We start from the raw sequence: 57346 nt of genomic DNA, 5'->3' as shown, positions 1-57346 counted from the left end.
GCGAGATAGCGATGATTTTTCAGGAACCGATGACGGCGCTCAATCCGGTGCTGCCGGTTGGTTTGCAGATAGAGGAAAATCTTATCGCTCACACGACGCTCAATCGTCGGGAGCGGCGGGCTCGCGCCCTGGAACTGATGAATATCGTCGGCATTCCGGCGGCCGAACGCCGGCTGGACGAATATCCGCACCAATTCTCGGGCGGTATGCGCCAGCGGGCCATGATCGCCATAGCGCTTGCATGTTCGCCGAAGCTCCTGCTCGCCGATGAACCGACGACGGCGCTCGACGTGACGATCCAGGACCAGATCCTGAAGCTGCTTATTGAGTTGCGCGACAATTTCGGTATGAGCGTCGTGCTCGTAACCCACGATCTCGGCGTCATTGCAGCGACTTGCGATCGTATGGCTGTGATGTATGCTGGTCGTATCGTCGAGACCGGCACGGTCGCCGATGTCTTTGCCCGCCCGCGCCATCCATATACGCGCGGCCTGCTCGGCTCGGTACCGAGCGGTAGTGCGGCACGCACCATGCTTTATTCGATCGACGGTACGCCTCCGAGCTTGACCGCGCTGCCGGTCGGCTGCGCCTTTCACCCGCGCTGTCAGTTTGCGACGGAGGAATGTCTCAAGGTCAGGCCGCCGCTCAGCGCGGTCGCTGAAGGTCGGATGGCCGCCTGCTTTCATCAGGACGATGTTGCAGCCATGGAGCCCATTCTATGAACACGGCTGTCCCGATCATTTCAGTCGACGGTGTCACCAAGCGCTTTGCCGGCCCCCACTCCTTGATGCGCCGTCTCTCCGGCAAATCCCCGCTTGCGGTGCATGCGTTGAACAATGTTAGTCTTGACGTCTATCGCGGCGAAACGCTTGGCATCGTCGGCGAATCCGGTTGCGGCAAGTCCACCCTCGCACGCTGTCTCGTGCGGCTGCTCGATCCCGATGAGGGCTCTATTCGTTTCGAGGGCAAGGACATCTCGCATTTGAAGGCAGGCGAGCGCCGCGGCTTCAACCGTCGTGTCCAGATGATCTTTCAGGACCCCTACAGCTCGCTCAATCCACGTATGACGGTGAAGCAGATCATCGGCGAAGCGCTGAGCGTTCATAAGATGCGGCCTTCCGCGGATATCCCGGCCCGCATCGCCGAACTTCTGGAACTCGTCCGCCTGCCGCAGGATTCGGCGGGCCGTTATCCGCACGAGTTTTCAGGCGGTCAGCGCCAGCGCATCGGCATTGCCCGCGCGCTTGCCGTCGAGCCCGATGTGATCGTCGCCGATGAACTGGTGTCGGCGCTCGACGTTTCGGTGCAGGCTCAAGTGGTCAATCTGCTTCTGCAATTGCAAGAGCGGCTGCATCTGACGTTGATTTTCGTGGCGCACGACCTACGTCTCGTGCGCCATATCTCGCATCGGGTAGCGGTGATGTATCTCGGACAGGTTGTCGAGCTCAGCCCTGCGGAGGCCCTGTTCGCCGCACCACGCCATCCCTATTCCAAGGCGCTGCTCGCTGCGGCGCCTGAACTCGATCCGACGCGGCGCAGCAAGGCGGTCGCGGCGCGCGGCGAATTGCCGAGCCCGCTGGATGTACCGCCGGGCTGTCCTTTTGCCAGCCGCTGCCCCTATGTCTTTGAGCGCTGCCGGATCGAAAGGCCCTTGCTGTCCTCGCGTGGTGCCGGACAGCGCGCGGCCTGTCACCTGACCGACTTTGGCGCCGACAGCGCCTCTATCCCAATGGAAGGCATTCACTCATGAGCTTCGCGACCTTCGAAACGGAAATCGCCAGGGTCAACGACATCCTTTGTGCCGTGAACCTCCTGACCTGGGATTCACGCACGATGATGCCGCCGGGCGGCGTCGAGGTGCGCGGCAAACAGATCGCGACGCTCGTCGGTTTGGCCCGTGATCTAGCGACCGGTGACAAAGTGCAGCGGGCGATCGAAGGCGCCCGCGCCGAGCTTGGCGATGTTCCCGATAGCGATATCCGCAAGATCGCAGTGGAGCAGGCATCGGTGGCGATCGCGACATTGGCGCGCATTCCGGCGCATCTGGTCGGTGCTGCCGCCGATTTGAAGACCCGCGCTCAGGCTGCGTGGGCCAAGGCGCGCGCCGCCGACGATTTTGTCGGCTTTGCACCGCTGCTCGAACAGACGATGGAAATGCAGCGTCAGATCGCCGACGCCATCGGGTGTGATGAACATCCTTATGATGCCTTGGTTTCCACCTATGAGCCCGGCATGACATGGTCGCGATTGCGCGGTCTCTATGGCGACCTCAGAGATGCGCTGATCCCGCTTCTGGCGGCGGCCAGGCAGGCGCCGGTACGCAGCGATATTCTCGAGCGCTCTTATCCGGTTGCCAGCCAAAGGGTCTTCTCCAGCACCATTTCCTCTCGGTTCGGTTATGATTTCGGACGCGGGCGGTTGGACGACACCGTCCATCCCTTCGAAATTTCCCTCACGCGATCCGACGTGCGCATCACCGGCCGCTTCCGGGAGACCTGGCTGCCGGGCGGTCTCTTTGCCGTCTGGCACGAGGCTGGCCATGGCATTTACGAGCAAGGGGTCGCCGAGGAGTTCTCTCGCTCGACCTTCACCACCGATTTCATCAGTCTTTATGCGGTCGGCGGCACCAGTTTCGGCACCCATGAATCGCAATCGCGCCTCTGGGAAAACCGTGTCGCCCGCTCGCGTCGCTTCTGGGACCTGCATTTTGGCGAGCTGAGGGCAGCCTTCCCCAGCCAGCTCGAGGATGTCTCCGTTAACGACTTCTGGCGGGCGGTGAACGCCGCAAGGCCAAGTTTCATCCGCGTCGAGGCCGATGAGCTGACCTATGACTTCCACATCATGCTGCGCTCGGAAATCGAAGCGGATCTGATCGCCGGAGAAATCCGGGTTGCCGACCTGCCGGCAATCTGGCGAGACAAGATCAAATCCTATCTCGGTCTCGACGTGCCGAGCAACACGCTGGGTGTTCTGCAGGACGTGCATTGGTCGTCGGGCATGGTCGGCTCCTTCCCGACCTACACGATCGGCAACATCATGTCCTCGCAGTTCTTCGCCGCTGCCCGCAAGGATGCTGCGGTCGAGAAGGGCCTTGATGACGGCGACTATGTGCCCCTGAAGACCTGGCTGAATGACAATGTTCACCGGCACGGCCGCTCGAAGAGCCCAAGCCAAATCCTGATCGGCGCGACCGGTTCCGATCTCTCGGCGGATGCCTACATCGCGGATCTGACCAAGAAAGTAGCGGAGCTGACGGCTTAAGCCAGAGAACGGCCTCGGCGACGGAATGGCACCGGTAAAATGCGTGTCATGTCCAAAGCTTGCTTTTGACAGCCGGTGATTGCTGTCTCTAGAGTGGCCCCGACTGCGGGAGCCGGTCGGAGGTTGGCTGGCTGTGAGGAACAACAGGGCGGAGCAACATGAGCCAGTATGAAATTCTCGACCAGCGCTTCAAGGCGCTGATCAACGGTTCTGCGAAATTGGAGCAGCTTTGGACGGGTGGGCGTTGGACCGAGGGACCGGTTTATGTTCCGGCCGCGCGCCATATCGTGTGGTCCGATATCCCGAACGACCGTATCCTGCGTTACGACGAGGTAACCGGTGCGGCCGGCGTCTTCGAGGCTCCCGTTGGCTATCACAATGGCCATACGCTAGATTTCCAGGGGCGGATCATCGCCTGCGAGCATGGCCGCCGGCGAGTGAGCCGGCTCGACCATGATGGCCGCTGGCGGCCGCTTGCCGAGCATTTCGACGGCAAACGGCTAAATTCGCCGAACGATGTCGTGGTGAAGTCCGACGGCTCGATCTGGTTCACCGATCCGACCTACGGTATCGACAGCGATTATGAGGGCTTTGCCGCTCCGTCTGAAATCAATGCATCGAATGTCTATCGCTTCGATCCGGATGACGGCGCGGTGACGCTGGTCGCCCTTGACCGCGTCAAGCCGAACGGCCTTGCCTTTTCGCCTAATGAGAGCGTGCTTTACGTCTCCGATACCGGCGGCTCGCATGTGCCCGGTCTACCACCGACGATCACGGCGTATCCCGTCAATCCAGATGGGCGCAGTATCGGTGAGGGCCGGGTATTTGCCACTTGCGAAGTCGGCGTGTTCGACGGCTTCCGGGTCGATCGCCATGGTAACATCTTTGCTTCCAGCGGCGATTCCGTCCGGGTCTACGCACCGGATGGGACGCTGATCGGCCGCATTCTGGTTCCCGAAGTCATATCGAACCTCTGCTTCGGCGGTCCGAAGCGCAACCGACTCTACATTACCGCCACGACCTCGCTCTACGCGATCTATGTTAACAGCGGGCCTGCTGAGCCGGCTAATCGTCTCGGTTAGGCTTTCAATGCCGTCTTGCGATGCGCCTGCGGATCTGGGATCGGTACGGCGGCCATCAGCGCCTGTGTGTAGGGATCGCGCGGGTGCTCGAAGACCTCGCGCCGCGGGCCGGCTTCGACGATCTTGCCGTAACGCATGACGGCGACCTTGTGCGACATGCGCTCGACCACCGCCATATCGTGCGAGATGAACAGGTAGGCGAGACCCATGGTTTCTTGCAATTCCAGCAGCAGGTCGAGGACACGGGCGCGCACTGATACGTCTAGGGCGGCCACGCTTTCGTCGGCGACGATCAGCGTCGGCTCCAGCGCCAGAGCGCGGGCGATACAGATGCGCTGGCGCTGACCGCCAGAGAATTCGTGCGGATAACGTGTCGCCGCATCCGGCGTCAGACCGACGCGGGCAAGCAGCGCCGCCACACGGTCCTGCCGCTCGGATTTGTTGCCTATGCCGTGGATAACCATCGGTTCGGCTATGGCTGCACCTACCGCCATGCGTGGATCAAGCGAGGCGTAAGGGTCTTGAAAGATCATCTGCGCCGAGCGGCGCACCGGCTGCATGTCGCGATGGCTGAGGCCGCCGATGGCGCGGCCGTCGATCGTGACGTCGCCGGCAAAGGGGATCAGCCCGAGCACGGCCTTGCCGGTGGTCGATTTGCCCGATCCGCTTTCGCCGACAAGGCCAAGCGTTTCACCGGGCAGGATATCGAAAGAAACGTCATCCACGGCCGGTACCGATGTCTTGCCCTTAGGAAGCCACCTGCTGCGGTGGCTGCCATAGGTGACGTTGAGATTGTGGACGTTGAGCACCGGCGTGCGGTCCGGCCGTAAGGCCTCCACTTTGTGCAGTGTCACGCGTGGCGGGCCGTCGGTGCCGGCATGGGCGCCTAGGCGTGGAACGGCTGCGAGCAATTGCTGCGTATAGGGCTGTTTCGGGCGGCCGAAGATCGACAGAGCATCACCCTCTTCGACGATCCTGCCGGTTTGCATGATCACGACGCGATCGGCCATTTCGGCGACGACGCCCATATCATGGGTGATGAGCATGATCGAGGTGCCGAATTCCTGCTTCAGCTCGCGCATCAGCTTGAGAATCTGCGCCTGCACTGTCACATCGAGCGCTGTCGTCGGCTCGTCGGCGATCAGCACTTTCGGCCGGCAGGACAGCGCCATGGCGATCATTACGCGCTGGCGCATGCCACCAGAAAGCTCGTGCGGATATTGCGAAAGGCGCCGGCCGGGCTCGGTGATCTGTACCGCATCCAGCATCTGCCTTGCGATCGTCTCCGCAGCATTGCCTTTACTGCCCTGATGTTCGCGGATCGCTTCGGTGAGCTGGGCGCCGATCGACATCACCGGGTTAAGCGAGGTCATCGGCTCCTGGAAGACCATGGCGATCTCGCCGCCGCGCACGCTGCGCATCGCCTTGTTGGAAAGCTTCACGAGGTCGCGATCGCCGAGCAGGATGGAACCCGAGGCCACCTGCAGCGACGCCCTCGGCAAAAGCCCCATGACCGCCAGCGAGGTCACGGACTTTCCCGAGCCGGATTCGCCCGCGATGCAGAGCGTCTCGCCGGCGGTCAGTTCGAAGCCAATATCGTCGAGTACCCGCCGCCGCCCTTCGGGCGTGCGCGCGTCGACGGAAAGATTTCGAACCGAAAGCAGCGGCGGGGCGGCAGAGGCAGATTGCATCACGCGAACACGATCCTCGGGAAATAGAAGGAGACGACCCAGTTCGGGGCATCGACGATTTCGCTGATCCGGAGATCGCCGCAGACCGAGCAGAGCAGATAGGCATCCGTAGCGCTCATGCCGTGCTCGGCGCCGAGCAGGTCGATCATCCGCATCAGGGCTTCGCGCGCACCAGTCATCAGGTCGGGACCGATGCCGGTGGTGACCTCGTAGCCGGCTCCGTCGAGATGGCGGGTGACGGGCTCGGTGGTGGTGAAGCGCGGGCTCTTCAGGCGGGCGTCCTTGACAAGCTCCAGCGTTGCTTCCACTTCCATCTGGCTTTCGATCGCCGTGCCGCAGACTTCACCATCGCCTTGGGCGGCGTGGGTGTCGCCGATCGAAAACAGCGCGCCTTCTACTTCGACTGGAAGATAGAGAGTGACGCCGGCGGAAAGGTCACGGATATCCATGTTGCCCCCGACTCGACGCGGCGGCACAACCGAGTGCAGGCCGGGCTCGGCAGGTGCCAGGCCAATCGTGCCGGCGAAGGGCTTCAGCGGTACGCGGCCGCCAGGGCCGTAGAGGGCCGGCGCCATGCTGCTGGCATCATAGGACCAGACATGCAGCGCCGGTTCCTTGAATTGGTCGGCGAGCAGGCCGAAGCCCGGGATATTGGCAGTCCAGCCGTGGCCTGACGGCACGAAGCGGCGGATCGTCACCTTCAGCGCATCGCCCGGCGCGGCACCCTCGACGTAGACAGGACCGGAGACAGGATTGATCCGATCGAAATCGAGATTGGCAAGCGAATGCAGCGTCGCATCCTTGCCGAGCTGGCCGCCGGAGGAATCGAGGCATTCGAAATGGATGGTGTCACCGGACTTGGCGACAAGCGCCGGCTCAAAATCGCGGTTCCAGCCAAAATGATGCTGGGCGCGGTGGATGGTATGGGTGCAAACGATGCACATGGTCTGTCTCTCCCGGAATTGGGCCTCCCCGGCCGTTGGTGCATGATCGCGCCCAAAACCGCCGTGCAGTTTTCGGGATCAGGCTCCAGCCGGGGAAGTTTGCCGATTGGACGGCTTATTTCTTGATGTAGATGGCTTCGTAGTCGATGACTCGGGTCGGATCGATGTAGATTTCGTCCGGGCCGCCCATGCGCTTCGACTTGGCGACGACGCGACGCTCGTTGAAGACTGGGATCCACGGTGCGTCCTTTTCCTGGACTTCCGTGAAGATCTTCTTCCAGGCTTCAGCGCGCTCGGCAGCCTTGGCCGGCACCGGCATCGCGTCCGCGGCTTGGGCAAGGGGCTCGATCGTCTGGTTACAGTACCACGACCAGTTCCAGCCGCCAGCAACGGCGCTACCGCAGGAGAGGATCGGTCCGTAGAAGTCGGAGGGATCCGGGAAATCGGCAATCCAGCCGAGGCCGCCCGACCAGACCATCGGCGCTTGGCCCTTGGTGCCGCCAGCGGCGATCACGTTCGGATTGGCGAGCGCCTTGAGTTCGACCTTGACCCCAATTGCCGCGAGATCCTGCTGAATCGCCTGGGCGATACGCGGTTGCGGATCAGTGTTGGAGGTGTAAAGCGTCGTCGAGAAGCCGTCCTTCAGACCGGCTTCGGCAAGAAGCGCTTTGGCCTTGGCGACATCATAGGCATAGCCCTTATAGTCCTTGTCGTATCCGGCCATCATCGGCGGAAGGATCTGGTTTGCAGGCGTGGCGCGGCCGTTGATGATGCGGACGATGCGATCCTTGTTGATCGCCATGTTGACGGCCTGGCGTACTTTGGCGTTATCAAAGGGCGCTACCTGGGTGTTGAGCGTCACATAGCTGGTTTCGAGCTGCTGGCGATCGACGATCATGCCTTCGAACTCGGGCGATTTCTTCATTTCCAGGAATTTCGCCGGCGGAATGCCGTCGCCGGCAATATCGACCTCGCCCTTCTGCAGTCGAAGCAGCGCGACTAGCGGCTCTTGGCCGATTTCAACGGTGTAGCCGTCGATATGCGGGCGGTCCTTGATGAAATACTCGGGGTTCTTTGCGAAAACCAAGCGCTGGCCGACGGTCCATTCCTTCAAGATGAAGGCGCCGGAACCAACCGGCTTCTTGCCGAAGTCGCCACCTGACGCTTCGACGGCTTCCTTCGGTACGACCGAGGAGAAGTTGAGCGCAAGCACGTTGAGGAAGGTGGCGTCGGGCTGAACGAGGCTGAACTGGACGGTGTGGTCGTCGATGACCTTGATACCGTCGAGCGTTTGCGCGGTGCCTGCCGTCATCGCGTCGGCGCCGACGATCGAGTGGAAGAAGCCGGCGCCAGGGCTCTGCGTCTTCGGATTGACGGAGCGCTCGATCGAATATTTCACGTCGGCGGCGGTGACTGCGCGACCATTGGTAAACTTGGCGTCGGTGCGCAGCTTGAACGTATAGCTCTTGCCATCCGGCGAAACATCATAGCTTTCCGCGAGTGACGGCTTCAGCTCGGTCGTGCCGGGCGTATAGTCGACCAAGCGCGAAAACAGCGCGTTGATCATCGACCAGTTCTGCCAGTCGTAGCCGATCGCCGGGTCGAGGGTGGCGATGTCGTCCTTGTAGGTGACAGTGATGGTGCCGCTGTTGCTCGGCTCATCGGCGGCATGGGCCACGACTGCAGGCACGAGGGAGCTTGTGGCGAGCATCGCGGCCAAAGCCGCTCGCCGCAGGAAAGTCTTGGTCATGAAAAGGACTCCTCTGTTGGTTTTGCTTGGTTATTGCGCGCGGATGCGCGGGTCGATGAAGGGGGCAATGAAGTCGGCGACGAGATTGCCAAGGACAATGGCGAGCGCCGAGGTCAGCGTCACGCCCATGATGATCGGGATGTCGACCTGCTGGATCGCTTGCCAGGCGAGCTGGCCGATGCCCGGCCAGCCATAGACGGCCTCGACCACCACAACGCCGCTCATGAACTGGCCGATATCGATGCCGATCATCGCGATGATCGGCAGGATGGCGTTGGGCAGCACATGACGGAAGATGATGCGCGTCGAAGACAGGCCCTTGGCACGTGCGGTGCGGACGTAGTCATGATTAAGCACGTCGATCATCGCAGAGCGCACCATGCGTGCATACCAGCCCGCACCGAGCACGCCGAGCGTCAGCGCCGGCAGCACGACATGTCGCGCCGTGCCGAAGCCCGACATCGGGAACCAACCGAGCGTGGCGGCGAAAATATAGAGCAGCAGCAGCGCCACGACAAATTGCGGTGACGAGACGCCGACGAAAGAGAGCATCATCACCGTACGGTCGACGAGGCCGCCGCGTTTGATGGCCGCAATGATGCCGAAGGTGAGGCCGAGGGCGACTTCGACGACGATCCCCGCCGCCATCAAGACTATCGTCGCCGGCAGGCGCGCCTGGATCAGCGGCAGAACGGCGGTCTTCTGCGTGTAGGAGCGCCCGAGATCGCCATGCAGCAGCGCGTCGAGATAGTGCAGGAACTGGATGATCAGCGGTTGGTCGAGGCCGAGCTCATGGCGAATGCCGGCCACCATCTGCGGCGTGGCGCTGCGACCGGCGATCAGCACGGCGGGATCGGCCGGCAGCGCATAAAGCAGCAAGAAAGTGATTGCAGCGACGCCGAGAAGTATGAGCACGGTCTGTACCAGGCGCCGGATGACAAGAAAAAACATTCAGCCTCTCCCCCGCTGCGTCGGGTCGAGAATGTCGCGCAGTGCGTCGCCGACGAGATTGAAGGAGAGGGCGGTCAGGAGGATGACCGCGCCGGGGATGAAGACGAGCCAGGGCGCGTCTTGGAAATAGCTTTGGCTTTCGAAAATGATATTGCCCCAGGAGGGTTGCGGCGGCTGCACGCCGATGCCCAGGAAAGAGAGGGTCGCCTCCAAGAGCACGGTGGTGGCGATGCCGAGCGTGCCCCAGACGATCGCCGTCGGCATCAGATGCGGCAGGATATGCCGGACGAGGATGCGGAAATGGCCGGCGCCGAGCGAGCGCTCCGCCATGATAAAGTCACGCTCCACCAGGCCGCGGGTCTCGGTGTAGACGATGCGGGCGACCTGAACCCAATTGACCAGCGCGATCACCATGGCGACGATCCACAGGCTCGGCTTCAGAAGGGCGGCCAACACGATGGCGAGCAGGAGCGCCGGGAAGGCCATCATCAGGTCGGTGAACCGCATCATCAGATTACCGATGATGCCGCGCAGATAACCGGCGACAATGCCGACGAAGAGGCCGATCGCCACGGCGACGCCATTGGCGACAAGACCGATGACCAGCGACGTCCGGGCGCCGAAGAGCAGACGAGTGAATAGGTCGCGGCCGAGCGTGTCGGTGCCGAGCAGGAAATGGCCGTCCGGCGGCAGTGGCGCACCCTCCATCGACAAGCCGTCGAACATCTGGTCGTCGGGGCTGAAAGGGGCGATCCATGGTGCGGCAATCGCCATTACGACGACAACAATGACGACCGCAAACCCGAACAGCGCCGCTGGCTGGCGCAGCATAGCCTTGATCACATGCATCAGCTTGCCTCCGGCAAGGGTTCGGCACCGCCGACAATGAAAGCGGAAAGCTGCTCCATCGGCAGGCGACGGCGCATGGCGCAATTGCGTAGAATGGCGTAGGCGCGTTCCTCATCCAGACCACGCTCGGTCATCAGCTTCTGGACGGCAGCATGAACGAGCGGTCGCAGCCGTACGCGCTCTTCGAGATATTGCAGCTTCTCGGCAACTGCCTTGCGCTCCTCATGGATGGTGATTGCCATGACCAAGGCGGGATAGACGGCTGATGTGCTGACCGGTTTGGCGATGATCGCGCCGGCACCCTGTTCCAGAGCCCAGGCGATGCGGCCAGGCGCTTCCGAACCCAGCAGCGCCACGACCGGCAGCGGCGGATTGCCGCCATTCCAGGGCAGAAGGTTGTCCCAACCCTGATCGGCATCGACAATGATCATGTCCGGTAGTTCGTGCGCGCCGATCGGGTCCCAACGCAAGGACGTGCGCACGCCGAGCAGCTTCAGCTGACGGATAAGTCGTTCGGTATTGCTGTCTTCTCGGTGCAGGATCGCGGCGTGCCAGCCGGTGAAGTTCGGCGTCTTTCTCATGACACCACCTTCAGCTTCGGTGATTTTAGTACGCGGCGGCCGGTGAGGTAGGGATCGGCGGCAAGCGCCGGCCGCGAGGCGATGACGTCGAAGCCGTTGCCGCTATTGATACGGCCGAGATGGAAGGGAAGGGCAGCATGATTAGTCTCTGGATCGATCGCCAGCGGCCCAAGCAGCGTCGGCCAGGACGCGGCGTGAAGCTGACGGCGCACGGCCTGCGGCTCGTCGCTCCCGGCGGCAATGATTGCCTCGATGCAGAGTTTGACTGCGGTATAGGCACCGGCAAAGACGCTGGAGACGCGGCGGCCGGCGCCATAATGCGTTGCAACGCGGGCCTTGAAACTGAGATTGTCTGACGTATCGATCGTGTCGAAATAAGAGGCGGCGCAGAGTTGGCCGACGGCCGCACCGGCGGCGATGTCCTCCAGCTCACATTCCATCAGGTCGCAGCTCACGACAGGGCAATTTTCCGGCCGGAAGGCGGGATTGCGGTCACCGAGCACCTTGATCGCTTCCAGAAAGGCATAGCTCGACGGCCCGATGAGATTGTTGAGGATGAAGCTCGGACGGCGGCTTTCGATATCGGTGACGATGCGCTCGACGGCGGTTTCCTCGAGCGGCAGGTAGCGCTCGCCGAGCACCTCGCCGCCGGCATTGGTGATGAGTTCGCGGGCAAGCCGGTTCATCTCCCAGCCCCAGACATAGTTGGCGCCGACGAGATAGGGGCGTTTACCGAATCGCGGGATTAGGTGCTCGAAGAGCGGCAGCAGATGCTGGTTGGGGCAGCCGCCTACGTAGATGACATTCTCGTTGGCCTCGAAGCCCTCGTAGGGGCACATGTACCAGAGCAGGCCGTCATGCTTTTCGACAAGGGGAATGACTTCCTTGCGCGCCGCCGAGGTGATCGTCCCGATGATGTGGCGGCAGCCGGCATTGCGCAGTATGTGTTTCGCGCCTTCGAGATAGGCTGTCATATCCGCATGCGGATCGACAAAGGTCGGCTCAATCGCCCGCCCGCCACCGCCCGCGAACTCCTCGATGGCGAATTCCGCGCCGTCGCGTGCATCGCGGCCCATGGAGCCATAGGGTCCAGTGGTGGAAAAGAGGATACCGATCTTCAGTGCGTCGTTCATCTCTCAGCCAAAAACGAAAAACCCCACGACGCTGATCCCATCGGCGATGGGGCGTCATGGGGCGGAACTGCCCAGCGACTATTAAAGTCATGTAATTGCAGATCGTTTTTGCCTAATCTGCGGGCTTGAGTAAAATACAGGCAACTTGGCTTTGTCAAGCCTTATTGACGGCCGGAACGCACATAGCTGGCCGAAAATAAAGGGCGGGCAAACATATTGCGCAGACGGAGTGTCACGACCGGTGATCACGGCCCGCCGAATTCGCCTGGGCCACGCTCCGGTCCCTGCTCGATGGCGGAGAAGGGGCGGGCTTCGTTTTGCTGCGGCGGTACGTCAAGATAGGTCATGATGTTGTCGACATGGCTGACCTGTGAGCGCAAGCTGTCCAACGACTTGCCGGTGAGGTTGGTGCCGGCCGGCAACTGAGCCGTCAGCGGGTTCTCATAGCGACCGTTGACGCGCAGTTCGTAGTAGAGATGCGGACCGGTGGAATAGCCGGTGGAGCCGACATAGGCGATCACCTGGCCCTGGCTGACGCGCTCACCGACATGCAGGTCCGACGGCGTCGAGGAAATATGGGCATAGGTGGTCTCGTAGCCACCGTCATGGCGAATTCGGACATACTTGCCGTAGCCCGTTTCCCAGGAAATCTTTTCGACGATGCCATCGCCCGCGGCCATGATGGGGCTGCCCATCGGTGCGCGGAAATCGACGCCGTTATGGAATTTCCGGACGCCGAGGATCGGATGCACGCGCCAGGCGAAGCCGTCACCGAGCGTGCCGTTTGGTACGGGACGGTGCGTCAGCACCTTTGCGACCGAGTGGCCGCCTTCGTCATAGAATTCAGAAGGGCCTTCGCCGCCTTCTTTGTGCAAATAGAAGCGATGCGTGTCGCCATCGGTGTGGAACTCGATGAGCATCAGTTCGCTTTTGCCGTTTTCGGCCTTGCGGAACAGCAGATCCACGCTGTCAGGCGCATCGTCGCCACCGGTCAGTGTAATGCCGTTAGCCTTGGCAAGCTTGACGAGTTGGGCGGCGCATTCGCCGGAAAGGCCGGCTTTCTCCAGTCTGGCGCTGATGGTCGATTGATCGTTTCTGTCGATGCCTTTGAGGTCGACGGCCGCCACTTCCGAGGAGGAAGGCGCGTCGGCCTGGCTCTCGCTATAGAGCGTGGAAAACAGTCGGTCGTCGGTGAGTGGCACGAAGCCGTCGGAATCGTCACGGGCGACAACGCGTTCCGGTGTTTTCTCGCCGCTGAGGCGGGCCATGATCAGTTTCGGCTGCGCGTCGGCGGTCTTTTTCTCCAGCAGCAGTTCCAGGCTATCGCCGGGCGAAACCGTATCGGTCTCCAAGGCTCGCTGCAGCTCGTCGCCAGCGTCTTCGCCGAGTCCGGCGGAGGCGAGGATATCCTGCAGGTCCTGCCGGTCCTTCGGCATCGAAACCAGTCGCTTGAATTCGCGGCCGGGCTCGCCCGTGGTCGCTTTCGAAACGCTGACGTTCAACGGCACGCCGCGAGCGGGGAAGCGCGAACGCCGGACCGAGTCTAAACGATTGGCGTGCGGGTAGATGCCTTGGCGGATATCCGCGAGCGAAGGCGGCGAGAAGAGACCGCTTTCGGATTGTGCATCGCCGCCATAGGCCGCATTGATAGCTGTGGCGTCGTCGCCGCCGGCGGAGGGGTCGGTGTCCTCGGCCTTAAAGACCAGCGTCGTGCGGTGATAGGTGAAGATGCGGGTTTCGCCACTGGAGGTCTTTTCCGCTACCTGCGCAAAACGTGCGCCGTCGAAACGCGGTTTCGTGGCAAGCCGATTACCCTTGGGCAAGGCCGGCTGCGACCGGATGAGCTGCGCTGCGTGCACCGGCACGGCCTGTTCGATCGCATGGCGGGCAAGCAGCGGATAAAGGATGGTAGCGAGCAGGCCGAACGATGCAGTGCCCGCTAGGCCGATGGCGATCAGATGGCGAAGATGGGCGGATCGGGGCAGAAAAGGAATATGAAATTCGTGATGTGGCGGCGCCTGAATCGCAGCCTCTGCAGGAAATTGGACGCGCAATGGACTTTCGGCCATGAATTGAGGAACCCTGCAGAACTGCGGTGGGCCCAAACTAGGGCAAATCATGGCAAAATCTGGGCAAATATTACGAACCTGTTAATTACCGTGATCTTCCGCGCGTGTAGATTCGCGCTTTACGGGTGATTCGTCAACCGAAGAGAGTGTCGTAAAGAAGCTTGAAATTCAGCGCCAGAATGAGGCCCGCGACCAGCCATGAGAGGACAGCAACGCTCCTTGAAATGGTGAATCTGCCCATTTTTCCGCGATCTGTGACGAATTGAACCAGAGGGATCACCGCAAAAGGCAATTGCATGGACAGGATGACCTGGCTCAGGACGAGCAAATCCGCGGTGCCTTTTTCACCATAAAATGCAGTAACAAAAACAACTGGAATAATTGCGAGGCCACGCGTCAAAAGCCGCCTTGCCCAATGCGGAATACGCAGGCGGAGGAAACCTTCCATGACGATCTGCCCTGCGAGCGTCGCAGTCACGGTGGAATTGAGGCCGGAGGCAAGGAGAGCCACGGCAAAAAGGGTCGAGGCGATACCGAGGCCGAGCAGCGGCGAGAGCAGTTTGAAGGCCTGGCCGATTTCAGCAACATCTGAGTGTCCGCTATTGTGGAATGCGACGGCTGCGACGATCAGGATCGACGCGTTAACGAAAAGCGCCAGCATCAAGGCAATGGTGCTGTCGGCCGTCGCCCATCTGATTGCGTCCTTGCGGCCCTCGTCGGTGCGTTTATAGGCGCGCGTCTGCACGATTGATGAATGCAGGTAGAGGTTATGCGGCATGACCGTCGCGCCGATGATACCCATGGCGATGTAGAGCATCTCGTTATTGGTGACGATCTCGGGCGACGGAATGAAGCCCTTCAGGACGGCCGCGGCCGGAGGAGCGGCGGCCGCGATCTGGATGGCGAAACAGACAGCGATGACGATCAAAAGCGCGATGACGAAAGCCTCAAGGAAGCGGAAGCCCTTGTTCATCAGGATTAGGAGCAGGAAGGCATCAAACGCTGTGATCAGCGCGCCGCCGATTAATGGGATGCCAAAGAGCAATTGCAGTGCGATCGCCGTACCGATGACCTCAGCGAGATCGCAGGCAATGATGGCGAGTTCGCAGGCAAACCAAAGAGCCAGATTGACCGGCCTTGAATAATGGTCCCGGCAGGCCTGCGCCAGATCGCGGCCGGTAACAATGCCGAGTCGGGCAGCAAGCGCCTGTAACAGGATGGCCATCAGGTTCGACAGCATGATGACTGCAAGCAGCGTATAGCCGAATTGCGCACCGCCGGCGAGATCGGTCGCCCAGTTGCCGGGATCCATATAGCCGACGGAAATCATATAGCCTGGCCCGAGGAAGGCGATCAGCCGGCGGACCCAGGTGCCTGTATGCGGAACGTGAACGGTGGCGTTGACTTCCGGAAGGCTCGGCCGCGCAGCCTCGTCCGCGCGGGCAAATTTCCACGCGCGCGGTGCGGCGACTTCCTGAATTTGCGTCATGCGGGGCTCCTGGATCGAATAATGATAGGTCTGAAGAAATATGCCGGATATCAACATTATGCAATAGGCTATATTTTATAGTTGCGGCGTTGTGACGCGATGTCGCGCCGAAATCATCATCCGCTTTCAAGATTGAAGCCCGTGCTATAAAGATTAAAATGAATTTATCCGTGCCTCTAAAGTGCATCGCGATCTCCGGGATTCGCTCCTTGCGCTTTGGGCCCTTGATTTTGCGCCTGTCGTTACCGCAAAACCGCTGCGCACTTTTTGCGCGAGATCCTTTAGGGAGCCGAACCCATTGCCAAAGAAAAGACTGTCAATCCATCGCGACGAACCGCTGCCGGACGCCGAGACGCATTCGGAGGGTTTTCGGCATACGCGGGAGGCCACGCGCGGCGCTTTGGTGGAAGACTATGTCGAGCTGATCGCCGATCTCATCGATGACGGCAATGAGGCGCGGCAGGTGGATATTGCAGCCCGTCTCGGCGTGTCGCAGCCGACCGTCGCCAAGATGCTTGCACGGCTCTGCGAAGACGGGCTGGTGTCGCGGCGGCCTTATCGCGGGGTTTTCCTGACCGATGCGGGCAACAATATTGCCCAGGAAATCCGTGCTCGCCATCAGACGGTCGAAGCGTTCTTGCGCTGGATTGGCGTCAGCGCCGAGACGGCGCGGATCGACGCTGAGGGAATGGAACATCATGTCAGTGCCGAAACTCTTAAGGCCTTCCGTCGCACGATGCAGCGCGACGGATGATCCGGAGAGGTCGAGAACTCTATTCCGCGGCCGGGTCGTGCTTGGAAATGGAGTCGCGGACCACGCCGTATTGACTGCCCCAGCGGTCGGTCATCGAAGCGCGGATATCCCAGAGATCGGGGAAGAAGCGATGGTGGGCGCCGGCCTGCAATAACTCCACCGGCCGGCCCTTGAGGGATTTCGAGCCGAGACCGATCGAGCGCTGGATCAGATAGATGTGGTTGGCGCGGAATTTCTGGAAGAGCTCGTCGAATTCGGCCAACGCCTCGGCCACGACATAGCTGTCGCCGTGATCGTATTTGCCGTCATAGACATCCGCGACGGTCAGACCCGGCTTATCGAGGTAGTGAGCCTTGAAGACACGCCAGAGATCCGGCGGCATACGCAGCAGAAACTTGAAGCCGGGTGATTCCTGGCCGCTGCCATTGCCGAGCTGCAGGCGAATCTGCTGATATTCCTTCGGCGACATGGTTTCGAGCAGATCGAGCTGCGCAGTCATCATCCTCATCAGCCGATGCACGCGGCCCATCAGCGTCACGACGCGATGTGTATTGTTCTCTTCGATAAAGCCGATCACATCGACCAGTGTGTAGGCAATGAGTTTCATCCACAGCTCTTCTACCTGATGGACGATCTGGAATTGCAATTCGTCGCCGTTGACCATCTCGCTCAACGGCTTCTGACAGGCAAGTAGCTTGTCGCATTGCAGGTAGACGCCATAGTCGCGCAATTCAGGCGCTTCGATGCGCGCGTAATAGTCTTCTTTCTGCATCTTCGTTCCCTTTATCCCGGCTTTTGGCCACTGGCATGTTTGCTCCCATTGAAGGATACGAAATTTTTACTTGAACATTGTTCCTAATTGTCATCCAAAATCGGCAAATGGGAGTACGATCGGCCTAATTTTCGATGATGGAGAGAACGATGGACTTGGATGCGCTCGATCACAAAATCATCTCCGCCCTGGAAGCCGACGCCCGCATCTCCTTTGGCGCGCTTGCCGATCTCGTCGGTCTCAGCAAGACGCCGTGCTGGAAGCGAGTAAAGGCACTGGAAGAGGCTGGCGTGATTAGAGGCTACCGGACGATCCTTGACCCGGCGCAGCTCGGCTTCGGTCTGGAAGCTTTCGTGCAGGTATCGATCGATGTCGAGCTTTTCGAGGCGTTCGAAGCGGCCGTGCGCCGCCATCCGCTGATCTGGCGCTGCCACGCGACGACCGGGGAGGCCGATTATCTCCTACACATACTGGCCGCCGACATGGCCGCGCTAGACCGGTTGCTGCGACAGGAGCTGAACCGGCTGCCCGGTGTGCGGCATACGATGACATCGATGTCGACGCGGGAGATCAAGTCGGACATCTCGTTTGCCGACGCGGCGCGGTATATAGACAAAAGCCGCTAGTTGGCGCGTCGCCGCATCGAACCTATCAAGCTGTGCACCAGCATCTCGCCGACATCGACTACCGGAAACGACTTGCTCGATCGGAGCCATTCGGCAAAGAGGCCGTTCATGGAGCATTGGAAGGCGCGGGCGGCGGCGTCGACGGTCCAGGCGGAGGCGAGCTTGCCTTGCCGATCGGCCATGTCGATCAGTTTCTGCAGCTTTTCATACATTTCGGCATTGGCGGTGACGATACGCTGGGCGGCATCGGACCGGTCCTCGGTGAATTCGCAACCGAGAATCATGATGGCGAATATGCGCTGTTGATGCTCGTCATTCGCCAGGATATGCAGCACCTCGATCGAGGCCTGTTCGATCAGGCCGAGCGGATCGTCATGCCCATGTTCCAGCGCACCGTCGACGATTGCTTCCTGCGGCAGGCGGATTTCGCTGTGGAGCGCCGTCAGCACCTCGGCTTTGTCCTTGAAATGCCAGTAGATCGCGCCCCGCGTCACCCCGGCGCGCTTGGCGATCTTGTCGAGGCTCGAGCCGCTGACGCCGCTTTCATAAAAAACCTCGGCGGCGGCGGCCAAAACCTCCTCCCTGGTCTTGGCTGCATCTTCCTTGGTCCTGCGCATGCCATCTCCCCCCGATTTTCCAGGAGACGAGAAATTATTCAATCTCGCCTCATATATTTGATTTCGCATGGTATTTTTTGAAAACTATTGCGCGGTTTTCGCGATCATGCGGAAAGTCACGTCGATTTGATGTTTACAATCATTCATGCATGTTTGTATGCTGCGCTGCAATAGAAAATGTTAAACTCACGGTGATTTTCCATGACGGCGCATTCCTCCTTCTTTTTGCGCAGCGGCCTCATTGCGGCCGGACTCCTCTTTCTCGGCGCGCTGTCCTCGCAAGCCCAGCAGGCCGCACCAATGCCGCCGCCGCAGGTGACCGTGGTCGATGTCAAGCCTCAGACCGTGCCGCTCACCTACGAATATGCTGCGCGCATCTCGGCTTATAGGCAAGTCGACGTGCGTGCCCGCGTCGGTGGTATCCTGTTGAAACGGAACTTCGTCGAAGGCGCGGAAGTCAAAGCCGGCGACGTGCTTTTCCTATCGATCCGGCTCCTTACGAGGCCGCCCTTGCCCAGGCCCAGGCTCAGTTGCAGCAGGCACAGGCGCAATTGACCCAGGCGCAGCGTGAGGAAAAGCGCAACATCAACCTCTTCGACCAGAATGCCGTTACCCAGAAGGCGCGAGACGATGCGACGTCCACGCGCCAGTTGGCGGAGGCTGCGGTCGCCGCAGCGCAGGCGCAGGTTCAGACCGCGCAGCTCAATCTCGGTTATACCAAGGTCACGGCCCCGGTCGGCGGCATCACCAGCCTGGAGCAGGTCTCCGAAGGCAGCCTAATCGGTACGACGGGCGATACCGGCCTGCTTACAAGCATCACGCAGCTCGATCCGGTCTATGTCAATTTCTCGTTCTCGGATACGGAAGCCGCCGAAGTGCGCCGGCTGATCGATCTCAAGAAAGCCAAGGGTCAAGCGCCTAATCTAGGCGTGAAGATCTCCTTCGGCGATGGCACGACCTATGATCATGACGGTGTCGTGGACTTCACCTCGTCTACCATCGATGTGTCGACCGGCACGCTGCAAGCTCGCGCCGTGGTCGACAACCCCAATCGCCGGCTGTTGCCCGGCCAATTCGTGCGCGCCACCGTTACAGGTGTTTCGCTCGATAACGCCATTACCATTCCGGAAGTGGCCCTGATGCAGAGCCCGCAGGGCCAGTTCGTCTACACGATAGACAAGGACGGCAATGCCCGTGTCAATCCGGTAACGCTCGGCCAGAAGATCGGCAGCAACTGGCTTGTGCTGTCCGGCCTCAATGCCGGTGAGAAACTAATTACGGAGGGCATCATCAAGGTGCGACCCGGCGCGCCAGTGCAGGCGGCCGAGGCCGCAACGCCGGGCGACACGAATAGGGTGGCGCAAAACTGATGTTGAGCAATAGATTCTTTATCGATCGCCCCGTTTTCGCGGCGGTGATCTCGATTATCATCGTGCTTGCGGGCGTGGTCTGCCTGCGCATCTTGCCGATCGCGCAATATCCCGAACTGACGCCGCCTCAGGTGGTCGTCACCGCCAGCTATCCCGGCGCCAGCGCCGAGACGGTGGCCCAGACCGTTGCCGCACCATTGGAACAGCAGATCAACGGCGTCGAAAACATGCTTTACATGCAGTCGACGAACTCCAACAGCGGTGCGATACAGATCACCGTTACCTTTGCGCTCGGAACCGATCCGGACCAGGCGGCGATCAACGTCAACAATCGCGTGCAGCGCGCCGTTTCGACGCTGCCGCAGGACGTGACCCGTCTCGGCGTTGTTGTCACCAAGCGCTCCACGTCGATTCTCGGCTTCGTGGCAATGTACTCGACCGACAGCCGCTACGATCGCGCCTTCGTCGGCAACTACGCGCTGCTCAACGTCGTCGACGACCTCAAGCGCATCTCCGGCGTCGGCGACGTCAACCTGCTCGGCGATATCGATTATTCGATGCGTATCTGGCTGCGGCCGGACAAGTTGGCGCAATATAATTTGACGCCGAGCGATGTCTCTGCTGCCATCCAGGAGCAGAACTCACAGTTTGCCGCCGGTAGGTTCGGCGACCAGCCCGACAACAATGCTCAGCCCTTCACCTATACGGTAACGACGCAAGGACGCCTGCCGGATGTCGATGCCTTCGGCGACATCATTCTGCGTTCGGACGCCAATGCCGCAACGCTGCGGCTGAAGGATGTCGCGCGAATCGAGCTCGGCACCAAGAGCTATTCGATCCAGAGCAGCCTGAACGGCACGCCGGCAATCCCGATCGCCGTTTATCTGCAGCCGGGTGCCAACGCGCTTAATACGATGTCGGCTTTGCGCGCTCGCCTCGACGAGCTGCAGAAGTCCTTCCCGCAGGGCATCTCCTACCAGATCCCCTATGACACGACGAAATTCATCCAGGTGTCGATCGAGGAGGTGATCCACACCTTCATCGAAGCAATCCTTCTTGTCGTCATCGTTGTCTTCGTCTTCCTGCAGAACTGGCGCGCGACGCTCATTCCCGTCATCGCCGTGCCGATCTCGATTGTCGGCACCTTTGCCGGCATGTATGCGCTCGGCTTCTCGATCAACCTGCTGACACTGTTTGGTCTGGTGCTTGCCATCGGCATCGTGGTGGACGACGCCATCGTCGTCCTTGAAAATGTCGAGCGCCTGATGTCGACCGAGAAGCTGTCGCCCAAGAAGGCGGCGATCAAGGCAATGGGCGAAGTGACCGGCCCAGTCATCGCGATTGTGCTCGTGCTCTGCGCGGTGTTCGTGCCGGTCTCTTTCATGGGCGGCCTTGCAGGCCAGATGTACAAGCAGTTCGCCGTCACCATCGCGATTTCGGTTACCTTGTCGGGTATCGTGGCGTTGACGCTGACTCCCGCGCTCTGCGCGCTGATTCTGAAACCCGGCCATCACGAACCGGTGTTGCCGTTCCGCATCTTCAATCGCGCCTTCGACCGGCTGACGCGCGGCTACACGGCAGGCGTCGCCTTCTTCCTTAAGCGCGCTTTGCTTGGCTGTGTGCTGGTCGCCGGCCTGCTCGGAGCGACCGGCTATCTCTTCTACGCCCTGCCTGGATCGCTGGTGCCGGATGAAGACCAGGGCGTGCTGTTCGAACTCGCCATCCTGCCGCCCGCGGCGTCCCTGCCACGCACGCAGGCGGTGATGGATCAGGCGCTGATCAACACCAAGAAGATCCCAGGAGTCGACGATGTCTTTGCCGTTTCCGGTTTCGACCTACTTTCGGGTGGCCTGAAGAGCAGCGCCGGCGTCGCTTTCGTGACGCTGAAGGACTGGAGCCAGCGCACGACGCCCGCACTGGACGCCCGCAATCTCGCAGGTCCCTTGATCGGCGCCAATATGGGCATCAAGGATGCCATGGTGCTCGCCTTCAACCCACCGCCGATCCAGGGCCTCTCGACCACGGGCGGTTTCGAAGTCTATGTCCAGGACCGCACGGGCAAGAGCGTTCAGGGGCTGGCCGATCAGACGAACAAGCTGGTGGCGGCCGCCTCCAAGCGACCCGAGTTGGCCGCGGTGCGCACCACGCTCGACACCAACGTACCGCAGTTCCGCGCCGATCTCGACCGCGAGAAGGCGAAGGCGCTTGGCGTGCCGATCAACTCGGTCTTCGATGCCATGCAGGCGACCTTCGGCAGCCTCTATGTCAACGACTTCACGCTTTATGGCCGCAACTATCAGGTCAATCTGCAGTCCGAGGCGCCGTTCCGTGAATCGCCCGAAGATCTGCGCCAGGTCTTCGTGCGTTCCGACAGCGGCAAGATGATCCCGCTCGATACGCTGATCAAGGTGACGCGCGTCATCGGGCCGGATCAGCTGGAGCGCTACAACGCCTTCAACGCCGCCAAGATCACCGGTAATCCGGCACGGGGCTACACATCTGGCGATGCGATCAAGGCGATGCAGGAAGTGGCGGCACAGACCCTGCCCGATGGGTTCCAGATCGCCTGGACAGGCTCTGCCTATCAGGAGCTGGAAACCGGTGGCGCGGGCACGCAGGCGATGGTCTTCGGCATCATTATGGTGTTCCTGATCCTCGCCGCGCAGTTCGAAAAATGGAGCCTGCCGCTCGCCGTCATCACCGCGATCCCCTTTGCGCTGTTCGGCGCGCTGCTCGCCACCTATCTGCGGGGGCTCACCAACGACGTCTATTTCCAGATCGGCATGGTGACGCTCATCGGTCTGGCGGCGAAGAACGCCATCCTGATCGTCGAGTTCGCGGTTTTGAAACGGAAGGACGGCATGAGCGCCGGCGAGGCAGCGCTCGAAGCGGCGCGCCTACGTTTTCGGCCGATCGTCATGACTTCGCTCGCCTTCATTCTCGGCGTCGTGCCGCTGGCGATCAGCAGCGGCGCAGGTTCCGCCAGCCGCCACGCCATCGGCACCGGCGTCATCGGCGGCATGCTGGCGGCGACTTTCATAGCCACCTTCTTCATTCCGATGTTCTACCGCCTGATCGCCTGGAAACAGCCGACGGCGGAAGAGGACGACGAGGATGAAGAGATCAGCCACGGCCATGCGGAGGCGGCGGAGTAGCGCCCCGCGGAATAGAGAGCCAAGTGCGGCTCGTTAGATATTGACTACAAAGTGGCGCCTTCGGGTGCCATTTTTTATCCTGCTGGTGACTTTCAAAGCAGCCGGTCCGTCCGGTGATCCGTGGCCGCCGAAGCAAGCGCATCGCCACAGCGCTGAAAAAATACGTAAGGCCCGGACGCCCGGGCCTCATCCTCTGGTTCCACCAAGGCCTGGGTGCGCCATTACATCTTGGTCATGCCCTTTGTGGCATTCTCCATGTGCGTCACACAAGTTTTGACCTTATGGGCCTTCATGGCATCCTTTGCCATGGCAACCTGTTTGGTGGCAGCTGCTTTTTTCGTCTGATCGGTCATTGAATCCACCTTGGTCTGCAAGGCCGTGATGGAAGCGTCGTCACATTTCATCGCCGCGGTTGCGGCATAGGCGGGCACGACGCCCGCAACCGCAAACACGGCTGCGATCAAAATCGATCTCAACATGTGCATTTCCTCCGATACTGGGCTTAATTGCCCTTGAGGAAACGCATTCGCGGCATAGGTGTTCCGTCTCTCAAAGGGCTGCGACAATTAGGCCATGCTAACGCAACGCGGTTCAGATTCCGGCATACCATTCATAGCCGCGATCTTCCCAGAAGCCGCCATTGCCGCCCCAGATGTCGTTGAATTTGTCCCGGATTTCGATCCGCATCACGTATTTGGCATGCTTATAGCCGAGATGGCGTTCGACGCGCAGACGCAGCGGCGCGCCGTGGGCGACTTCGAGGTCTTTGCCGTTCATCGAATAGGCCAGGATCGTCTGTGGATGGAAAGCGTCGATCAAGTCGATGCTTTCATAGTAGCGGCCGCTACCGTCTAGCGTCTGCTCCAGCTCGTCGGCGCAATAGAATACCGCATAGCGCGCGGCCGGCTTGAGCCCTACGCTCTGGAGGATGAGACCAAGCGGCACGCCGGTCCATTTGCCGATGGCGCTCCAGCCTTCGACACAGTCATGGCGGGTGATCTGCGTGCGCGATGGCAGCTTCTTCAGGTCTGCCAGCGAAAACTCCATCGGCTGGTTGACCATGCCGTCGACCTTCAGCTTCCAGGTGGAAAAGCCGTTTTCCACCATCGCTTCATACTCCTCAGTCCCGGGATCGTCCGTGCCATTCGAACGGAAAGTCGGCGAGATGTCCTTATCGGTATATTCGCGGGCAAGCGTCCGCGGCGAGACGAGCAGGCGTTGCGTGTCCATGGTCAGACCTTCGGCCATCGCCAACACCTTCTGGACGTTCTCGTTCCCGGTGACATCGTCGCAGCCGGTCAGGCCTATGGCGCCGAGGCCGGCGGCGGAGCCAATGAGGAAACGGCGGCGGGTGACGATCTTGCTCATGCGTCCTCTCTTTCGATGCGGATAGCGTATCGACCGGTCACCATGGAGCGCATGTTGTTCCAGAGGCCGGATAGGATGACCATCGCCACATGCACGAGAACGAAGAGCACGATCGTCCAGGCGGTGATGAAATGAATGCCGCGTGCGGTTTGCCGCCCGCCGAAAATATCGAGCAGGAACGGGTAGCCGGCATCGATGCCGGGCGACATGGTAAGCCCGGTCGCCAGCATCAGCGGAAGCAGAATGAAGATGACGATCAGATAGGTGAGCTTTTGCAATGCATTGTAGCGCTTTGCCTTCTCGCCTTTCGGGAAGCGCAGTCGGGCGTGCTCGACGATCTCGTGCCAGAGATTGCGCGGCGAGACCTCTGCGCCCGACGGTGTAAGGTCGCGGCTGAAATGACCGGCGACAAAGCCATAAAGCAAATAGATCAGGCCATTGAGTACGAAGAGCCAGGCGAAGAAGAAGTGCCAGCGCCGACCGGCGGCCAGATCCTGATAACTCGGGATCGTCGCCCACGCGGGAAAAGCGCGCACAGTCCACTGACCGTCTTCTTTCGATGCACCGAGAACGCCGGTCGTCGGGATCGTCAGGCTGCCGATACGGAAGGTGCCATATGGCCGAGTGTCGCCGTCGGTGGCCGATATCTGCAGCCAGGACGGATCGGCATTGGCGCCATATTGACCCCAATACAGGGAGGGATGGGCGTTGAATATTTGCATGCCGCTCATCAGCAGCAGCGTAAGACAAAGCACGTTTAGCCAGTGCGTCAGTCGGATGACGACCGAATGCCGACGAATGTAGATCGTTCGGGGGTGCACGGGCGGCGCACCGGTCGCATCGATGTCGGCCATCGCTTGGTTCCTCTCGAAATCTTCACCGAACCCATTGGAAATCCAGGCTGCATGGTACCACAATTGACCAGAGAAAGCGCGGCGCTCCGTCAGCGAGAGAGCTGAAAGCGGAGCGCCGTGGCAGGCCTCGGCGGGCGGGTGCCGGTAGGCCCCGCGAACTTGCTTTTGCGGGAAGATCACATCGGTGGAACGGTGCCGTTGACGCCAACGGCAACGCGATCGGACGAAACCATGCCGTCGCCGGAGGTTTCGCCGGTGATGAAGACAGCGGCGCCGGGCTTCAGATCGTCCTTGGTGGCTGCTGCGAAGGTCACGACGGGGGTGCCCTCCGGGATGTTGATTTTCTTCTCGCCGCCCTTGTAGGTCAGCGTCAACGTCGGACCGTTGACCGATTTGACGGTGTTGGCAACCGTGGCATTGGTCATCGAGCTGTTAGGCTTCGAATCCCAGGGGCGGTCGCCCTCGCCGGTGCCCTTCATCGAGGCCGGAAAGATCACGACCTCGATAGCACCGGCAACGCCGCTAGCGGTCGGCTCGTTCGCAATGCCGACGAAATCGCCGGGTTTGATGTCGGCGGCCGATGCCTCGGTTACGCCGGTGACGGCCCAGCCGGATTTCAGCATCACCGTGACCTCCTTGCCGTCGCGGGACTTGACCTTGATGGTATTGCCATCGAGGCTGTCTATCGTGCCGCGCACGCGGACACGATCGGCGGCGTTGGCGCCCTGTAGGGCGGCGAGCGTTACGATAGCGCCGGTGGCCAACGCCAACACGCTGCCCTTCGTCAGAAGCTTGCGATCCATGAATAGTCTCCCTTAAGATACCTACTAGTCGGTAGGCTTTTCGAGATAGCGGCCGAGGCCAGCGAAGAGAATTCCTTGCACGAGAAAACTGGGAGGAAAGATCCTAATCTCAATTGCAACGCGGCGATCCTATCTACCACTCGGTAGCTCCGCCAATCAAACAAGCGTGAGAGAAACGTTATCCGGCAAAGCCGCGGAAAATCTATTGATTCCAATGGCCAGTGGTCAGAGCGCCGCGCGTTTATTTGAAAGCACAAAGGTCGCTTTAATCTCTTGAACCTAGAGCATCTTCACTTTTAGGTGATTCCACCTGGCAAGGGATGCCCTAGCCGGTCGAACAGCGGTTCGACGACGGTGGCAAAGACCTTGGGATCGCCATAGGCCCGCGCCGATAGCATGGCGCCATGTACGGTTGCCATAAAGGTCAGAGCTTCTTCCGCAGCCGGACGCTGCAGAACAAATCGGCCTTCGGCACCTCCATGTTTCATAACGGCCGCAAGCCAGCTTGCCAGATCGCGAAAATGGCCGCGCACTTCTACAGCGACATCGGCCGGCAGCACCGGCAGCTCGGCGGCCAACATGGCGCAGATGCAAAAGGGGGCGGTGTTGTCTGTGATGCACGCTTCCCAGAAACCCGTGTAGGCTCGAAGGCGGGCGACGGGATCGGCAATGTTGGCGTCGGCCCTGGCGAGACCCTGCCGCGCCTCTTCCCGATAGCGGGCGACGACGGTTCTGACGAGAGCGGCCTTGGTGGGGAAATGATGATGGATACTGGCCTTGCGAATGCCGACTTCTGCAGAAATGTCGGCGAAGCTGAAGCTGTTGTAGCCGCCCGCGATGATCAGGCCGCGTGCGGATTGTACGATTTCGTCCGCTTTTGTCGAAATATTGCTCATCCAATTTGCCTACCTATTGGTAGGGTGTCTGTCAAGCCCATAGACGGATGGACCGAACACACATAAAGTACCGCGACATCGGCAACACCCAACCAACCCGGATACGTCCGGATCGGCCACTTTTCTACCTTAAGCAAGCTCGGAAAATCGCAGCCGGCACTGGAACATTCAAACCCGATACAACGTTTCAGCCATGAAATGGCTGGTTGCCACGAAATCCCCTTGCTGTATCTGTAGATGTCGAATTCGGAATGGGAGGACCGAAATGATAGCGATTCGTCAACTTTTGGTCGGCCTCACCCTTATATTGGCGCTGGTGCTGATTGCACTCAGCATCCTGCTGGTCAATCCGGTGCGGCCCATCCATCAATCCGACAACCTTATCCCAATGCAGGCCGAACCCGTGCAGCAGCGCCAATAGCGCGGTAGGTTTCAGCTCGACGGCGTGAAGCGCGCCACCAATGTATGACGGTCGCCGGGGTAGGTGAGACGGACGTGAGTGATCGGTCCGAGGCCGCTCCATGTGCCCCGCTCGATGACGAGGCAGGCGGTGCCCTTCGCAATATCCAGGTTGGCAGCGGCTTCGCCGTCCGCGGGGATGGCGCGGATCTGGTGCTCGGCCGTGCTCCACGGTACCTGATTGATCAGCCACGGCCCGGGCGGTAAATCATCGAAATCGACCTCGTCCGCCTCCGGTACTGCGTCGAGATTGATGACGCGGTCCTCGAGGCAGAAGGGCCGGGGGCCGGCATAGTGGATACAGGTGATTTCCAATACCGATACCGCGCCGGCAAATTGCAGCCGCCGCCCATCCTCGGCGCGACCCTTGCGCTTGGCGCGCTTCACGATCTTGTGGGAGTAGGGCAGGTTCAGCGACAGGATTTCCGACTTGATGTCGTGGATTTCCAACACTGCCGACTGCGCCTGCGGCTGAGTGACGAAGCTCCCCGAGCGCTTGCGCCGTTCGATCAACCCGGCGCGGGCAAGCTGTGTCAGCACCTTGTTCACCGTCATGCGCGAACAATCATATTGTTCCGCCAGGGAAAGCTCGAAGGGAATCCGATGGCCGGGCGGCCAATCGCCGGAGACGATCCGGCTCTCGATATCGCTCAGGATACGCTGATGGAGCGTCGCCTCTTTACCTATGGTCATGCGCCGACCGCTTCCTCGTGAGACCTGGGTTAATCGCCACTTTGTTTATTTAGAATTTCATTGTCGCGAGGAAAAGCTCTTTTTCAACCGATTAGTTCGGTCATTGCAGCGCGGAATCGTGCAGAAATTGTTTCGCGTTTCCTGTGACGGCCGCCTTCGACCTGCTTGCGGCCCTGCGCCCAGACGCTGTCGACGGCAACGCCGCCGGCAAATATCCACTGATCGAGGATCTGGTCGCCGAAGAGATAGGGCGCGCCGCTGATGTTGAGTGAAACCAGGTCGGCATAGTGTCCGACCGCGAGCCCCGCCGGGGCCTTCAATGCCGCGCCGCCGCCGGCAAGCGCATGATCGAACAACGCTCGCGCCGTCGAGTCGCCTGGAGGTGCGAGGACATTGCGGGCCCTCAGCGCCAGGCGTTGCGAATATTCCAGCTGTCGCAATTCTTCCGGAACGGAGATCAGGATGTTGGAATCCGAGCCGATGCCGTAGCGACCTCCTTCCTCCAGGAACAGAGGCGCGGAAAAAGTGCCGTCGCCGAGATTGGCTTCGGTCACCGGGCAAAGGCCGGCGACCGCACCGCTTTTCGCCATCCGTCGGGTTTCGTCGTCGGTCATGTGGGTGGCATGGATCAAGCACCAACGCGCGTCGACCGGAGCGTGATCGAGGAGCCATTCGACTGGCCGTGCTCCGGACCAGGCGGCACAATCCTCGACTTCCTTCACCTGTTCGGCGACATGGATATGGATCGGTCCATCGCCGGCGAGCGGCACGAGTTTTGCCAGTTCTTCGGGCGTTACTGCTCTCAAACTATGCGGGGCAAGGCCGAGTTCGGCGCCAGGCAACCGGTCAACGATGGTTCGGCAGCCGGCCATCAGGGTTTCGAACCGATCGAGCGAATTGATGAAACGCCGTTGGCCGTCGATGGGGGCCGCGCCGCCAAAGCCGGAATAGGCGTAGAAGACCGGCAGAAGCGTCAACCCAATGCCGGTCTCCGCGCTTGCCGCAGCGATGCGCCCGGCCAGCTCGGCGATGTCAGCATAGGAGCCGCCATCCTTGTCGTGGTGCAGATAGTGGAACTCGCCAACACGAGAGAAACCGGCTTCCAGCATTTCCATATAGAGCTGCGCGGCAACCGCCTCGACATGGTCGGGGGTCATTGAGAGCGCGAACTTGTACATGACAGTCCGCCAGCTCCAGAAGCTGTCGTTCGCCGGGCCTCGAACTTCGGCAAGGCCGGCCATCGCGCGTTGAAAGGCGTGGCTGTGCAGATTCGGCATCGCGGGAACCAGAACGTCGTGGCGCTCGTCGCCGGCCTCAGCCGCGACCTCGGTCTCGATGTTGGTAATGCGACCATCTGCAAGGGTTAGCCGGGTATTCTGTCGCCAGCCATTCCCAAGCAATGCCGAACGTGCATGAAGTTTCGTCATGGTCCAACCCTTTCCTTTTGGATGTTGAATCCAAAATCCCTCTTGTCAGCATTTTTATTATGTATATACATTATGGACCCATAAGGAAAGGCGTAAAGCTGATGAGTGGGAACAAATTTTCCGAAGATAGCGTGAGATCCGAAGGCAGCCGCCTTTGGCGCAATGCTCGTCTGGCGACCTTGACAGGGGGCATGCCTGGGCTCGGCATTATCGAGAGTGGCGCGATCCTGAGCAGGGATGGCCGTATTGTTTTCGCAGGCAGCGAAAGTGATATGCCCGAGATCGGCAACGCCGAAACCATCGACCTCGAAGGTCGCTGGGTCACGCCCGGTCTCATCGATTGCCACACGCACATCGTCCACGGCGGCAATCGCGCCCGTGAATTCGAAATGCGGCTGGAGGGCGCAAGTTACGAGGAGATCGCGCGGGCCGGCGGCGGCATCGTCTCCTCCGTCAATGCGACCCGTGCATTATCCGTCAACGATCTCATTGCGGCTGCATTGCCGCGCCTCGATGCGCTGCTTGCCGAAGGTGTCACTACGATCGAGGTGAAGTCCGGTTATGGCCTCAGCATCGAATCCGAACTGAAGATGTTGCAGGCCGCGCGTGCGCTGGAAGATGCCCGTCCGGTCCGTGTCGTCAGCTCCTATCTCGCGGCGCATGCGACGCCCGTCGAATATAAGGGCCGCAACGGCGATTACATCACCGACGTCGTCTTGCCCGGTTTGGCGCAGGCGCATGAAAAGGGTCTCGTCAACGCCGTTGACGGCTTCTGCGAAGGCATCGCCTTTTCGCCGGCCGAGATTGCCCGCGTTTTCGATCTGGCCAAGTCTCTGGGCATCCCTATGAAGCTGCATGCCGAGCAGCTTTCCAACCTCGGCGGCGCCAAGCTTGCCGCCTCCTATGGGGCTCTCTCCGCCGACCATCTCGAATATCTCGACGAGGACGGCGTGAAGGCGATGTCGGATGCCGGCACGGTCGCGGTTCTATTGCCCGGCGCTTTCTATGCCATCCATGAGAAGCAGAAGCCGCCAGTCAAGGTACTGCGCGAGGGCGGTGTCCCAATTGCCATCGCAACTGATTGCAATCCCGGAACTTCGCCGTTGACCTCAATGCTGCTGACGATGAACATGGCGGCGACCCTTTTCGGCCTGACGGTCGAGGAATGCATCGCGGGCGCCACCCGTGAAGGCGCCCGGGCTCTCGGCCTGCTTGCTAAGACCGGCACGCTAGAGGCTGGCAAATCGGCCGATTTCGCCATTTGGGACATCGAAAGCCCCGCCGAGCTTGTCTACCGCATCGGCTTCAATCCGCTCCATGCCCGCATTTTCAAGGGAGAAAGTTTCGACCGATGACTGTCACCCTCCATCCTGGCTCCGTGTCGCTAAAACAACTGGCCGCGATCTACTGGACTGGCGAGCCTGCCAAGCTCGACACCTCCTTCGATGCCGGTATTGCCAGGGCCGCTGCCCGTATTGCCGAGATCGCCGCCGGCAATGCGCCGGTCTACGGCATCAATACGGGTTTCGGTAAGCTGGCTTCCATCAAGATCGACGGCGCAGACGTTGCCACCCTGCAGAGCAATCTTATCCTCTCGCATTGCTGCGGCGTCGGCCAGCCGCTGCCGGAGAACGTCGTTCGCCTGATCATGTCGCTGAAGCTGGTCTCGCTTGGCCGCGGCGCTTCCGGCGTACGTCTGGAACTGGTGCGACTGATAGAGGCGATGCTTGAGAAAGGCGTCGTTCCGGTCATCCCCGAGAAGGGTTCCGTCGGCGCCTCGGGTGACCTCGCTCCGCTTGCTCATATGACTGCGGTCATGATGGGTCATGGCGAAGCTTTTTATGTCGGTGAACGGCTTTCCGGCGCGGCAGCGCTCGAAAAGGCCGGCCTGAAGCCGGTCGTACTAGCCGCCAAGGAAGGGCTGGCGCTAATCAACGGCACGCAGGTGTCGACCGGGCTTGCGTTGGCGGGCCTTTTCCGCGCCCATCGCGCCGCCCAGGCAGCCCTCATCACCGGTGCCATGTCCACGGATGCCGCCATGGGATCATCCGCACCGTTCCATCCCGATATCCACACGCTGCGCGGCCATAAGGGCCAGATCGACACCGCCGCCGCGCTTCGCGGCTTGCTTGCCGGCTCTGTGATCCGCCAAAGCCATATCGAAGGCGATGAGCGCGTTCAGGACCCCTACTGCATTCGCTGTCAGCCACAGGTCGATGGCGCCTGTCTCGACCTTTTGCGCTCGGTCGGTCGCACGCTGGAAATCGAAGCGAACGCGGTCACCGACAATCCGCTTGTCTTGTCAGACAATTCCGTGGTGTCCGGCGGCAATTTCCATGCCGAGCCGGTGGCTTTCGCCGCCGACCAGATCGCGATTGCCATCTGCGAAATCGGCGCGATCTCTCAGCGCCGCATCGCGCTGCTGGTCGATCCGGCACTGAGTTATGGCTTGCCGGCCTTCCTTGCGAAAAAGCCCGGTCTGAACTCGGGACTGATGATCGCCGAGGTGACGTCGGCGGCATTGATGTCGGAAAACAAGCAGATGTCTCATCCCGCTTCCGTCGATTCGACGCCGACCTCGGCCAATCAGGAAGACCACGTGTCCATGGCATGCCATGGCGCGCGCCGACTGCTGTCGATGACCGATAATCTCTTCGCAATCATCGGCATCGAGGCGCTGACCGCCTCACAAGGTGTCGAGCTGCGCGCCCCGCTGACGACGAGCCCCGAACTGACGCTCGCCATTGCCGCCATCCGCGCCGCCGTGCCGACGCTCGATGAAGACCGCTACATGGCAAACGATCTCAAGGCCGCAAGCGACCTCGTCGCCTCCGGCACGCTCAACCTATCCGTATCCGCCGGCATCCTGCCCTCTCTGGAGATATGACATGACCAACCCACGCCATAATATCCGCGAAATCCGTGCGCCGCGCGGCCCGGAGCTCAACGCCAAGAGCTGGTTGACCGAAGCACCGCTGCGGATGCTGATGAACAATCTCGATCCTGATGTTGCGGAAAATCCGAACGAGCTGGTGGTCTATGGCGGTATCGGCCGTGCAGCCCGTACGTGGGACGATTTCGATCGCATTGCCGAGACGCTGAAGACCTTGACCGAGGAAGAGACGCTGCTCGTGCAATCCGGTAAGCCAGTCGGTGTCTTCCGCACCCACAAGGACGCGCCGCGTGTCCTGATTGCCAATTCCAACCTCGTGCCGCATTGGGCGACCTGGGATCACTTCAACGAGTTGGATAAGAAGGGGCTGGCCATGTACGGCCAGATGACCGCGGGCTCGTGGATCTATATCGGCACGCAAGGCATCGTGCAGGGCACCTTCGAGACTTTCGCCGAGGCAGGACGCCAGCATTACGCCGGCAACCTCAAGGGCAAGTGGATCCTGACCGGCGGTCTCGGCGGCATGGGCGGCGCGCAGCCGCTGGCGGCCGTCATGGCCGGCGCCTGCTGCCTCGCTGTCGAGTGCGACGAGACCCGCATCGATTTCCGCCTTCGCACCCGCTATGTCGACGAAAAGGCAAAGACTCTCGACGAAGCGCTTGCCATGATCGACAAGTGGACGAAGGCTGGTGAAGCAAAGTCGGTCGGCCTGCTCGGCAATGCCGCAGAAATTTTCCCGGAATTGGTCAAGCGCATGAAGGCAGGCGGTCCGCGCCCGGATATCGTCACCGACCAGACCTCGGCGCATGATCCGCTGAACGGTTACCTGCCGCTCGGCTGGACTGTGGCCGAGGCGAAGGCCAAACGCGAGAGCGATCCGAAGGCTGTGGAAGCTGCCGCCCGCGCCTCGATGAGGGTGCATGTCGAAGCCATGGTCGCCTTCTGGAATGCCGGCGTGCCGACGCTCGACTATGGCAATAACATCCGCCAGGTCGCCAAGGACGAAGGTTTCGAAAACGCCTTTGCCTTCCCGGGCTTCGTGCCCGCCTATATCCGCCCGCTCTTCTGCCGCGGCATCGGCCCCTTCCGTTGGGCTGCTCTCTCGGGCGATCCGGAGGATATCTACAAGACCGATGCCAAGGTGAAGGAGCTGCTGCCTGACAATAAGCACCTGCACAATTGGCTGGACATGGCCCGTGATCGCATCGCCTTCCAGGGCCTGCCGGCCCGCATCTGCTGGGTTGGGCTTGGTGATCGCCACCGTCTCGGCCTTGCGTTCAACGAGATGGTCAGGAACGGCGAGCTGAAAGCTCCCATCGTGATCGGCCGTGACCATTTGGACTCCGGCTCGGTGGCTTCGCCGAACCGCGAGACCGAAGCAATGAAGGACGGATCGGATGCCGTTTCCGACTGGCCGCTGCTCAACGCGCTGCTAAATACCGCTTCCGGCGCCACCTGGGTATCGCTGCATCATGGCGGCGGTGTCGGCATGGGCTTTTCCCAGCACTCCGGCATGGTCATCTGCGCCGACGGCACGGATGATGCAGCAAGGCGTCTGGAACGCGTTCTCTGGAACGATCCGGCGACCGGCGTCATGCGCCATGCCGATGCCGGCTATGAGATCGCCATCAATTGCGCCAAGGAGCAGGGCCTGCGCCTGCCGGCAATCCTGGGGAACTGAGATGAAGCTGCTGCGCGCCAGTGATTACAAGCGCATGCCTTGGAAAAATGGCGGCGGCGAGACGGTGGAGATCGCCGTTTCGCCCGACGGTGCCGGGCTCGCCGATTTCGACTGGCGCGTCAGCATGGCGACCGTTGCCACGGACGGACCGTTCTCGGTCTTTCCCGGAATCGATCGCACGCTATCCATTCTCGACGGCGTGGGGATGGCCCTCTTCATCGAGGGCCGCGCGCCCGAACGCCTGACGCAGGAGAGCGAGCCGCTGCCATTTCGGGCCGATGCATTGTCCTCGGCAACCTTGATCGACGGGACGATCACGGATCTCAACGTGATGACGCGTCGGGGGCGCTTCATCCATTCGGTGCAGCGCGTTTCGATTAATGGAAACAAAGTAGTCGAGCTGAAAGGCGGGACCAGCCTTGTCCTTTGCCATCGCGGAGATGTCGGTATCGACGGCACGGTGCTTGGTGCGGGCGATTGCCTGCTTGTCTCGAACGAAGGCGCCGGGCGGCGTTCGATCTCGGGCAAGGCGCAGCTGTTTTTCATCGCCATTGAGGCAATATAGTCGGCTATCGACTGCGCTTTGACTTGACACCGACATGCCCCGGTTATCCTATTGCCGCGCCGCAGAGAGGATGTCCGTATGAGCGACGATCAGACCCCCACCGATAGCAAGCTCACCAACTCGAAGCGCCGTTGGGCGGTCGAGGGCAAATTTCTGACGGGGCGTATCAGCCGGCCCGAGACGGAGCGTCTGCCACCGGGGCAGCATCTCGTCAAAAATTGGCCGGTGCTTGATCTCGGCGCACAGCCACAGGTGTCCTTGTCGAGCTGGCGGCTCGATGTGTTTGGCTTCGTGGAAAAGCGGCTTAGCCTCGATTGGGCCGCTTTCCAGGCAATCGAGCACAGCACCCGCGTCAGCGATATTCACTGCGTCACCACCTGGTCGCGCTATGACAACAGGTGGGAAGGGGTTTCGACGCGCGATCTGCTTGATCTCGTCATGCCTACGGCCGAGGCGCATCATGTACTGCTGACAAGCTATGACGGCTATACCACCAATCTTCCCCTTTCAGATTTCGCGGCCGAAGATGGTATCCTCGCCACCGCCTGGGAGGGCCTGCCACTGACCGGCGAACATGGCGGCCCGATGCGTCTCGTCCTGCCGCATCTCTATTTCTGGAAGAGCGCCAAGTGGCTGAACCGCATCGAGCTCATCGGTGCCGACAGGGCCGGTTTCTGGGAGAAGAACGGCTATCATATGTATGGCGATCCTTGGCGCGAGCAGCGATATTCGGACGATTGACCCGGTGTGATGTGGTCGAGGACAACCCGTCAATGGTCGCAAAATTCATGTTACCGTGTCAATTTTTGATGGCACCGGCATGGGTTTGCGGCTTTGCATCTGGCGGCAATGGGCGTATGCATTGATCATATGATTGATGTCGGATTTATCCGGCGATCCACAACCAGCTACCCTCATATCCGATGCTATGACCGCCGTTCAGACCACAGAGCAGCCTTCCGAACAAAGTTTCGGCCGGCAATCGCGCATTATCGCCTTCGTCGTCGCCGTCTCCTTCTTCATGCAGGTCCTGGACGGCACGATCGTTACGACCTCGTTGCCGCAGATGGCAGCGAGCTTCGGCGTCGTGCCAGTGGCGATGAGCATCGGTATTACCGTCTATCTGCTGACCATGTCGGCCTTTGTGCCGCTGGCGGGTTGGGCCGGCGACCGATACGGCGCCCGCCGAGTGTTTTTAGCATCGATTGCCATCTTTACCGTCGCCTCACTGTTTTGCGGCTTGGCTTTCAATCTGACCGAATTCGTTATTGCCCGCGCGGTGCAGGGTATTGGCAGTGCGCTGATGACCCCGGTCGGCCGCATTATCGTGCTGCGCAGCGCCCGCAAATCTGATCTTGTGCATGCCATGTCGATGATCACCTGGCCGGCATTGACCGCGCCCGTCCTTGGTCCCGTGCTCGGTGGCTACATCACCACCTATCTGAACTGGCACTGGAACTTTTTGATTAACATACCGATCGGCATCGTCGGGCTCGGCCTCGTCCTGCGCTTCGTGCCGGACCCGCGTGAAGTGAAAGTCGCAAGGCTAGACCTCACCGGCTTCCTCCAGTCTGCGGTGGGCCTGACGTTTCTGCTCGCCGGTCTCGAATTCGTCGTTCATGGTACCACCGGTCTTGCAGCTAGCGTCGGCTTGATTGCCGTCGGCGTCGTCTTTTCCATCATCGCCACCAGGCATTTTCTAAGGGTCGATGCGCCGCTGCTCGATCTTTCCGCCTTCAAGATCCAGACCTTCGCCATGGCCACGCTCTCGGCCGGCACGGCGAGCCGGGTGGCGATCAACGCCACGCCGTTTCTGCTGCCGCTGCTCTTCCAGGTTGGTTTCGGTCTATCGGCGATCAACGCCGGCGCCTATCTGCTGGTTTATTTCGCCGGCAATCTCGGCATGAAGGCGATCACGACGCCGATGCTGAAGGCTTTCGGTTTCCGCAGCGTGCTCGTTGTCAATGGCCTGATCTCGTCGGCGAGCATCGGCTGCTTCGCACTGTTGTCGCCATCGACTCCCGATTGGCTAACCTACATCCTCCTCCTTTGCGCCGGCCTGTCCCGCTCGATGAATTTCACCGCGCTGAACACGCTTGCCTTCGCCGATATCCATGCGGCGCAACGCAGTTCTGCTTCGACCCTGTCAAGTATGCTGCAGCAGGTTTCGCTTCTGCTGGGCGTCGCGGTCGGCGCCGCAGTGCTCAACCTCTCGCGCACCATTTACGGTGGCGAAATGCTCACTCCCGTCGATTTTCGCTGGGCCTTCATCGCCATCGCTCTGATCGGCGTCGTCTCGTCGCTGCGCTTCCTCCGCCTGCCGCATGATGCGGGCGCGGAAGTATCGCGGCACAATACACGAAAATAATCGAGGGCGTTGTTGAAATTGCAGGCGTTATATTCGGCGACTGCTTTGCCTATGCTTGCGTGCAGGCTCTTGATTTGCCCGTGTTAACCAAGGGCTATGATTTTGTTCATACCGATATTGTTATGGCGTGATTGCCGATCAAACCAGCGTGACGTCGGCTCTCGCGATGGTGTAAAATACCTTCGTGATTCATATATATATAGTGGGTTTCAACTCCACAGGAGGCACGTGCCATGCTGCTCAAGGCTCTTACCATCTCCGCCATCGTCGTCGGCGTGTCCACTAGTGCCGCTTTGGCGGGTTCCGCACACAAGCATCGCACCGCAACCTTCGACGCGCAGGCAATGCAGACCGACGCTGGCTTCGTCGATCATTCCAAGGACGCGATTCTTCCGGATGGCACGATCAACACCGATCCGTCGGTGACCGGTCCAATCCGCGCCGGCGATGCGATTACGAGGCTGCAATGCGCCGCAGCGCCGAACTCCGTCGGCGTTTCGAATACATACGCCGCCGGTCCGACCTCGCATTGCCCCGGGTGGTAGTTTCGATGCGGGCGGGCTAGGCCATGCCGATATCCGTCCGGCCGAACTGGTCGCCTTTCGCCAATAGCGGCTGCCGATAATAGCGGGCGCAGGCATAGGTCATGCAGTCGTCCAAATCGAGATCGGCGGGATGACGGCCTTTTCCGAAACGCTCATAGGCTTCGAGCGCGAGAAAGGCGGCGCGCGGGGGCGTCGCCAACAGTTGAATGTTCATCAGCGTCAGGAATGTTCTCATCGCGTCGCTGGCATCGGCAAGAGACAGATTGAGCGTGGCGGCGGCGTGGATGGCCGCCTGCGCCACTGCCGAGGGTGAGGTCATTCGCGTCCCATCGGCCTGCATGCGCGCGGCAAAATCGCGCGCATCATCCTCATTGGTCATCATCGCAGCAAGTACCGAAGCATCGATGAACATCAGGCATCCCGCGATTGGCTGGCATCTGTCTCAGCTCCGCCGCCCGTCTTTTGTTTGAGCTGACGGCAGAAGGCGACGGCGACATCGGCAAGCGATGGCTTGGTAAGCTCCTCGTCCAGCGCTCTCTGCAATGCTAGCCGCACTGCTTCGGTTTTGGTGGAGGTTTTCGTCAGCGCCTGGTAGCGCCGCGCCAATCGGTCGATAGCATCGTCTTTGATGTAGAGTGGCACGGTATATCCATTTTTTGATTTGGGAATATCCATAGCGCATGGCGGCCAAGAGGACAATGATCGGGCAATTTTTTGATCGGCTATTGCGGACATGATTTGCCCGAACAGATATTTTTCGACTTATTTACATGACGAACATCATCTAACGTGCTAGCAATAACAGCGATCACTTAACTTGCAGATTGCGAGGAGCATCATGTCTGTCACTGATCCTGTCGTTATCGTCTCCGCTACGCGCACGCCACTCGGCCGTTTCCAAGGCGAATTGTCACCGTTGCAAGCGCCGGAACTCGGTTCTCACGTCATCCGTGCTGCCTTGGAGCGTGCTGGATTGTCTGCGGAGAAAGTGGACGAGGTACTGTTCGGTTGCGTGCTGCCGGCGGGCCAGGGGCAGGCACCGGCGCGACAGGCGGCGCGAGGCGCCGGATTGCCGGATGCGATCGGCGCCACGACGATCAACAAGGTGTGCGGTTCGGGCATGAAGGCGACCATGCTGGCGCATGACCTGATCCTTGCCGGCTCCGCCTCGATCGCGGTCTCCGGCGGCATGGAGTCGATGTCGAACGCGCCCTACCTGCTTGCTAAGGCAAGGGGTGGCTACCGGATGGGCCATGACCGCATCTTCGACCACATGATGCTCGACGGTCTGGAAGACGCCTATGAAAAAGGCCGCTCGATGGGTGATTTCGGCGAGATGGCGGTCGAGGCCTATCAGTTCAGCCGCGACGATCAGGATAACTATGCCGTCGAGACGCTGACGCGAGCACGCAGGGCGATCGAGACGGGGGCGTTCGAGGCCGAGATCACACCGATTTCGGTCGCCGCAAAGGGCGGACCGATGACGATTGCCAAGGACGAGCATCCGCAGAAGGTTTCGCCGGAGAAAATTCCAACCCTGAAGCCGGCATTCCGCAAGGACGGTACGATCACCGCGGCCAGCGCTTCTGCCAATGCTGATGGCGCGGCTGCCCTGGTCCTGACGCGACGCTCGATTGCTGAGCGCGAAGGACTGCCGATCCTCGCCGAGATCAAGGCGCATGCCACCCACAGCCAGGAACCCGCCTGGTACACGACGGCGCCGATCCCCGCGATCCGCAAGGTATTGGACAAGACCGGCTGGAAGGTCGGCGATGTCGACCTCTTCGAGATCAACGAAGCCTTCGCCGTCGTCGCCATGGCCGCCGCCAAGGATCTCGGCATCGATCGTGACCGCCTCAACATCAACGGCGGCGCCTGTGCGTTGGGTCATCCCATTGGCGCCACCGGCGCGCGGTTGATCGTGACGCTGCTGCATGCGCTGGAGCGCCAAGGCGCGAAGCGTGGTGTCGCTGCACTCTGCATCGGCGGCGGCGAGGCGACGGCGATTGCGGTGGAGAGGGTAAACTAAAGATAGGGGCGGCGGCCGCCTCGTCCTTCGAGGCCTAGTCGCCTCCGCTAACGCTTCATTGCCTGTCTACCTCAGGATGAGGCGGAGACAGTGTAGCGGAAATGCGTCAGAGCTGCTGCTGCTTGTCCTCTTTCGGCAAGCTCAGAATAACGCGAGGGCAGGTCAGAGTGGCTTGCGAGAAGATCAGCCCTCACTCTGAGGTGTGGGGGCTGGAGCCGGAGCCTCGAAGAGCGAGGGCGGTTCGGCAACTTCACCCCTCAGACAACTCCTCGAGGATCGGACAGTCCGGCCGCTCGTTGCCATGGCAGGCATGCACCAGATGTTCCAGCGTGAGGCGCAGTTCGCTCAGTTCGCGGATCTTGCGGTCGATCTCGCCGAGCTTCGATGTGGCGATCTCCTTGACGTCGGCGCTGGCGCGGCTTTTGTCTTCATAGAGCGCCAGCAGTTGCCGACACTCGTCGACAGAGAAGCCGAGACTGCGGGAGCGGTGCAGGAAGCGCAGCTTGTGTACGTCGTCGGAGCCATAATCGCGGTAGCCGTTGCCGCCGCGATCGGGTTGGATCAGGCCGATATCCTCGTAATAGCGAATCGTCTTAGCCGGCAGGCCAGAACGGCACGATGCTTCGCCGATATTCATGGAGATTCTCCTTATTTTGCCTGTCTCAGTCGCAGCGCGTTGGCGATGACCGAGACGGAGGACAGGCTCATGGCCGCAGCCGCGATCATCGGCGAAAGTAACAGGCCGAAGACGGGGTAGAGTATGCCCGCGGCGAGCGGCACGCCGAGAGCATTATAACCGAAGGCGAAGGCCAGGTTTTGCTTGATGTTGCGAATCGTGGCTTCCGAAAGATGCCGCGCCCGGACGATGCCGTTTAGGTCGCCCTTCACCAGGGTGATGCCGGCACTTTCCATCGCAACATCGGCGCCGGTGCCCATGGCGATGCCGACATCGGCCGCGGCCAGTGCCGGTGCGTCGTTGACGCCGTCGCCGGCCATAGCAACCACGTTGCCTTTGGCCCGCAGCTCGTCGATTAGCGCCTTCTTGCCTTCCGGCAGCATATCGGCCCGCACTTCGTCGATGCCGAGATGGGCAGCGACGGCCTTGGCGGTCTGGGCGTTGTCACCGGTCGCCATGATGATTTTCAAGCCACTTTCATGCAGCGCTTTGATGGCGGGCGACGTTGTCGGCTTGATCTGGTCGGTGACGGCAACGAGGCCCGCCAATTGACCGTTAAAGGCGACGAACATCACAGTCTTGCCATCACCGCTCAGGCGCTTGGTCTCCACTTGCAGCGGGTCGGTCGCAATACCGAGATCGGCCATCATTGCGGCATTGCCGAGGGCGATTGCCGTATCGCCTGCGCTGCCCTCCACGCCCTTGCCTGTCTTCGCCACGAAGCCGGATATATCGACTAAGCTCGCGCCGCGCTCCTTCGCGCCCGCGACAATCGCCTCGGCCAGCGGATGTTCGGAGCCGCGTTCGAGGCTAGCGGCAAGCGAAAGCAGGAGGGTTTCGTCCACCCCGGCGGCAGGGATGACATCGGTCAGGTTCGGTCTACCCTCTGTCAATGTGCCGGTCTTGTCGACGATCAGCGTATCGACCTTGGCGAAGCGCTCCAGCGCCTCGGCGTCGCGCACCAGCACGCCTTCCTGCGCGCCCCGGCCAGTGGCGATCATGATTGACATCGGCGTCGCAAGTCCCAATGCGCACGGGCAGGCGATGATCAGGACGGCGACGGCGGCAAGCAGCGCATGCGCCAGCGTCGGCTCCGGTCCGACAAAGGCCCAGACCGCAAAGGCTATGATGGCGGCGGCCACGACGGCCGGCACGAAGACGGCCGAAACACGGTCGACCATCGTCTGTATCGGCGCGCGAGACCTCTGCGCCTTAGCGACCAGCTCGACGATGCGCGACAGCGTCGTTTCAGCACCGACCTTTTCTGCGATCATAATCAGGGTGCCGTTCTTGTTGATCGTGCCGCCGGTCAGCGCGTCACCTTGGGTCTTTTCGACCGGCAGCGGCTCGCCAGTGATCATCGATTCGTCGATGGTCGTCTGTCCGTCGACAACGGAACCGTCCACCGGCACGCGCTCGCCGGGACGCACGCGCAGCCGGTCGCCGGCCTGGACCTCGTCGACGGGCACATCGGTCTCGCTGCCGTCGGTGCCGATACGGCGCGCGGTCTTGGGCGCGAGGTCGAGCAGGGCGCGGATCGCCGAGCCGGTGCGCTCACGCGCCTTCAATTCCAGCACTTGGCCCACAAAAACCAGAGCGACGATCACCGAAGCGGCTTCGAAATAGACTGGCACAGCTTCGCCGTGCCCGCGAAAGCTCATCGGGAAAATACCGGGCGCGAGCGTCGCCACAAGGCTGTAGAGATAGGCCGTTCCGACACCAAGGCCGATCAGCGTCCACATATTCGGGCTACGATTGGCGAGCGAAGTCCACGCGCGGCGGAAGAAGGGCAGGGCCGCCCAGAGCACGACTGGCGTCGCAAGGAAAAGTTCGACCCATGTGGCGATAGGATCGCCGATCCAGTCGCGGAAAGGCAGGCCGATCATCGGACCCATACCGATAATGAGCAGTGGCAGCGACAGGGCCGCGCTGATCCAAAGCCGGCGACTGAAATCGATCAGCTCCGGGTTCGGGCCTTCGTCGGCGGAGGGCAAGCCCATGGGCTCCAGCGCCATGCCGCATTTCGGGCAGTCGCCGGGGTGGTCGCTGACGACCTCGGGGTGCATCGGGCAGGTATAGAGCGAGCCCTTCGGCATCGGCTTCGGTGCCGGTCCGCTGCCATTGAGATAGGCTGATGGAACCGCCTCGAACTTGGACTTGCAGCCGGCGGAGCAGAAATAGAATTTCTCACCTTCATGCTTCAGGAAATGGCGCGCGGTGGCGCGATCGACCGTCATGCCGCAGGTGAGGTCCGTGGCGGTGAGATAATTTTCCGGGGCGGCTATGAATTTCGTGCGGCATCCATTGCCGCAGAAATGAAATGTGCGGCCCATATAATCCAGCGACGGCTTGCCGGCGTTCGGGTCCACGGTCATGCCGCAGACGGGGTCGCGGATAACCATATCCTCAGAGGGAGTGCCGCGATGGTGGTGCTGACCGTGGCCGTGATGGCTATGATCGTGCTCGTCATGCAATGCCATATAAAACTCCTTTGCCCAGAGAGGGCGTCGGAAGGCTTTATGAACCTTCCTGTAACTGGAAGGTCAAGAAGAAAAATAGTGAGGGCAGTCCACAGTTGAAAGAGGCAGCTTTCTATCGCGATGCGATCGGCGGTGTTACCTTCCGCAAGACAGAATCGATCATGTGATTCCAATGCGATATGATCTTGCCGCCCTACCGCTGACGACGCTTCTTCCTGCGATGACCAGGGCAGAGGATATGCTTGCGCGGTTGGATGAGCGGGTGTTGCGCCACGTGGTCGGCGACGGTTTTCGTGAGCGCGGTCATTTTTTCGATGCTGTCGCTGCGCTCTGGGTCAGTGGTGAGCTGGTGCATATCGAAGATCTGGTGCTGCATGATGCGCATGTGGATGTTCGCGCGCCGACGCATGAATTGACCATCGCCCACGCCGTGCTGCGCGTCCGGCGACGGCTATGGAACGCCGAGCCGGACTGGGGACTGGGAACGGCCGGGCTTGCGGTCTTGAGCGGCGATATCGGCGATGCCGAAGAAACGGTCACTCTACGCCCCGTGCCTGCGGAGACGCCGGAAACAGAGCAGGAACACGATGATGACGACGACGATGACGATTTCGGTATGGATTTTTCCGAGATCGACGCCGTCATCGCCCGCTCCGGCCAGGTGCTGGATGGAGGGATCCCGGAAGCCAAGCCAGTGAAGATGGACGATCCGCTTGGTCTGATTCGGGATGATGATTGGGATGAAAACGAGCGTCTGGAGAACTGGCGCGCCGTCATCCATCAAGCCGATCTCCTGCCGCCAGCCTTGGGCGCTGCCGTGTTGTTCGACGCTTGGGAGCGGCTCGAACCGCTACGGCGGCAACATTGGTTGGGCAGCCAGCTCGTCAGCGCCTATCTTCGAAGCCGCGGAAAGGTCACGTCACACCTTTTCTGCCTCAATACCGGCCTGAAGTCTGTTCGGCATGAGCGTCGCCGCGCGTCGGATCGTTCCGTGCGGCTGATGGCTTTTCTTGACGCTATGGCACTATCGGCCGAGGCGGGTCTGAAGGAGCTCGATCGCCTGTCGCTTGCCAAGATACAGATGGAGCTGCGGCTGAAGGATCGGCGCTCGAACAGCAGCTTGCCCGGCGTCATCGAGATTGTGCTTTCGCGACCTATCGTCTCCGCCAGCATGGTTGCCCGGCATGTCGGCGTTACCTCCCGCGGTGCGCTCAATCTGGTCGCCGAACTCGGCGTGCGCGAGATGACCGGACGCGGGCGTTATCGCGGCTGGGGTATCCTTTAAGTTTAGTGAGCACTAGATTGCTCATCTGAGGGCCGCGTCGTCATTGTCTGCGTGACGGAATGCGACTAGCCTCGCGTTCTCATCCTCACGGAAGTGCACTTCATGCCCCTGATCGATACCGCCAATGCCTTCATCGAGCTGTTCGCGCAGCCCGTTCGTTCTGTGGACAACGGCTCGCTGGCCGGGCTCACGTTTGCCGCCAAGGACAATATCGATGTCGAAGGGCGGATCACCGGCAATGGCAATCCGGTTTGGCGGCGTGCGCATGGTCCGGCGGCGGCGCATGCGCCTGTCGTTGCCCGGTTGCTGGCCGAGGGCGCGGTGCTCTCCGGCAAGACGCATATGGATGAATTTGCCTATAGCCTGATGGGCACCAACGCGCATTACGGCACGCCGCTGAATAGTGCGGCGCCCGATCGCGTACCTGGTGGCTCTTCCTCCGGCTCCGCTTCCGCGGTCGGCGCCGGCCTGGTGGATTTCGCGCTGGGGACGGATACGGGCGGCTCGGTGCGGCTGCCGGCCTCCTTCAACGGCATTTTCGGCATGCGGCCCAGTCACGGGGCGGTCGACATGGCTGGCGTGGTGCCACTCGGGCCGGGTTTCGATACGCTCGGCTGGTTCGCCCGCGATGCCGGAACGTTGGTTCGCGTCGGCCGTGCGCTTGGTCTTGTAGGCGAGGCGTTCTTTTCGGTGGCTTGGCTGCCTTCGGATATCTGGACGGACGTCGATCCGGGACTTGCCGCCTTGCTGCGGCCGATGGCGGAAAAGATCGCGACGCGGTTCAGCAACACCGTTACTGATCCATTGCCGATCGTCGGGCCGGAAGAACGGTCCGAGATCTATCGCTTCTGGCAAGGCTACGACGCATGGAAAGTGTTGGGCGGCTGGGTCGAGGCGCATGACGCCGAACTCGGTCCAGACATTGCCTCGCGTTTCGCCGTGGCGCGATCCATCAGCGACGAGACCTTTGCCAGGGTCGATGCAACCCGTCGCGACATTGCGCGGACAATGGACGCAGCACTTGCCGACGGCCTGGTTATGATCATCCCGACGGCCCCGGGTCCCGCGCCGCTAAGGGGTTCATCGCGGGAGATATTCGAGGCCTATCGACAGCAAGCCCTCGGCATCCTCTCTGTCGCAGGCCACGCCAGCCTGCCCCAGATTTCCATGCCGGCCGAAAAGATGGATGGCGGACCGGTAGGGCTGTCAGTCATCGGCCGCCGCGGTAGTGACGGCGCGCTCTTGGAACTGGTGGAAGGGCTGTGAGGCCTATCTCAGCGGCGCGGTCCACTGCCTGGCGATCAGCCCACCCGATACCCGCTTGACGCTCGACGGTTTTCCTGGCCGGCAGGAGCTGTCTTCCAGCATGCCGACGACGACGGTGACGATCTCGTCCAGCGGACGGCGAGACGTCGTCAGCGCATAATGCGGCCAGCTTGCCATGGGGATATCGTCGAAGCCGGCTACGGAAATGTCTTCGGGCACCCGCTTGCCGGCGTCCTCGCGCAGTGCGTCGACGCCGCCGATCGCGAGAATGTCGTTGGCAAAGAAGGTGGCATCGGTGTTGTTCTTGGCAGCGATTTCGAGTGCGGCGCGGCGACCGGCTTCGTAGCTGTATTTCCCGCCATCGACACGGCCTGTCAGCGTCATGCCCAATGTAGCGTCGCCCCCGAGAGCATCGTCGCCGAAATGACGATAACGGCATCGACGTTGTAGCGTCTCAGCGCCGAGAGCTGCTCTTCGATGTTCGAGCCTTTGGTGATGTTGAACAGCAGGCTCTGCAGGCCGGTGCGCTGCAGGCCCTGCGAGAGCTTCTGGATGAGCGCGGGATAGAAGGGGTTGCTCATGGTCGGAAACGACGATGCCGACGATGTTGGTGCCGCTCTTCGACAGCATGCTGGCGAGGCGTTGGGTGGTAATCCTGCTCCTCAGCGAATTTCAGGATCTTTTGGCTGAGCTCGGCTGCGATGCTGGCCCCCGGCGTGACGGCGCGGGAGACCGCCAGAGACTGTGTTCGGTCGCTGCCTGTCACTTCGCAAAACCTAATTCCATACTGGTGGCGCCGCGGATCGCGACGCCAGCAATCGCTTGAGGCAGATGGGATGAATTGTCGTCATCCCGCCCTAACTTCACCTATATGAACACAAGGACTGCCCGATGAGTTTTAAGGCTCTTGTTACGGAACGCGACGCCGCGGGCGTCGTCTCCTCGTCCGTGCAGACGCTCGACGATGATCGATTGCCTGAGGGCAATGTCACGGTTGCGGTGGAATGGGCCGACGTCAATTACAAGGATGGCCTGTGCCTGACGGGGGCCGGTGGTCTGGTGCGCACATATCCGCATGTCGCCGGCGTCGATTTTTCCGCGACAGTGATCGAGAGCGCCGATCTGCGTTATCGCGCCGGCCAGAAGGTCGTGCTCACAGGCTGGCGTGTCGGCGAGAACCATTGGGGCGGCTATGCCGAAAAGGCCAGGGTCTTCGGTGACTGGTTGGTGCCGCTTGCAGAAGGGCTTTCGACACGCGACGCCATGGTCATGGGAACAGCGGGGCTGACGGCGATGCTCGCGGTCGATCGCCTGGAAGCCAACGGCCTGAAACCCGGCGACGGCGAAGTGCTGGTGACGGGCGCAGGCGGCGGCGTCGGCACGGTCGCAATCCATCTGCTTTGGAAACTCGGTTATGAGGTCGCGGCAATCTCCGGTCGCCCGCATCTGTCGAAGGAACTAAAGGCGCTCGGGGCAAAGACGATCATTAGCCGCGAAGAGTTCTTCGCTGCGGCGGACAAGCCGCTCGAAAGCGCCCGCTGGGCCGCAGCCATTGATTCGGTTGGCGGGGCCATGCTCGGCAAGCTTCTGAAGCAGGTCAGACATCACGGCGCCGTTGCCGCCATCGGCAATGTCGGCGGCGTGATGTTTGAGACCAATGTCCTGCCCTTCATCCTGCGCGGCGTCGCGCTTCTCGGCATCGACAGCGTCATGCAGCCCTATGAGCGGCGTATCGCCGCCTGGGCACGTATCGCCGAATTGTTCGATTTTTCGGCCTATGACCGTTTCGTCAGGGAAATCACGCTGGACGATTTGCCGGACGCCGCCAAGGCCATTCTGGCGGGGAAAATTCGCGGCCGCCTGATCGTGCGGATGTAGTGCTCAAAGGCCATTCGCGCAACGGCTTCGGGGTAGGACAGTTAGGGCGTGCGTTGCCGATTGTTCATTTGCAACCACAACCCTAGTTTTCGTCCAATGTAACAGTTTGTTGCGCTAAGCCGCACAAAAATGGACAAAATTTAATGGCCATACCAAATTCCTAAGCGACGAGCTGCAAGCTAAAGTCGCGCCAATATCGCGCCGGTATCGGTATAGCCGGAGCTGTGAAGGAAGGTATGTTGATGGCTCGGACATTTCGGGTCCTGATATCGGCAGCAATGATCGGCGCAGTGGCCTACAGCGCCTATGTGACACGCGATCGCTGGTTCGGAAGCGCCGAGCGGCTGCTCGGCTATCATAGTACGGCTCAGCCCAATGAGCAGGCCCAGGGTGAACGCCCTGGCAATCAAGGGCAGGGCGCAGGCCAGGCCGGCGGACGGCGGCGCGGCGGCCTTTCGCAATTCACGGGTCCCGTTCCAGTGCTGGCGGCGGATGCGAAATCCGCTGATGTGCCGGTCTATATCGACGGCGTCGGCTCGGTGAAGGCGCTGAACACGGTAACGGTGCGCGCCCAGGTCAGCGGCAAGGTGGTCGAAATCGATTTCGAGGAAGGCCAGGACATCAAGAAGGGCGACGTCATCGCCCGCATCGACGCCGCCGTCTACAAGGCCCAGCTCGACCAGGCCGTCGGCAAGAAGGCGCAGGACGAGGCGTTGCTGGCCGGCGCGAAACGCGATCTCGAGCGTTTTCAGCGCATGGTGGCGACCGCTTCCGGTACCCAACAGCAGGTCGACACCTCGACATCCTTAGTGGCGCAATATACGGCTCAGCTCCAGTCCGACCAGGCAGCCATTGAGAGTGCGCAAGCGACACTTGACTACACGACGATCAAGGCGCCGATCGACGGGCGTACCGGCATCCGCAATGTCGACGTCGGCAATCTCGTCAGCGCGTCGGACGCGACGGGCATCGTGACGCTGTCGCAGATCAAGCCGATTTCCGTCCTGTTTTCCGTTCCGCAGCAGCAGCTTGCCCGTGTGAACGCGGCAAGTGCAGCGGGCACACTTTCGGTCCAGGCGATCGCTAGCGACGGTCAGACAGTGGTCGATAACGGCACGTTGGCAGTGGTCGACAATCAGGTCGACCCAACCACGGGCACGGTGAGACTGAAGGCCAATTTCCCGAACGACAAGCTGGCATTGTGGCCTGGCGCCTTCGTCAACGCGCGTCTGTTGGTCGAGACGCTAAAGGGCGTGACGGTCATTCCGACCGCCGCGGTGCAGCGCGGACCGAACGGCACCTTCGTCTACATCATCCGACAGGATCAGACGGTTGCCATGAAGCCGGTGAAGGTGCGCCAGCAGGACGACGTGCAGGCCGTCATTGCCGATGGCGTCGTCCCCGGCGACAAGGTGGTGACGACAGGCTTTGCCCGTCTGCAGGATGGATCGAAAGTGGAGATTTCCGCCGCGGCCGGCGCAGCCGCACCGGCTGTGACGACCCCTGTTACCGAGGGCCAGCCGGTTGCCGTAAACGCAACGCAAAACAACCAGGCTCAGACGCCCGGCAACGCCGCCAACGATGGCCAACGGCCGCACCGCCAGCATAGCGGCCAGGGCGGTGGCACTGGTGGTCACCGCCGACAGAACGCAGACGGTGCCGGCGCTAACAACACCAATTCCAACGCCAATACTGACGGCAACGATGCTGCCGTCACCAGTTCAACGACACGACAGCAATGAACGTCTCGTCGCTCTTCATATCCAGGCCGATCGCCACTTCGCTTCTCGGGGTGGCCATTTTGTTGGGCGGCATTCTCGGTTTTCTCTTCCTGCCGGTCGCGCCGCTGCCGCAGGTGGATTTTCCGACGATAGAGGTGACGACGCAATTGCCGGGCGCCGATCCGGATACGATGGCGGCGTTGGTGACCGCGCCGTTGGAGCGGCCACTCGGCCAGATTCCGTCCTTGGCGTCGATGACCTCATCCAGCGCCTTCGGTATCAGCCAGATCACCCTGCAATTCGATCTCGGCCGCGACATTGACGGGGCGGCTCAGGACGTGCAGGCGGCGATCAACGCTGCCGGCTCGACGCTGCCGCGCACGCTGCCCTATCCGCCGACCTATTCGAAGGTGAACCCGGCCGATACGCCGATCGTCACGCTGGCGCTACGCTCCAAGAGCTATTCGATCCGTGAACTCAGCGATTTCGCCGATACGATGATGGCGCAGCGGCTCAGCGAAGTTTCGGGGGTCGGCAATGTCAGCATCCAGGGCGGCGTCAAGCCAGCCATCCGCATCCAGGCCGACCTGCCGCGACTTGCCTCCTATGGTTTGGCGCTGGAGGATCTGCGCACTGCGATCACCAATGCCAGCGTTGCCGGCGCCAAGGGCGCACTTGACGGCACTCAGCAGAGCTTCACGCTCGCCGCCAATGACCAGATCATCGATCCCAACATCTACAAATCCGTCATCGTCGCCTATCGCAACAATGCGCCGGTGCAGTTAAAGGACGTCGCCACCGTCGTCGAAGGGCTGGAAAACAACCGTGTCGGCGCCTGGTACCAGGGCCAGCCGGCCGTCATCCTCGACATCATGCGCCAGCCGGGGGCCAACGTTATCCAGACGGTCGAGAGCGTGCTGAAGCAGATCCCGCGACTGAAGCAGGCGCTGCCTGCAGGCATATCGCTCGATATCGTCAACGACCGCACCGACATGATCCGCGCTTCGATCCATGACGTGCAATGGACGCTCGTCGTCAGCATCGGCCTGGTCATCCTCGTCGTTCTGCTGTTCCTCCGAACTGTGACCGCGACCTTCATCGCCGGCGTGGCGCTGCCGTTGTCGCTGATTGCGACCTTTGGCGTCATGTGGTTCGCCGGCTTCAGCCTCGACAATCTGTCGCTCATGGCGCTTACTATCGGTACCGGCTTCGTCGTCGACGACGCCATCGTGATGATCGAGAATATCGCCCGCCATATCGAGGAGGGCGAGAGTCCTATGCAGGCGGCTCTGAAGGGTGCGGGCGAAATCGGCTTCACCATTATCTCGCTGACCTTCTCGCTAATCGCCGTCTTCATCCCATTGCTGTTCATGACCGGTATCGTCGGGCGCATGTTCCGCGAGTTCGCGTTGACACTGACCATCGCCGTGGTGGTGTCGGCAGCGGTTTCTCTGACTTTGACGCCGATGATGTGCGCGCGCATCCTGCGCAAGCCGAAGGAAGATCGCGGTGGCTTCCTGGCGGGCACCGACCGCGGCATGGGTCGGCTGATCGAGGGCTATCGGCGCAGTCTCGTCTGGGCGGTGGACCGCAGCGCGTTCATGCTGACGGTCACAGTGGTGACGCTTGCCGCTACGATCGCTCTTTACATCTTCATTCCCAAAGGCTTCCTGCCGCCGCAGGATACCGGCCTGATCACCGCCGTCGTCGAGACGGAGCCCACCACCTCATTCGAAGCGATGAAGCAGACGCAGGAGACCGTGGCCGACCGGCTGCGCACGGACGCTGACGTAACAGGCATCGTCTCGGTCATCGGCACCAGCGCCAGCAACCTCACACTCAACACCGGCAATCTCAGCCTCATATTGAAGCCGAGGGACCAGCGCTCTGCTTCGGCGGCCGAAATCATCGATCGCATGCGGGGTGAAGTTGCGGATCTGCCCGGCATCCACGTCACCTTCCAGAGCGTGCGCGGCATCTCGATCAGCACGCGCGCCAGCCGCGCGCCCTATCAATATACGCTGACCGGCACGGATACGGCGACAGTGGTGGACTGGGCGGAGAGGCTGGTGCAGCGGCTGCAGCAGAGCCCGAAGCTGATCGATGTCGCATCGGAAGTCGAAATGGGCGGCGGTCGCATCTTCGTCGATGTCGACCGCGAAACCGCCTCGCGCCTCGGCGTCTCGATGCAGGCCGTCAGCGACACCCTGAACGATGCGTTCGGCCAGCGCCAGATCGCCACCATCTACGGCCAAGCCAATCAGTACCGCGTCATCCTCGAGGCTGCGCCGCAATATCAGTCGGACCCGAAATCGCTCGACAAGCTCTATGTCGCCGGCGCCGGCGACACGCAGGTGCCGCTCAACGCCTTTACGACGGCCACGTTCATGACAGCGCCGCTGGTCATCAGCCACGACGAGCAGTTCCCGGCCGTGACCCTGAGTTTCGATCTTGCCAAGGGCGCCTCGCTCAGCGAAGCCGTCACGGAGATCCAGGCGGCGGAACGCGATATCGGCATGCCGAGTTCGATCCAACGCAATTATTCAGGCGATGCGCAAGAGTTCGCCTCGTCGCTCGCCGGCGAGCCCTGGCTGATTCTGGCGGCTGTCGTGACGATTTATATTGTTCTCGGCCTGCTTTATGAAAGCGCCGTGCATCCCGTGACGATCCTCTCAACCTTGCCGTCGGCGGGCGTCGGTGCGCTGCTGGCGCTGATGCTGTTCGGCCAAGACTTGTCGATCATCGCCCTGATCGGCATCGTGCTGCTGATGGGCATCGTCAAGAAAAATGCGATCATGATGATCGACTTCGCGCTGGAGGCCGAACGCAAGGAAGGGTTGGCGCCGCGCGAGGCGATCTTGAAAGCCTCGATCCTGCGTTTCCGTCCAATCATGATGACGACGCTCGCCGCGCTCTTCGGTGCGCTGCCGCTGGCGCTAGCGCATGGTACCGGGGCGGAGCTGCGCATTCCGCTCGGTATCACCATCATCGGCGGCCTTGTGCTGTCGCAGCTTCTAACGCTCTATACGACGCCGGTGATTTATCTTGCCTTCGAAAGCCTGCGCGCTCGCGTTGTCGGACGGCCGACCGGCGCACCGGCTCCTGAACTGGACAAAGCCGTAGGTGGCGGGACATGAGCCTCTCCGAGCCGTTCATCAAACGTCCTGTCGGAACGACGCTTCTGGCGATCGGGCTGATGATTCTCGGCATCGTCGCCTACCGTTTCCTGCCGGTCGCCAGCCTGCCGACGGTCGATCTGCCGACGATCGTGGTCTCCGCCAGCCGTCCGGGCGCCGACCCTGCCAGCATGGCGGCGAGCGTCGCAGCGCCACTCGAGCGGCATCTCGGCACTATCGCCGGCATCACGCAGTTGACCTCGGTCAGCTCGCTGGGATCGAGCAGCATCGTCGCGCAATTCGATCTGTCGCGCAGCGTCGACGGTGCAGCCCAAGACGTTCAAGCAGCGCTGAACGCGGCGGCGACCGACCTGCCGGGGGATTTGCCGACATTGCCCTCCTTCCGCAAGATCAACCCGGCGGCGGCGCCGGTCCTGATCCTGGCGCTGACATCGGACAATGTGTCACCGAGCGCGATCTACGACGCTGCCGATACGGTGGTGGTGCAGCGAATTTCCCAGGTGGACGGCGTTGGCGGCGTCACGGTCAGCGGTGCCGACCAGCCCGCCGTGCGCGTCAGGCTCGATCCCGACCGCCTTTCCGCCATGGGTCTATCGCTGGACAATATCCGCACCGCAATCGTCAAAGCCAATGTGCTCGGTCCCATCGGCTCGATCGACGGCAATAGCGCGGCGTTCTCGATTTCCATGAATAGCCAGCTACGGACACCGGAGGCTTATGGCCGGATTGTCATTCGCAGCGGCGACGGCACGGCTGTACGCCTTTCCGACATCGCCACCGTCGAGCCCGGTGTTCGCAACAGCCGCTCGGATGCCTGGTATGACGGCAAGCCTGCGGTGCTGCTGAACATCACGAAGGAGGCGGATGCCAACGTCATCGCCACGGTCGATGGCGTCCAGGCGCTGATCCCTGAGTTGCAGCGGCTCATCCCGGCCGGCGTCCACATTGCGGTTCTCTCAGACCGCACCACGACGATCCATGCCAGCGTCACCGATATGCAATGGACGCTGCTTGCCACCATCTGCCTGGTCATGGGCGTCGTGTTCGTCTTTCTGCGGCGCGCCACGACGACATTCGCGGCTGGCGTCACCGTGCCGCTGTCGCTCTGCGGCACCTTTGCGGCCATGTGGCTCGTCGGACTGTCGATCGACAATCTGTCGCTGATGGCGCTTGCAGTCTCCGTCGGCTTCGTCGTCGACGACGCTATCGTGATGATCGAGAATATCTACGCGAATCTCGAAACCGGCATGAAGCCGATGAAGGCGGCGCTCGAGGGCGCGAAGCAGATCGGTTTCACCGTCGTTTCGATCAGCCTGTCACTGCTCGCAGCTTTCATTCCGCTGTTTTTCATGGGCGGCATCGTCGGACGGTTCTTCCAGACCTTCTCGCTGACGCTCGGCTTCACCATCGTCGTTTCCACACTGGTGTCGCTGACCCTGACGCCGATGATCTGTGGCCATCGGCTGCGGGCGTACGATAAGGTGGCACGGCCTGGCCTATTTGGCCGGATCATCGAAGGAACGCTGGGTGCGATCACCAATTTCTACGGCCGGACGTTGAAGGCGGTATTGCATCATCGAGTGCTCTCAATCCTGGTCATCCTCGCCTGCGTCGTCATGTCCGGCTATCTCTATGTGAAAGTGCCGAAGGGTTTCATTCCGCAGGACGACACGGGCTATATACAGGGCGGCACGGAGGCGGCGACTGATATCTCCTATCCGGCCATGGTCAAGCTGCAGCAGCAGGCGGCCGATATGGTCGCGGCCGATCCGGCCGTCTCCGGTGTCGGCTCGTCCGTGGGTGGTGGCGGCTTTTCCAGTTCGGTCAATCGCGGGCAATTGTTCATATCGCTGAAGCCCGCGTCGGAACGCGTCGCGACCGACCAGGTGATCGACCGGCTGCGCAAGCAGCTCATGGCCATTCCCGGGCTCAGCACCTTTCTGTTTTCGCCGGGCGACATCCGCGCGGGCGCGCGTCAGTCGCAGTCGCAATATCAGTTCACGCTCTGGGGCGCGAATTATGATGAGCTGGTGGAATGGGCACCGAAAGTGCTCGAACGCCTGCAGGCCCTGTCGCAGCTCACTGACGTCGCCACCGACCGGCAGCCGAATGGCCTGCAGGCTACGGTCAATATCAACCGCGGCGAAGCCTCGCGCCTTGGCGTCAGCATCCAGTCGATCGACGCTGCGCTGAACAATGCCTTCGCGCAGCGGCAGGTCTCGACCATCTATACCCAGCGCAATCAATATCGCGTCGTGCTGGAGGCCGATCCCAGCTACGCCCGTGATCCCAACGATATCTCCAAGCTTTATGTGCCAGCGTCGGGTGGTACTCAGATTCCGCTGAGTGCCGTGGCGTCGGTCGATCGGACGCTAGCGCCGCTGGTGGTCAATCACCAGGGGCAATATCCTTCCGTAACCATCTCCTACAATCTGGCGCTCAACACTGTGCTGGAAGTAGCAAATGATGCCATTCAGAAGGCGGTGCTCGAAATGCACTTGCCGGATACGCTACACGCGGATTTCGCCGGCGATGCGGCCAGCGTGACCCAATCCACAAGTAGCCAGCCGCTGTTGCTTCTGGCGGCGCTGCTGACGGTCTACATCGTCCTCGGCATCCTCTACGAGAGCCTCGCGCATCCGCTGACGATCATTTCAACGCTGCCTTCAGCCGGTCTTGGTGCGCTGCTGGCGCTGGTCATCAGCGGCACGGAACTGACGATTATCGCCTTCATCGGCATCATTCTGTTGATCGGCATCGTTAAGAAGAACGGCATCATGATGGTGGATTTCGCGTTGCAGGGTGAACGCAACCTCGGCCTGCCATCGGAAGAGGCGATCTATGAAGCCTGCCTGAAGCGCTTCCGCCCGATCCTGATGACCACGCTCGCCGCCCTGATGGGCGCCATTCCGCTGATCATCGCCACTGGCCCCGGCGCAGAACTCCGTCGCCCCCTCGGCATTACCATCGTCGGCGGCCTGATCGTCTCGCAGGTCCTGACGCTCTACACGACGCCGATCATCTACCTGATGCTGGCCAAGCTCCACGCCAGGTGGTCGACGAAGCGACAGCCGGTATCCCCGCTGCCGACCTGAGTGGCAGGTTTAGAAATGTGCGTGCGAATGTCAGGCGCTGCGCTCGATCACAATCTTCAGCGCGTTGCGGTGACTGTCCCAATAGGGTAGCGCTTTCTCGGCCTCTTCAAAGGGAAAGACCTTGGAGATCAGCGCGTCGGCTTTGTCACCGATCGTCTCGAGATGGCTGATGACGTTCTGAAAGTCGCGCATCAGGGCGTTGCGGGAGCCCATGATGTCGAGTTCTTTCAGGTTGAAGAACTGCGTCTGGTAGGTGACCGGCGCCTTGGAATAGCCGACATAGACGACACGGCCGCCGAAGCAGGCGAGATCGATGGCCTGCGTGAAGGTTGCGGGCAGGCCGACGGCCTCGAAAGCGATATCCACACCGTCATCGCCAGTCAATTCGCTGACCCTGGCGACAACGTCTTCGCCGCCCGCATCGATCGCCTCGACGGCGCCGAATTGCCGGGCAAGCGCGCGTTTTCCCTCGCTGAGATCGACGGCGATGACTTCGGCGCCGCGGGCGACTGCCGCGATCAGGACGCCCATGCCGATCATGCCGCAGCCAAGCACGACGACGCGATCACCTTTCGCCACCCGGCCGCGTTCGACCGCGTGAAAGCCGACCGATAGCGGCTCGACTAGGGCCAGATGACGGGGCGGCAGCCTGTCGTTGAGGATCAGCTTTTCGGCCGGCAGCACGATCTCCTCGGCCAGTCCGCCATCCTGTTGCACACCAAGCGTCTTGTTGTAGCGGCAGGCGTTGAGCCGGCCCTTGCGGCAGGAGGTGCACTCTCCGCAATTGGTATAGGGCATGACGATGACACGGCGGCCGGGCGTATAGGCAGGATCGACACCGGGGCCGACGGCGATGATCTCACCGCCGATTTCATGGCCGGGAATGCGCGGCAGCTTCACAAGCGGGTTGAGGCCCTTGAAGGTGTTAAGATCGCTGCCGCAGAGGCCAATGTGCCGGACGCCGACACGGACCTGGCCGACGCCCAGCGGCGCTTCCGCGATGTCGTGGAAGCGCGTGACGTTTTCCGCTTCGATCATCAAGGTCTTGATCACAGTATTTCCTCCCTTAAAGCATGCAGGTGGCGCTTCTTAATGCGCCGTGTCTGGGGCTGGCTCCGATGCCGCGGTGCTTGTCGGCCGCCTTCCACCCTTGAAGATGCGGCGGACAGAGACAAAGAGCAACGGGATGAAGAAGATGCCGAGCACCGTAGCCGAAATCATGCCGCCCATGACGCCGATGCCGATCGAGTTCTGGCTGCCGGAGCCGGCGCCGTTCGCGATTGCCAGCGGCATGACGCCGAGGATGAATGCGAGCGAGGTCATCAGGATTGGACGCAGGCGCTGGCGGGCTGCCTCCAGCGTTGCCGGGACCAGGTCCTTGCCGTTGTTCTGCTGCTCGATCGCGAATTCGACGATCAGGATGGCGTTCTTGGCGGCCAAACCGATGGTGGTCAGTAGGCCGACCTTGAAATAGACGTCGTTCGACTGGCCGAAGAGGGTGGCCGCCAATAGTGCCCCGAAGATGCCGATCGGCACCGACAGCATGACGGCGAGCGGGATCGACCAGCTCTCGTAGAGGGCGGCCAGTGCCAGGAAGACGACCAGGATGGAGATGGCGTAAAGCTGGCTCGCCTGGTTGCCGGAGAGCTTTTCCTGGGCCGACAGGCTTGTCCATTCGCGACTGAAACCCGGCGGCAAGCTTGCCATGATCTGGTCGATCTGGTTCATGGCATCGCCGGACGAAACGCCGGGGGCGGCGGCACCCTGAATTTCGACGGCCGACGAGCCGTTATAGCGTTCTAGGCGTGGCGAACCATAGGTCCATTTGCCGGAGGCAAAAGCCGAGAAGGGCACCATGGCGCCATCGGAGTTACGCACGTACCAGCGGTCGAAATCCTCCGGCTGCATGCGGAACTTGGCGTCAGCCTGCACGTAGACTTTCTTGACGCGACCTCGGTCGATGAAGTCGTTGACATAGGTGCTGCCCCAGGCCGTGGATAGTGTCGCATCGATATCGGAAAGCTTGATGTTGAGCGCGCTTGCCTTTTCCTGGTCGATCACTACCGAATATTGCGGCGTATCTTCCTGGCCGTTCGGGCGCGTGCCGAACAGTTTGGGGTTTTTCCCGGCGGC

The 57346-nt window shown here is 61.2% G+C and carries 49 protein-coding genes and 1 pseudogene (2 of these 50 cut by a window edge); 24 read left to right on the top strand and 26 right to left on the bottom strand.

Translation table 11 applies throughout. The annotated features are described in order from the left end of the window. The 4 genes from PY650_RS00810 to PY650_RS00795 all read left to right on the top strand — a co-directional run. On the top strand, positions 1-722 hold the 3' portion of the coding sequence (locus PY650_RS00810) for an ABC transporter ATP-binding protein (protein ID WP_285877180.1). 277 nt of this gene lie to the left of the window's left edge; only the last 722 of its 999 coding nucleotides appear in the window; its start codon lies off the left edge, out of view; its stop codon occupies positions 720-722. Next, complete coding sequence (locus tag PY650_RS00805; protein WP_285877179.1) at positions 719-1750, top strand: ABC transporter ATP-binding protein; 1032 nt, start codon at positions 719-721, stop codon at positions 1748-1750. The genes PY650_RS00810 and PY650_RS00805 overlap by 4 nt, the downstream gene beginning before the upstream one ends. Continuing rightward, complete coding sequence (locus PY650_RS00800) at positions 1747-3261, top strand: gluzincin family metallopeptidase (protein WP_285877178.1); 1515 nt, start codon at positions 1747-1749, stop codon at positions 3259-3261. The genes PY650_RS00805 and PY650_RS00800 overlap by 4 nt, the downstream gene beginning before the upstream one ends. A gap of 158 nt (positions 3262-3419) precedes the next feature. Further along, positions 3420-4343 carry an SMP-30/gluconolactonase/LRE family protein gene (locus PY650_RS00795; protein WP_285877177.1) on the top strand — a complete coding sequence of 308 codons (924 nt, stop codon included), beginning with the start codon at positions 3420-3422 and terminating at the stop codon, positions 4341-4343. Here PY650_RS00795 and PY650_RS00790 read toward each other — a convergent pair. From PY650_RS00790 to PY650_RS00750, 9 genes are all read right to left on the bottom strand, one after another. Continuing rightward, positions 4340-6034, bottom strand: a complete 1695-nt coding sequence (locus tag PY650_RS00790) for an ABC transporter ATP-binding protein (RefSeq protein WP_432761466.1) — start codon at positions 6032-6034, stop codon at positions 4340-4342. The two genes, PY650_RS00795 and PY650_RS00790, sit on opposite strands and share 4 nt — an antisense overlap. Continuing rightward, positions 6034-6978: an acetamidase/formamidase family protein gene (locus PY650_RS00785; RefSeq protein ID WP_285877175.1), complete on the bottom strand. Its 945-nt coding sequence runs from the start codon at positions 6976-6978 to the stop codon at positions 6034-6036. The genes PY650_RS00790 and PY650_RS00785 overlap by 1 nt, the downstream gene beginning before the upstream one ends. A gap of 115 nt (positions 6979-7093) precedes the next feature. Then, positions 7094-8728: an ABC transporter substrate-binding protein gene (locus tag PY650_RS00780; RefSeq protein WP_285877174.1), complete on the bottom strand. Its 1635-nt coding sequence runs from the start codon at positions 8726-8728 to the stop codon at positions 7094-7096. Positions 8729-8758: 30 nt separating this feature from the next. Further along, entirely contained in the window at positions 8759-9679 is a 921-nt protein-coding gene (locus PY650_RS00775; RefSeq protein ID WP_285877173.1) for an ABC transporter permease, read from the bottom strand. After that, on the bottom strand, positions 9680-10528 hold the full coding sequence (locus PY650_RS00770; RefSeq protein ID WP_285877172.1) for an ABC transporter permease: 849 nt from the start codon (positions 10526-10528) through the stop codon (positions 9680-9682). Beyond that, positions 10528-11109, bottom strand: coding sequence for an ANTAR domain-containing response regulator (locus tag PY650_RS00765; RefSeq protein ID WP_285877171.1), 582 nt, complete (start codon positions 11107-11109; stop codon positions 10528-10530). The genes PY650_RS00770 and PY650_RS00765 overlap by 1 nt, the downstream gene beginning before the upstream one ends. After that, complete coding sequence (locus PY650_RS00760; protein ID WP_285877170.1) at positions 11106-12242, bottom strand: transporter substrate-binding protein; 1137 nt, start codon at positions 12240-12242, stop codon at positions 11106-11108. Before PY650_RS00760 ends, PY650_RS00765 begins: the two co-directional genes overlap by 4 nt. 245 nt (positions 12243-12487) lie before the next feature. Then, positions 12488-14311: a M23 family metallopeptidase gene (locus PY650_RS00755; protein ID WP_285877169.1), complete on the bottom strand. Its 1824-nt coding sequence runs from the start codon at positions 14309-14311 to the stop codon at positions 12488-12490. A gap of 133 nt (positions 14312-14444) precedes the next feature. Further along, positions 14445-15800, bottom strand: coding sequence for an Nramp family divalent metal transporter (locus tag PY650_RS00750; protein ID WP_285877168.1), 1356 nt, complete (start codon positions 15798-15800; stop codon positions 14445-14447). 298 nt (positions 15801-16098) lie between these two features. Between PY650_RS00750 and mntR the strand changes: the two genes are divergently transcribed. Then, on the top strand, positions 16099-16554 hold the full coding sequence (gene mntR / locus PY650_RS00745; RefSeq protein WP_205587407.1) for a manganese-binding transcriptional regulator MntR: 456 nt from the start codon (positions 16099-16101) through the stop codon (positions 16552-16554). Positions 16555-16573: 19 nt separating this feature from the next. On the opposite strand, the gene PY650_RS00740 is transcribed toward mntR, so the two are convergent. After that, a complete protein-coding gene (locus tag PY650_RS00740; RefSeq protein WP_285877167.1) occupies positions 16574-17326 on the bottom strand; it encodes a tryptophan 2,3-dioxygenase family protein in 753 nt (250 codons plus the stop codon). A 149-nt stretch (positions 17327-17475) separates the two neighbouring features. On the opposite strand from PY650_RS00740, the gene PY650_RS00735 reads away from it, so the two are divergent. Then, positions 17476-17952: an Lrp/AsnC family transcriptional regulator gene (locus tag PY650_RS00735; RefSeq protein ID WP_285877166.1), complete on the top strand. Its 477-nt coding sequence runs from the start codon at positions 17476-17478 to the stop codon at positions 17950-17952. Here the strand turns inward: PY650_RS00735 and PY650_RS00730 are convergent. Then, a complete protein-coding gene (locus PY650_RS00730; RefSeq protein WP_285877165.1) occupies positions 17949-18569 on the bottom strand; it encodes a TetR family transcriptional regulator in 621 nt (206 codons plus the stop codon). The two genes, PY650_RS00735 and PY650_RS00730, sit on opposite strands and share 4 nt — an antisense overlap. A 201-nt stretch (positions 18570-18770) precedes the next feature. On the opposite strand from PY650_RS00730, the pseudogene PY650_RS00725 reads away from it, so the two are divergent. Together PY650_RS00725 and PY650_RS00720 are read left to right on the top strand one after the other, a co-directional pair. Then, positions 18771-19939: pseudogene (locus PY650_RS00725) on the top strand (efflux RND transporter periplasmic adaptor subunit). Beyond that, positions 19939-23094: an efflux RND transporter permease subunit gene (locus PY650_RS00720; protein WP_285877164.1), complete on the top strand. Its 3156-nt coding sequence runs from the start codon at positions 19939-19941 to the stop codon at positions 23092-23094. Before PY650_RS00725 ends, PY650_RS00720 begins: the two are co-directional and overlap by 1 nt. A 221-nt stretch (positions 23095-23315) precedes the next feature. Here PY650_RS00720 and PY650_RS00715 read toward each other — a convergent pair whose 3' ends face one another. The 5 genes from PY650_RS00715 to PY650_RS00695 form a co-directional block, all read right to left on the bottom strand. Beyond that, entirely contained in the window at positions 23316-23573 is a 258-nt protein-coding gene (locus tag PY650_RS00715; protein ID WP_285873482.1) for a hypothetical protein, read from the bottom strand. A gap of 112 nt (positions 23574-23685) precedes the next feature. Beyond that, on the bottom strand, positions 23686-24462 hold the full coding sequence (locus tag PY650_RS00710; RefSeq protein WP_285877163.1) for a molybdopterin-binding protein: 777 nt from the start codon (positions 24460-24462) through the stop codon (positions 23686-23688). Continuing rightward, the gene (locus PY650_RS00705) at positions 24459-25316 is read right to left on the bottom strand and encodes a cytochrome b/b6 domain-containing protein (protein ID WP_285877162.1); all 858 of its coding nucleotides are present in this window, start codon (positions 25314-25316) and stop codon (positions 24459-24461) included. The genes PY650_RS00710 and PY650_RS00705 overlap by 4 nt, the downstream gene beginning before the upstream one ends. 176 nt (positions 25317-25492) lie before the next feature. Further along, positions 25493-26119, bottom strand: coding sequence for a hypothetical protein (locus tag PY650_RS00700; RefSeq protein ID WP_285877161.1), 627 nt, complete (start codon positions 26117-26119; stop codon positions 25493-25495). A gap of 296 nt (positions 26120-26415) precedes the next feature. Further along, a complete protein-coding gene (locus tag PY650_RS00695) occupies positions 26416-27015 on the bottom strand; it encodes a TetR/AcrR family transcriptional regulator (RefSeq protein WP_285877160.1) in 600 nt (199 codons plus the stop codon). A gap of 265 nt (positions 27016-27280) precedes the next feature. On the opposite strand from PY650_RS00695, the gene PY650_RS00690 reads away from it, so the two are divergent. Then, positions 27281-27436 (top strand): hypothetical protein, encoded by a 156-nt coding sequence (locus PY650_RS00690; RefSeq protein ID WP_285872422.1) that lies wholly within the window; start codon positions 27281-27283, stop codon positions 27434-27436. 11 nt (positions 27437-27447) lie between these two features. Here the strand turns inward: PY650_RS00690 and hutC are convergent, their stop codons facing one another. Together hutC and PY650_RS00680 are read right to left on the bottom strand one after the other, a co-directional pair. Further along, positions 27448-28167 (bottom strand): histidine utilization transcriptional repressor HutC, encoded by a 720-nt coding sequence (hutC, locus tag PY650_RS00685; protein ID WP_285877159.1) that lies wholly within the window; start codon positions 28165-28167, stop codon positions 27448-27450. 83 nt (positions 28168-28250) lie between these two features. Continuing rightward, positions 28251-29594 carry a formimidoylglutamate deiminase gene (locus tag PY650_RS00680; RefSeq protein ID WP_285877158.1) on the bottom strand — a complete coding sequence of 448 codons (1344 nt, stop codon included), beginning with the start codon at positions 29592-29594 and terminating at the stop codon, positions 28251-28253. Positions 29595-29695: 101 nt separating this feature from the next. Between PY650_RS00680 and hutI the strand changes: the two genes are divergently transcribed. The 7 genes from hutI to PY650_RS00645 all read left to right on the top strand — a co-directional run bounded on the left by hutI (position 29696) and on the right by PY650_RS00645 (position 37646). Continuing rightward, the gene (hutI, locus tag PY650_RS00675) at positions 29696-30949 is read left to right on the top strand and encodes an imidazolonepropionase (RefSeq protein WP_285877157.1); all 1254 of its coding nucleotides are present in this window, start codon (positions 29696-29698) and stop codon (positions 30947-30949) included. Next, positions 30946-32481 (top strand): histidine ammonia-lyase, encoded by a 1536-nt coding sequence (gene hutH, locus PY650_RS00670; protein ID WP_285877156.1) that lies wholly within the window; start codon positions 30946-30948, stop codon positions 32479-32481. The genes hutI and hutH overlap by 4 nt, the downstream gene beginning before the upstream one ends. A gap of 1 nt (position 32482) precedes the next feature. Next, positions 32483-34168, top strand: coding sequence for a urocanate hydratase (hutU, locus tag PY650_RS00665; RefSeq protein ID WP_285877155.1), 1686 nt, complete (start codon positions 32483-32485; stop codon positions 34166-34168). A gap of 1 nt (position 34169) precedes the next feature. Then, entirely contained in the window at positions 34170-34733 is a 564-nt protein-coding gene (locus PY650_RS00660; RefSeq protein WP_285877154.1) for a HutD/Ves family protein, read from the top strand. A gap of 78 nt (positions 34734-34811) precedes the next feature. Then, on the top strand, positions 34812-35474 hold the full coding sequence (locus PY650_RS00655; protein ID WP_285877153.1) for a sulfite oxidase-like oxidoreductase: 663 nt from the start codon (positions 34812-34814) through the stop codon (positions 35472-35474). Positions 35475-35661: 187 nt separating this feature from the next. After that, complete coding sequence (locus PY650_RS00650; RefSeq protein ID WP_285877300.1) at positions 35662-37101, top strand: MFS transporter; 1440 nt, start codon at positions 35662-35664, stop codon at positions 37099-37101. Between the two features lie 233 nt (positions 37102-37334). Beyond that, the gene (locus tag PY650_RS00645) at positions 37335-37646 is read left to right on the top strand and encodes a hypothetical protein (RefSeq protein ID WP_285877152.1); all 312 of its coding nucleotides are present in this window, start codon (positions 37335-37337) and stop codon (positions 37644-37646) included. A gap of 16 nt (positions 37647-37662) precedes the next feature. On the opposite strand, the gene PY650_RS00640 is transcribed toward PY650_RS00645, so the two are convergent. Together PY650_RS00640 and PY650_RS00635 are read right to left on the bottom strand one after the other, a co-directional pair. Further along, positions 37663-38058 (bottom strand): type II toxin-antitoxin system VapC family toxin, encoded by a 396-nt coding sequence (locus PY650_RS00640; protein WP_285877151.1) that lies wholly within the window; start codon positions 38056-38058, stop codon positions 37663-37665. Continuing rightward, positions 38058-38288, bottom strand: coding sequence for a type II toxin-antitoxin system VapB family antitoxin (locus tag PY650_RS00635; protein WP_285877150.1), 231 nt, complete (start codon positions 38286-38288; stop codon positions 38058-38060). The genes PY650_RS00640 and PY650_RS00635 overlap by 1 nt, the downstream gene beginning before the upstream one ends. 196 nt (positions 38289-38484) lie before the next feature. Here PY650_RS00635 and PY650_RS00630 point away from each other — a divergent pair, with 196 nt between their 5' ends. After that, a complete protein-coding gene (locus tag PY650_RS00630) occupies positions 38485-39675 on the top strand; it encodes an acetyl-CoA C-acyltransferase (protein ID WP_285877149.1) in 1191 nt (396 codons plus the stop codon). 250 nt (positions 39676-39925) lie between these two features. On the opposite strand, the gene cueR is transcribed toward PY650_RS00630, so the two are convergent. Both cueR and PY650_RS00620 read right to left on the bottom strand, forming a co-directional pair. Continuing rightward, positions 39926-40312, bottom strand: coding sequence for a Cu(I)-responsive transcriptional regulator (gene cueR, locus PY650_RS00625; RefSeq protein WP_285877148.1), 387 nt, complete (start codon positions 40310-40312; stop codon positions 39926-39928). Positions 40313-40323: 11 nt separating this feature from the next. Beyond that, complete coding sequence (locus tag PY650_RS00620) at positions 40324-42831, bottom strand: heavy metal translocating P-type ATPase (protein WP_285877147.1); 2508 nt, start codon at positions 42829-42831, stop codon at positions 40324-40326. A 172-nt stretch (positions 42832-43003) separates the two neighbouring features. Between PY650_RS00620 and PY650_RS00615 the strand changes: the two genes are divergently transcribed. Beyond that, the gene (locus PY650_RS00615; protein ID WP_285877146.1) at positions 43004-44116 is read left to right on the top strand and encodes an RHE_PE00001 family protein; all 1113 of its coding nucleotides are present in this window, start codon (positions 43004-43006) and stop codon (positions 44114-44116) included. Between the two features lie 102 nt (positions 44117-44218). Continuing rightward, on the top strand, positions 44219-45382 hold the full coding sequence (locus tag PY650_RS00610; protein ID WP_285877145.1) for an amidase: 1164 nt from the start codon (positions 44219-44221) through the stop codon (positions 45380-45382). Between the two features lie 3 nt (positions 45383-45385). On the opposite strand, the gene PY650_RS37090 is transcribed toward PY650_RS00610, so the two are convergent. Next, complete coding sequence (locus PY650_RS37090) at positions 45386-45766, bottom strand: substrate-binding domain-containing protein (protein ID WP_349644469.1); 381 nt, start codon at positions 45764-45766, stop codon at positions 45386-45388. Next, positions 45763-45963, bottom strand: coding sequence for a type 1 periplasmic-binding domain-containing protein (locus PY650_RS37085; RefSeq protein ID WP_349644468.1), 201 nt, complete (start codon positions 45961-45963; stop codon positions 45763-45765). The genes PY650_RS37090 and PY650_RS37085 overlap by 4 nt, the downstream gene beginning before the upstream one ends. A gap of 14 nt (positions 45964-45977) precedes the next feature. Here PY650_RS37085 and PY650_RS00600 point away from each other — a divergent pair, with 14 nt between their 5' ends. From PY650_RS00600 to PY650_RS00580, 5 genes are all read left to right on the top strand, one after another. After that, entirely contained in the window at positions 45978-46208 is a 231-nt protein-coding gene (locus PY650_RS00600; RefSeq protein ID WP_285877311.1) for a hypothetical protein, read from the top strand. A 65-nt stretch (positions 46209-46273) separates the two neighbouring features. Then, positions 46274-47260, top strand: a complete 987-nt coding sequence (locus PY650_RS00595) for an acrylyl-CoA reductase family protein (protein WP_285877143.1) — start codon at positions 46274-46276, stop codon at positions 47258-47260. Between the two features lie 242 nt (positions 47261-47502). Beyond that, the gene (locus PY650_RS00590; protein WP_285877142.1) at positions 47503-49002 is read left to right on the top strand and encodes an efflux RND transporter periplasmic adaptor subunit; all 1500 of its coding nucleotides are present in this window, start codon (positions 47503-47505) and stop codon (positions 49000-49002) included. Further along, positions 48999-52118, top strand: a complete 3120-nt coding sequence (locus PY650_RS00585; RefSeq protein ID WP_285877141.1) for an efflux RND transporter permease subunit — start codon at positions 48999-49001, stop codon at positions 52116-52118. The genes PY650_RS00590 and PY650_RS00585 overlap by 4 nt, the downstream gene beginning before the upstream one ends. Next, positions 52115-55213 carry an efflux RND transporter permease subunit gene (locus PY650_RS00580; RefSeq protein WP_285877140.1) on the top strand — a complete coding sequence of 1033 codons (3099 nt, stop codon included), beginning with the start codon at positions 52115-52117 and terminating at the stop codon, positions 55211-55213. Before PY650_RS00585 ends, PY650_RS00580 begins: the two co-directional genes overlap by 4 nt. 30 nt (positions 55214-55243) lie before the next feature. Here PY650_RS00580 and PY650_RS00575 read toward each other — a convergent pair whose 3' ends face one another. Both PY650_RS00575 and PY650_RS00570 read right to left on the bottom strand, forming a co-directional pair. Then, positions 55244-56266: a zinc-binding alcohol dehydrogenase family protein gene (locus PY650_RS00575; protein WP_285877139.1), complete on the bottom strand. Its 1023-nt coding sequence runs from the start codon at positions 56264-56266 to the stop codon at positions 55244-55246. Positions 56267-56302: 36 nt separating this feature from the next. Then, positions 56303-57346: the final stretch of an efflux RND transporter permease subunit gene (locus PY650_RS00570; RefSeq protein WP_285877138.1), read on the bottom strand. 2103 nt of this gene lie beyond the right edge of the window; the window shows 1044 of its 3147 coding nt (coding positions 2104-3147); the start codon falls outside the window, past its right edge — the gene reads right to left on this strand; the stop codon is at positions 56303-56305.

Source organism: Martinezella calliandrae (assembly GCF_030272695.1).
Taxonomy (GTDB): Bacteria; Pseudomonadota; Alphaproteobacteria; order Rhizobiales; family Rhizobiaceae; genus Rhizobium; species Rhizobium calliandrae.
Note: the sequence above shows the minus strand (reverse complement) of the source record. Positions and strands in the feature narration are given on the sequence as shown.

What these genes read in the sequence shown, in the direction of transcription:
- PY650_RS00585 (WP_285877141.1), top strand. Translation starts at nt 48,999, where the DNA reads ATGAACGTCTCGTCGCTCTTCATATCCAGGCCGATCGCCACTTCGCTT.
- PY650_RS00645 (WP_285877152.1), top strand. Translation starts at nt 37,335, where the DNA reads ATGCTGCTCAAGGCTCTTACCATCTCCGCCATCGTCGTCGGCGTGTCC.
- PY650_RS00580 (WP_285877140.1), top strand. Translation starts at nt 52,115, where the DNA reads ATGAGCCTCTCCGAGCCGTTCATCAAACGTCCTGTCGGAACGACGCTT.
- PY650_RS00680 (WP_285877158.1), bottom strand. Translation starts at nt 29,594, where the DNA reads ATGACGAAACTTCATGCACGTTCGGCATTGCTTGGGAATGGCTGGCGA.
- PY650_RS00700 (WP_285877161.1), bottom strand. Translation starts at nt 26,119, where the DNA reads ATGGATCGCAAGCTTCTGACGAAGGGCAGCGTGTTGGCGTTGGCCACC.
- PY650_RS00765 (WP_285877171.1), bottom strand. Translation starts at nt 11,109, where the DNA reads ATGAGAAAGACGCCGAACTTCACCGGCTGGCACGCCGCGATCCTGCAC.
- cueR (WP_285877148.1), bottom strand. Translation starts at nt 40,312, where the DNA reads ATGAATATCGGCGAAGCATCGTGCCGTTCTGGCCTGCCGGCTAAGACG.
- PY650_RS00775 (WP_285877173.1), bottom strand. Translation starts at nt 9,679, where the DNA reads ATGTTTTTTCTTGTCATCCGGCGCCTGGTACAGACCGTGCTCATACTT.
- PY650_RS00730 (WP_285877165.1), bottom strand. Translation starts at nt 18,569, where the DNA reads ATGCGCAGGACCAAGGAAGATGCAGCCAAGACCAGGGAGGAGGTTTTG.
- PY650_RS00660 (WP_285877154.1), top strand. Translation starts at nt 34,170, where the DNA reads ATGAAGCTGCTGCGCGCCAGTGATTACAAGCGCATGCCTTGGAAAAAT.
- PY650_RS00595 (WP_285877143.1), top strand. Translation starts at nt 46,274, where the DNA reads ATGAGTTTTAAGGCTCTTGTTACGGAACGCGACGCCGCGGGCGTCGTC.
- PY650_RS00715 (WP_285873482.1), bottom strand. Translation starts at nt 23,573, where the DNA reads ATGTTGAGATCGATTTTGATCGCAGCCGTGTTTGCGGTTGCGGGCGTC.
- PY650_RS00790 (WP_432761466.1), bottom strand. Translation starts at nt 6,034, where the DNA reads ATGCAATCTGCCTCTGCCGCCCCGCCGCTGCTTTCGGTTCGAAATCTT.
- PY650_RS37085 (WP_349644468.1), bottom strand. Translation starts at nt 45,963, where the DNA reads ATGAGCAACCCCTTCTATCCCGCGCTCATCCAGAAGCTCTCGCAGGGC.
- PY650_RS00805 (WP_285877179.1), top strand. Translation starts at nt 719, where the DNA reads ATGAACACGGCTGTCCCGATCATTTCAGTCGACGGTGTCACCAAGCGC.
- hutH (WP_285877156.1), top strand. Translation starts at nt 30,946, where the DNA reads ATGACTGTCACCCTCCATCCTGGCTCCGTGTCGCTAAAACAACTGGCC.
- PY650_RS00770 (WP_285877172.1), bottom strand. Translation starts at nt 10,528, where the DNA reads ATGCATGTGATCAAGGCTATGCTGCGCCAGCCAGCGGCGCTGTTCGGG.
- hutC (WP_285877159.1), bottom strand. Translation starts at nt 28,167, where the DNA reads ATGACCATAGGTAAAGAGGCGACGCTCCATCAGCGTATCCTGAGCGAT.
- PY650_RS00800 (WP_285877178.1), top strand. Translation starts at nt 1,747, where the DNA reads ATGAGCTTCGCGACCTTCGAAACGGAAATCGCCAGGGTCAACGACATC.
- PY650_RS00750 (WP_285877168.1), bottom strand. Translation starts at nt 15,800, where the DNA reads ATGACGCAAATTCAGGAAGTCGCCGCACCGCGCGCGTGGAAATTTGCC.
- PY650_RS00785 (WP_285877175.1), bottom strand. Translation starts at nt 6,978, where the DNA reads ATGTGCATCGTTTGCACCCATACCATCCACCGCGCCCAGCATCATTTT.
- PY650_RS00760 (WP_285877170.1), bottom strand. Translation starts at nt 12,242, where the DNA reads ATGAACGACGCACTGAAGATCGGTATCCTCTTTTCCACCACTGGACCC.
- PY650_RS00720 (WP_285877164.1), top strand. Translation starts at nt 19,939, where the DNA reads ATGTTGAGCAATAGATTCTTTATCGATCGCCCCGTTTTCGCGGCGGTG.
- PY650_RS00705 (WP_285877162.1), bottom strand. Translation starts at nt 25,316, where the DNA reads ATGGCCGACATCGATGCGACCGGTGCGCCGCCCGTGCACCCCCGAACG.
- PY650_RS00630 (WP_285877149.1), top strand. Translation starts at nt 38,485, where the DNA reads ATGTCTGTCACTGATCCTGTCGTTATCGTCTCCGCTACGCGCACGCCA.
- PY650_RS00690 (WP_285872422.1), top strand. Translation starts at nt 27,281, where the DNA reads ATGATAGCGATTCGTCAACTTTTGGTCGGCCTCACCCTTATATTGGCG.
- hutU (WP_285877155.1), top strand. Translation starts at nt 32,483, where the DNA reads ATGACCAACCCACGCCATAATATCCGCGAAATCCGTGCGCCGCGCGGC.
- PY650_RS00795 (WP_285877177.1), top strand. Translation starts at nt 3,420, where the DNA reads ATGAGCCAGTATGAAATTCTCGACCAGCGCTTCAAGGCGCTGATCAAC.
- hutI (WP_285877157.1), top strand. Translation starts at nt 29,696, where the DNA reads ATGAGTGGGAACAAATTTTCCGAAGATAGCGTGAGATCCGAAGGCAGC.
- PY650_RS00610 (WP_285877145.1), top strand. Translation starts at nt 44,219, where the DNA reads ATGCCCCTGATCGATACCGCCAATGCCTTCATCGAGCTGTTCGCGCAG.
- PY650_RS00620 (WP_285877147.1), bottom strand. Translation starts at nt 42,831, where the DNA reads ATGGCATTGCATGACGAGCACGATCATAGCCATCACGGCCACGGTCAG.
- PY650_RS00735 (WP_285877166.1), top strand. Translation starts at nt 17,476, where the DNA reads ATGGACTTGGATGCGCTCGATCACAAAATCATCTCCGCCCTGGAAGCC.
- PY650_RS00615 (WP_285877146.1), top strand. Translation starts at nt 43,004, where the DNA reads ATGCGATATGATCTTGCCGCCCTACCGCTGACGACGCTTCTTCCTGCG.
- PY650_RS00710 (WP_285877163.1), bottom strand. Translation starts at nt 24,462, where the DNA reads ATGAGCAAGATCGTCACCCGCCGCCGTTTCCTCATTGGCTCCGCCGCC.
- PY650_RS00655 (WP_285877153.1), top strand. Translation starts at nt 34,812, where the DNA reads ATGAGCGACGATCAGACCCCCACCGATAGCAAGCTCACCAACTCGAAG.
- PY650_RS37090 (WP_349644469.1), bottom strand. Translation starts at nt 45,766, where the DNA reads ATGACGCTGACAGGCCGTGTCGATGGCGGGAAATACAGCTACGAAGCC.
- PY650_RS00695 (WP_285877160.1), bottom strand. Translation starts at nt 27,015, where the DNA reads ATGAGCAATATTTCGACAAAAGCGGACGAAATCGTACAATCCGCACGC.
- PY650_RS00755 (WP_285877169.1), bottom strand. Translation starts at nt 14,311, where the DNA reads ATGGCCGAAAGTCCATTGCGCGTCCAATTTCCTGCAGAGGCTGCGATT.
- PY650_RS00740 (WP_285877167.1), bottom strand. Translation starts at nt 17,326, where the DNA reads ATGCAGAAAGAAGACTATTACGCGCGCATCGAAGCGCCTGAATTGCGC.
- PY650_RS00600 (WP_285877311.1), top strand. Translation starts at nt 45,978, where the DNA reads ATGCCGACGATGTTGGTGCCGCTCTTCGACAGCATGCTGGCGAGGCGT.
- PY650_RS00780 (WP_285877174.1), bottom strand. Translation starts at nt 8,728, where the DNA reads ATGACCAAGACTTTCCTGCGGCGAGCGGCTTTGGCCGCGATGCTCGCC.
- PY650_RS00640 (WP_285877151.1), bottom strand. Translation starts at nt 38,058, where the DNA reads ATGTTCATCGATGCTTCGGTACTTGCTGCGATGATGACCAATGAGGAT.
- PY650_RS00590 (WP_285877142.1), top strand. Translation starts at nt 47,503, where the DNA reads ATGGCTCGGACATTTCGGGTCCTGATATCGGCAGCAATGATCGGCGCA.
- PY650_RS00650 (WP_285877300.1), top strand. Translation starts at nt 35,662, where the DNA reads ATGACCGCCGTTCAGACCACAGAGCAGCCTTCCGAACAAAGTTTCGGC.